At 58.6% G+C, this 57671-nt stretch carries 39 protein-coding genes, 2 tRNA genes and 1 riboswitch (1 of these 42 running past the window's edge); of the genes, 11 read left to right on the top strand and 30 right to left on the bottom strand.

The window, feature by feature from the left end; translation table 11 throughout:
* Positions 1-959, bottom strand: partial view of a CNNM domain-containing protein gene (locus tag HF854_RS03620; protein ID WP_006006750.1) — the 5' portion only. It extends 121 nt beyond the left edge of the window; only the first 959 of its 1080 coding nucleotides appear in the window; its start codon is at positions 957-959; its stop codon lies beyond the left edge, outside the window.
* Positions 960-1080: 121 nt separating this feature from the next.
* Between HF854_RS03620 and HF854_RS03615 the strand changes: the two genes are divergently transcribed.
* The 3 genes from HF854_RS03615 (at position 1081) to HF854_RS03605 (ending at position 3942) form a co-directional block, all read left to right on the top strand.
* Positions 1081-2439: an amidohydrolase gene (locus tag HF854_RS03615; protein ID WP_168935060.1), complete on the top strand. Its 1359-nt coding sequence runs from the start codon at positions 1081-1083 to the stop codon at positions 2437-2439.
* A gap of 22 nt (positions 2440-2461) precedes the next feature.
* A complete protein-coding gene (locus HF854_RS03610) occupies positions 2462-3703 on the top strand; it encodes an MFS transporter (protein WP_168935058.1) in 1242 nt (413 codons plus the stop codon).
* 162 nt (positions 3704-3865) lie between these two features.
* Positions 3866-3942: transfer RNA gene (locus HF854_RS03605), tRNA-Met, on the top strand.
* Between the two features lie 323 nt (positions 3943-4265).
* Here the strand turns inward: HF854_RS03605 and HF854_RS03600 are convergent.
* The 20 genes from HF854_RS03600 to HF854_RS03505 form a co-directional block, all read right to left on the bottom strand.
* Positions 4266-6755, bottom strand: a complete 2490-nt coding sequence (locus tag HF854_RS03600; RefSeq protein WP_168935056.1) for a GIY-YIG nuclease family protein — start codon at positions 6753-6755, stop codon at positions 4266-4268.
* A 3-nt stretch (positions 6756-6758) separates the two neighbouring features.
* Positions 6759-8288, bottom strand: a complete 1530-nt coding sequence (locus tag HF854_RS03595) for an Eco57I restriction-modification methylase domain-containing protein (protein ID WP_168935054.1) — start codon at positions 8286-8288, stop codon at positions 6759-6761.
* Entirely contained in the window at positions 8281-8952 is a 672-nt protein-coding gene (locus tag HF854_RS03590) for an SAM-dependent DNA methyltransferase (RefSeq protein WP_168935052.1), read from the bottom strand. Before HF854_RS03590 ends, HF854_RS03595 begins: the two co-directional genes overlap by 8 nt.
* A 140-nt stretch (positions 8953-9092) precedes the next feature.
* Positions 9093-9740 carry a recombinase family protein gene (locus HF854_RS03585; protein ID WP_430392463.1) on the bottom strand — a complete coding sequence of 216 codons (648 nt, stop codon included), beginning with the start codon at positions 9738-9740 and terminating at the stop codon, positions 9093-9095.
* The gene (locus HF854_RS03580) at positions 9737-10090 is read right to left on the bottom strand and encodes a protein MobC (protein WP_072335606.1); all 354 of its coding nucleotides are present in this window, start codon (positions 10088-10090) and stop codon (positions 9737-9739) included. Before HF854_RS03580 ends, HF854_RS03585 begins: the two co-directional genes overlap by 4 nt.
* A gap of 145 nt (positions 10091-10235) precedes the next feature.
* Positions 10236-11423 (bottom strand): MobV family relaxase, encoded by a 1188-nt coding sequence (gene mobV / locus HF854_RS03575; RefSeq protein WP_168935050.1) that lies wholly within the window; start codon positions 11421-11423, stop codon positions 10236-10238.
* A 169-nt stretch (positions 11424-11592) separates the two neighbouring features.
* Positions 11593-14223 carry a DUF927 domain-containing protein gene (locus HF854_RS03570; RefSeq protein WP_168935048.1) on the bottom strand — a complete coding sequence of 877 codons (2631 nt, stop codon included), beginning with the start codon at positions 14221-14223 and terminating at the stop codon, positions 11593-11595.
* Positions 14223-14432, bottom strand: coding sequence for a helix-turn-helix transcriptional regulator (locus HF854_RS03565; RefSeq protein WP_072335615.1), 210 nt, complete (start codon positions 14430-14432; stop codon positions 14223-14225). Before HF854_RS03565 ends, HF854_RS03570 begins: the two co-directional genes overlap by 1 nt.
* A 235-nt stretch (positions 14433-14667) precedes the next feature.
* Positions 14668-15549, bottom strand: a complete 882-nt coding sequence (locus HF854_RS03560; RefSeq protein ID WP_168935046.1) for a hypothetical protein — start codon at positions 15547-15549, stop codon at positions 14668-14670.
* Positions 15546-17006 carry an RNA-binding domain-containing protein gene (locus HF854_RS03555; RefSeq protein ID WP_072335620.1) on the bottom strand — a complete coding sequence of 487 codons (1461 nt, stop codon included), beginning with the start codon at positions 17004-17006 and terminating at the stop codon, positions 15546-15548. The genes HF854_RS03560 and HF854_RS03555 overlap by 4 nt, the downstream gene beginning before the upstream one ends.
* A gap of 67 nt (positions 17007-17073) precedes the next feature.
* Entirely contained in the window at positions 17074-18213 is a 1140-nt protein-coding gene (locus HF854_RS03550; RefSeq protein WP_168935044.1) for a tyrosine-type recombinase/integrase, read from the bottom strand.
* A 600-nt stretch (positions 18214-18813) separates the two neighbouring features.
* On the bottom strand, positions 18814-19578 hold the full coding sequence (locus tag HF854_RS03545; protein ID WP_168935042.1) for a DUF6630 family protein: 765 nt from the start codon (positions 19576-19578) through the stop codon (positions 18814-18816).
* A gap of 4 nt (positions 19579-19582) precedes the next feature.
* Positions 19583-19765, bottom strand: coding sequence for a hypothetical protein (locus HF854_RS03540; protein WP_168935040.1), 183 nt, complete (start codon positions 19763-19765; stop codon positions 19583-19585).
* A 52-nt stretch (positions 19766-19817) separates the two neighbouring features.
* Entirely contained in the window at positions 19818-23048 is a 3231-nt protein-coding gene (locus HF854_RS03535) for a type I restriction endonuclease subunit R (protein WP_488153915.1), read from the bottom strand.
* Positions 23049-23195: 147 nt separating this feature from the next.
* A complete protein-coding gene (locus HF854_RS03530) occupies positions 23196-24374 on the bottom strand; it encodes a restriction endonuclease subunit S (RefSeq protein WP_240937651.1) in 1179 nt (392 codons plus the stop codon).
* Positions 24374-25900, bottom strand: a complete 1527-nt coding sequence (locus tag HF854_RS03525) for a class I SAM-dependent DNA methyltransferase (protein ID WP_168935035.1) — start codon at positions 25898-25900, stop codon at positions 24374-24376. The genes HF854_RS03530 and HF854_RS03525 overlap by 1 nt, the downstream gene beginning before the upstream one ends.
* Before the next feature lie 143 nt (positions 25901-26043).
* Positions 26044-26916 carry a pyridoxamine kinase gene (locus HF854_RS03520; protein WP_168935033.1) on the bottom strand — a complete coding sequence of 291 codons (873 nt, stop codon included), beginning with the start codon at positions 26914-26916 and terminating at the stop codon, positions 26044-26046.
* 408 nt (positions 26917-27324) lie between these two features.
* On the bottom strand, positions 27325-27975 hold the full coding sequence (locus HF854_RS03515) for a LysE family translocator (protein WP_168935032.1): 651 nt from the start codon (positions 27973-27975) through the stop codon (positions 27325-27327).
* Positions 27976-28094: 119 nt separating this feature from the next.
* The gene (gene icd / locus HF854_RS03510; protein ID WP_040369647.1) at positions 28095-29237 is read right to left on the bottom strand and encodes an NADP-dependent isocitrate dehydrogenase; all 1143 of its coding nucleotides are present in this window, start codon (positions 29235-29237) and stop codon (positions 28095-28097) included.
* Between the two features lie 96 nt (positions 29238-29333).
* Positions 29334-31160: a triose-phosphate isomerase gene (locus HF854_RS03505; protein ID WP_168935031.1), complete on the bottom strand. Its 1827-nt coding sequence runs from the start codon at positions 31158-31160 to the stop codon at positions 29334-29336.
* Between the two features lie 196 nt (positions 31161-31356).
* Here HF854_RS03505 and HF854_RS03500 point away from each other — a divergent pair, with 196 nt between their 5' ends.
* Positions 31357-33486: a ribonuclease catalytic domain-containing protein gene (locus HF854_RS03500; RefSeq protein WP_168935030.1), complete on the top strand. Its 2130-nt coding sequence runs from the start codon at positions 31357-31359 to the stop codon at positions 33484-33486.
* A 210-nt stretch (positions 33487-33696) separates the two neighbouring features.
* Entirely contained in the window at positions 33697-34290 is a 594-nt protein-coding gene (plsY, locus tag HF854_RS03495; protein ID WP_006006779.1) for a glycerol-3-phosphate 1-O-acyltransferase PlsY, read from the top strand.
* Positions 34291-34353: 63 nt separating this feature from the next.
* Here plsY and HF854_RS03490 read toward each other — a convergent pair whose 3' ends face one another.
* The 4 genes from HF854_RS03490 to HF854_RS03475 form a co-directional block, all read right to left on the bottom strand.
* Positions 34354-37047 (bottom strand): DNA methyltransferase, encoded by a 2694-nt coding sequence (locus tag HF854_RS03490; RefSeq protein ID WP_168935029.1) that lies wholly within the window; start codon positions 37045-37047, stop codon positions 34354-34356.
* A 321-nt stretch (positions 37048-37368) separates the two neighbouring features.
* A complete protein-coding gene (locus tag HF854_RS03485) occupies positions 37369-39369 on the bottom strand; it encodes an AsmA family protein (RefSeq protein ID WP_168935028.1) in 2001 nt (666 codons plus the stop codon).
* 221 nt (positions 39370-39590) lie between these two features.
* Positions 39591-41294 carry a 30S ribosomal protein S1 gene (locus HF854_RS03480; protein WP_168935027.1) on the bottom strand — a complete coding sequence of 568 codons (1704 nt, stop codon included), beginning with the start codon at positions 41292-41294 and terminating at the stop codon, positions 39591-39593.
* Between the two features lie 355 nt (positions 41295-41649).
* Positions 41650-42522, bottom strand: a complete 873-nt coding sequence (locus HF854_RS03475) for an SAM-dependent methyltransferase (protein WP_168935087.1) — start codon at positions 42520-42522, stop codon at positions 41650-41652.
* A 642-nt stretch (positions 42523-43164) separates the two neighbouring features.
* Positions 43165-43362: riboswitch (cobalamin riboswitch) on the top strand.
* A gap of 21 nt (positions 43363-43383) precedes the next feature.
* On the opposite strand from HF854_RS03475, the gene HF854_RS03470 reads away from it, so the two are divergent.
* Positions 43384-44271 carry a sirohydrochlorin cobaltochelatase gene (locus tag HF854_RS03470; protein WP_168935026.1) on the top strand — a complete coding sequence of 296 codons (888 nt, stop codon included), beginning with the start codon at positions 43384-43386 and terminating at the stop codon, positions 44269-44271.
* Between the two features lie 522 nt (positions 44272-44793).
* On the opposite strand, the gene HF854_RS03465 is transcribed toward HF854_RS03470, so the two are convergent.
* Together HF854_RS03465 and sfsA are read right to left on the bottom strand one after the other, a co-directional pair.
* Positions 44794-46074 carry a phenylacetate--CoA ligase gene (locus HF854_RS03465; protein WP_168935025.1) on the bottom strand — a complete coding sequence of 427 codons (1281 nt, stop codon included), beginning with the start codon at positions 46072-46074 and terminating at the stop codon, positions 44794-44796.
* A 294-nt stretch (positions 46075-46368) separates the two neighbouring features.
* On the bottom strand, positions 46369-47157 hold the full coding sequence (gene sfsA, locus HF854_RS03460) for a DNA/RNA nuclease SfsA (RefSeq protein ID WP_168935024.1): 789 nt from the start codon (positions 47155-47157) through the stop codon (positions 46369-46371).
* 140 nt (positions 47158-47297) lie between these two features.
* On the opposite strand from sfsA, the gene HF854_RS03455 reads away from it, so the two are divergent.
* Positions 47298-48476, top strand: a complete 1179-nt coding sequence (locus tag HF854_RS03455) for a pyridoxal phosphate-dependent aminotransferase (RefSeq protein WP_168935023.1) — start codon at positions 47298-47300, stop codon at positions 48474-48476.
* Between the two features lie 498 nt (positions 48477-48974).
* Complete coding sequence (gene thrC / locus HF854_RS03450; protein ID WP_205906021.1) at positions 48975-50384, top strand: threonine synthase; 1410 nt, start codon at positions 48975-48977, stop codon at positions 50382-50384.
* 78 nt (positions 50385-50462) lie between these two features.
* Here the strand turns inward: thrC and HF854_RS03445 are convergent, their stop codons facing one another.
* Both HF854_RS03445 and HF854_RS03440 read right to left on the bottom strand, forming a co-directional pair.
* On the bottom strand, positions 50463-52163 hold the full coding sequence (locus HF854_RS03445; protein ID WP_168935021.1) for an AMP-binding protein: 1701 nt from the start codon (positions 52161-52163) through the stop codon (positions 50463-50465).
* Positions 52164-52231: 68 nt separating this feature from the next.
* Positions 52232-52804 (bottom strand): cupin domain-containing protein, encoded by a 573-nt coding sequence (locus HF854_RS03440; protein WP_168935020.1) that lies wholly within the window; start codon positions 52802-52804, stop codon positions 52232-52234.
* 133 nt (positions 52805-52937) lie between these two features.
* On the opposite strand from HF854_RS03440, the gene hypF reads away from it, so the two are divergent.
* Positions 52938-55472: a carbamoyltransferase HypF gene (hypF, locus tag HF854_RS03435; protein WP_168935019.1), complete on the top strand. Its 2535-nt coding sequence runs from the start codon at positions 52938-52940 to the stop codon at positions 55470-55472.
* Between the two features lie 79 nt (positions 55473-55551).
* On the opposite strand, the gene HF854_RS03430 is transcribed toward hypF, so the two are convergent.
* Positions 55552-56418: a competence protein CoiA gene (locus tag HF854_RS03430; RefSeq protein ID WP_168935018.1), complete on the bottom strand. Its 867-nt coding sequence runs from the start codon at positions 56416-56418 to the stop codon at positions 55552-55554.
* Between the two features lie 216 nt (positions 56419-56634).
* Between HF854_RS03430 and HF854_RS03425 the strand changes: the two genes are divergently transcribed.
* A tRNA-Ala gene (locus HF854_RS03425) sits at positions 56635-56710 on the top strand.
* A gap of 764 nt (positions 56711-57474) precedes the next feature.
* Positions 57475-57671, top strand: a 197-nt coding sequence (locus tag HF854_RS03415) for a transposase (RefSeq protein ID WP_168935017.1), incomplete at its 3' end; no start/stop codon positions are given.

The raw sequence follows: 57671 nt of genomic DNA, 5'->3' as shown, positions 1-57671 counted from the left end.
TCCATGATCTCGCTGCCGAGCATCTCCTCGAACACGTCCTCCAGCGTCACCACACCGGCAAGGCCGCCGTATTCGTCGAGCACGGCGAACAAATGTGAACGCGAGTGCAGCAGCTCCTTGAGCAGCTTGTCCAGGGTCTGGCTCTCCAGCACGAAGTGCAGGGGCTTCATGATCTCGGAGAGCGGCGTCTCGCCCTTTTCTTCCAGCAGGCAGTGGAGGATGGTGCGGCGGTCCACCAGGCCCACCAGATCCTCGTTGTCCTCGCCGTAGACGGGGATGCGGCTCACATGCCACAGGCGCGGGTTCTTGTAGGCCTCGGCGGCGGTCATGTCTTCGGGCAGGGAGAAGACCACGGTGCGCGGGGTCATGATGTCATAGACCCGCTTCTGGTCCAGGGCCAGGATGTTGCGGATGTAGGCCTCCTCATAGGCCTTGATCTGCCCGGCCTGACGCGACAGGCTGGTCACGGCGCGGATGTCGTCCTCGGAGATGTCCGGGCCGTTGGACGGCGGCGTCAGCAAACGGGTCAGCAGGCCCGTCAGCCAGATGACCGGGGTCAGCAGCTTGACCGCCACTTCCAGCGGCCGGGCCAGCACCACGGCGATGGAAGTGGCATAGGCCACGCCCAGGGTCTTGGGTACGATCTCGCCGAAGGCCAGGATGAGCACCGTGAAACCGGCGGCGAACAGGGCCATGTATTCGGCGCCGAAAGCCGCCATGAAGGCCGCGCCCGCCACGGCGGAGCCCGCGGTATTGGCCACGGTGTTCAGGGTGAGGATGGCGGCGATAGGTTTTTCCACATTGCTGCGCAGGCGGAAGAGCACTTCCCCCACGGGCCTGCCGTCGTTGCGGATCTTCTCGATGGCTGACCAGGGCACGGCGTACAGGGCCGCCTCCGTCAGGGAACAGGTAAAGGAGATGACGACCGCGACACTGACAGCGAGAATCAGGGTGAGCATAGGTCCCTCGTGAAAAATGGAAAGCCGCCGCAAGGTATCCGGCGACTTGCATGAACGTGTCTCCGGCATATATCCTGTGCAGGCGGCCTTGGCAATGTGCCGCGTCAAAGGAGATGCCCATATGGAACGTCTTGCGGAGGAGATCCGACGAAGGGCCGGGGAGGCCGGCCCGCGACTGACGGCCCTGCGCCGTCATCTGCACCGCCACCCGGAACCGGCCTGGGGCGAATACCTGACCGCTTCGCTGGTGGCCCGTGCCCTGCAGGATGCCGGTTTCCGGCTCACCCTGGGGGCCAATGCCCTGCGGCCTTCGGCCCGTCCCCGCCAGCCCGAGGCGGCTTTCTGTACGGCCCAGAGCGGCCGGGCCCTCAACGAGGGTGCCGACCCCACCCTGGTAGCCTGCATGGCCGGCGGCCTCACGGGCTTGTGGGGCGACCTTGATCTGGACTCCCCCGGCACCCCTGAAGACGAGCGCGGCCCGCTGGTGGCCTTCCGGTTCGACATGGACGCCAACGCCGGCATCACCGAAGCCACGGACAAGGATCACTTCCCTGCGGCGCAAGGCTTCGCCTCCTGCCATGCGGGCTGCATGCATGCCTGCGGGCATGACGGTCATGTGGCCCTGGGCGTGGAACTGGCCCGGTTGCTGGGCGGCCTGCGGGACGAACTGTCACGCCACCTGAGCGGCCGCATCCGCCTGATCTTCCAGCCTGCCGAGGAAGAGGGCGAAGGCGCGCCCGGCATGGTGGCCGCCGGGGCCGTGGACGGCGTCCGGGCCCTGTTCGGCCTGCACCTGAGCATGCAGGCCAGCCGCAGCGGCGATCTGGTCTGCGGTACGGACAAATTCCTGGCCACCACCAATTTCGAAGTCTTCTTCACCGGCCAGAGCGCCCATGCCGGGCTGGCCCCGCACGAAGGCCGCAACGCCCTGCTGGCCGCCTGTACGGCCGTGACCAACCTGCTGGCCATCGCCCGCCACGGTCAGGGCGCCTCACGTATCAACGTGGGCGAGATGCACGTCAACGAGACCCCCAACATCATCCCGGCCAAGGCCTGGCTGCGCGGCGAGACCCGCGGCGAGAACGGGGACATCAACGGCTACATGCTGGCCGAGGCCCGGCGCGTGGTGGACGGCGCGGCGCGCATGCACGGCTGCCGCAGCCGCTTCCTTTGCCAGAGCCACTGCCCGGGCGCCATGTCCAGCCCCGAGCTGGTGGATCTGGTGGAACGCACGGCCCGGGACATGGGCAGCTTCCGCGAAGTGCGCCGCAAGGCCGACTTCTGGGCATCGGAGGACTTTGGCTGGTTCATGAACAAGGTGCAGGAAGACGGCGGTCTGGCGGCCTATCTGCAGCTGGGTGCCGACAGACCCGACGGGCATCACACCAGCCATTTCACCTTTGACGAGAGCGTCCTGCCCCGGGGCCTGGAACTGCTGGCCCGGCTGGCCGTGGCCGCACTGGCCCGACGTCCGGACTGAGCCCGTGCCACAGGACAGGCCCATGAGCGCTCCTTCCCCATCCTGCCCCGATGACGCCGCAGCCCGGCGTCTGGCCCGCAGCATGGCCGTGGTCTCGGCCTTTTGCCTGACCGGCGACACCATGCTCTACATCGCCCTGCCCCTGTTCTGGCAGGAATGCGGCCTGACCGCGCTCTGGCAGGTGGGCGTGCTGCTGGCCGTCAACCGGCTGGTGCGTCTGCCGCTCAACCCGCTGGTGCGCCTGCTCTATACCCGCATCGACCAGCGCACCGGCATGGCCCTGGCCGTGGTGCTGGCCGCCTCGACCACCCTGCTGTACGGCGTGGCCCAGTCCTTTGCGCTCTGGCTGCTGCTGCGCTGCCTCTGGGGCCTGGCCTGGACGCTCCTGCGCCTCGGCTCCCTGTTCGCCCTGATGGCGGCCTCCCGCAAGGACAATCGCGGCTATCTCATGGGCAGCTACAACGGCCTCGTGCGCCTGGGCAGCCTGCTGGGCATGATCGGCGGCGGCCTCCTGGCCGATCTGCTGGGCTTCTCCACCGTGGCCCTGCTCTTCGGCGCCCTGACGCTGACGGGCCTGCCGCTGGCCCTGACCCGCATCCCCCGCAGCGGCCGCGCCACCGGAGCGGCAAGCCAGGCCGCCACGTCCCTGCTTTCGGGCCTGCACCTGCGCCACCCCGACATGCGGCGTGCCTTCATCACCGGGCTGCTGGTGGCCCTGGTCTTCCAGGGCATCTACGCCGCCACCCTCAGCCGCATGGTGGCCCTGCACGTGGGCGAGCTGGCCCTTGCCGGCGGCCTCGTCATCGGTTGCGCCACCCTGGCCGGCACGTTGCAGGCCCTGCGCTGGCTCTGGGAACCGTGGCTGGCGCCGTGGTTCGGCCGCCTTTCCGACGGCCCGCGCGGCCGGGGCCCGGTGCTGTGCGCCTGCCTTGGCGGCGGCGCCTGTGCGCTGGCCCTGGTGGCCCTGTACCTGCCCGCGCCCTTGTGGCTGCCGCTGCTGCTCTGCTCGCAGCTCTGCGCCACGGGCCTGGCCACCCTCTCCGATGCCGCCGCCTCGGATACGGCCGAACGGCACGGCCATCCCACGCATACGCTGGCCTCCTATGCCTTCATCGTGGATTGCGGCGCGGCTGCGGGCCCGGTACTGGCCTACAGCGTGCAGGACCTCTGGGGCATGGATGCTGCCTACCTCGCGGCAGCGGCCCTGTTGCTCTGCCTGCTGCCGCTCTGGATGCGCAGGGAAGCGGCACAGGCCCGATCCTGAACAGAAACACAAGCGATTTCAGACAGATGTAGCTTTTTGCAAACAAGGTCCCGGAGAACGGCAATAAAAAAATTTGCCCAAAAATGATTTTTTTATTGACAGGCAGGGGGCTTTTAGCTAGAAAGAAATTCTCGCACGGATGACGTGCGAATGCTACCGCGTCGCGGGGTGGAGCAGCTCGGTAGCTCGTCGGGCTCATAACCCGAAGGTCGTAGGTTCAAATCCTGCCCCCGCAACCAAGAAAATCAGGCACTTACAGTTTTCTAACCGTAAGTGCCTTTTCATTTTTCTAACCTATTTCTAACCAGAAGGGGAAGATAAGTGCTGACGCTTGCGCTGCGTCCAATGGAAACATACCGGAGGGGTATTCCGGGCTGTGCTCTTCTCGCTGAGACAGTAACTCACTTGAGGGCGCGTCTTACCCCATTCCTAACCATTTCCTAACAATTATCTGAGTTCAACAAGAATAGAAGTGGGTTGTCCTAGCTAGAAAAAAAGAGCTAGGACAGCCCACTCTTTTATACGAGAAGGCTACAAGTTGTTAAGGAGAGAAGTACCTGTGTTACCCAAACACGTTCTTGAACTCCTCCCTCGTGATGACCGTGTCCCAACCCCCACGCTTTTCACCTTCGTGCAGGTCTATGCCGGTATAGCAGAGACTGGCGTCTTCATACCGCTTGAACTTGTAAACGGCATCGTTCATAAGGGCATCGTTGAAAACACCAAGGGAAACGAGCAGATCAAAATCTTTTACCGCCAGCCCCGTCACACGCTGGAATAATTCAGGTTCCAGCTGGGTGATGACATCCTTCAAGCACTGCTCACGGTAATCAGTAAGATACATGAACACTGGGATACGCGTGGCGAATTTAATGAGTTTTTCTTGGATCTGCTTACGCTTACTTTTATACTCTTTCTCTTCCTGCGTCAGTTGACGCTTCTTTTCCGGCGGCAGATCCTCACCCTTTTTCTTTGTCTTTTTTACGGCCTCAGACTTCGCAATAATGGTCTTGATATCTTCGTTCAAACTGCGGAAGCCTTCAATTTTCATGAGTGCATCCATGGCCTCCTTATTTGCCATCAGGCGCGCCAACGTGTCGTTATCCACATTGACGAGCAACGCGCTTTCCCAGCGTTTGGCCAGCAGAGTAGCAGATGTACCTGCCATAGCCATATCAAGAATCTCGCGTGCGCTTATCTGCTTCATGGCCATGCCGTCATAAGCTATGACCGGCAGGAAGCTGATGAACTCACCGACCTTGCTTTCCGGGTCACGCCCCTGTACATCGAGACGGCAACTGTAATCGGCTATCTGGCGAAGGGCGCGATCAAGAGCGAAGTCGAAAACATAGCACTCTTTCTTGACGATTTCCTTCTGTCCTCCATCCGTTGATATTTCCCACGGGCTCTGCACGCGGAACGCCGCCTGAAAATAGGTCTCAGGACTGCTCAAATTTCGAAGCATGAATATACCGGTCCACGGCTTCACCGTTACGCCGGTTGTCAGCTTACCGCAGGAAAGCGTAATGGTCTTGCTGTGGAACGGATCTCCCTTCATGGAGGCCAAAACTGGCTTTAACGCTTCCGCCCCCTGCCCTGCCTCAGCCCCTGCACAAACGTTCACCGCGTAGTCATGGTAAAAGACATTCTGCTTACCTTTCAAAAGATTTTTCATGGCATAACAGGATGCCACATTCGGTAGAAACCACAAGGTGTGCTGAAGTACATTCAGAAGGCGTACATCTGCAAAAGGCATCACGGGTTTCGACTTTCTGAGCTTCAAATCCCCGACCAGTGTTTCCTCATAGGCTCCACGAATAAGCGACAGCCATTTCTGCACTTGATCCTTATGGACAAACTCTGCACCCGATCCAGTACCTTGTGCAGCAAAAAACTCGTTGAGATCAAACTCATTGAACTCTCCCTGCATGGCGATGCGGCGAATATTTTCGGGTAGCTGGTATGTCATCATAACCATGCCGGGCAAGGAAGCATACGGATTTTTGTCGCCCTGCCAGCTGGCTTTAGCCTTCTGTTCATCAGAATATGTCCAGTTGAATATCTGCTCTTCGATAAACTCACCGGAATTCAGCGCTCGGAACGGAGTGCCGGACAAAAAAAGATAATATTTCGTTGTAATGGGCAAATCCTGTTCGTCGCAGGCATTGCCCCGGTCGTAATGTTCCACGTCAAAGCTGTCGTAGGTGTCGTCATCCTCCTGCTCAAAAAGCTTCTTGGCGTTTTCACGCCAGGCACCGAAGTGATATTCGTCAAAGATGACCAAATCCCAGTTGGAAGTATGCACCCATTCATTGCGCGACTTGATGCCTCCAGTGGCCCGGTTGACTCCAAGAAAATCCTGAAAAGAGCCGAAGCAAACAATAGGTTGAGATTTATCGGCTTTTTCAAAAGTAAGCTCAGTATTGCGGGCAATGAACTGCCAGCCTTCGAAATCGAGGTGCGTAGCAAGGTCCTCCTCCCATGCACTGAGAACTGCCGGCTTGAATGTCAGCACAAGGACACGCTTCATGCCCATTTTTCGGGCAAGCTGATACGCAGCAAAGGTTTTGCCGAAGCGCATCTTGCAGTTCCAGAGAAATTTGGGAGTCCGCCCCTCTGCGGATACGCTTTGAAAATAGACGGAGGTCTTATCCACGGCGGCTTGCTGCTCTGGACGCATGCCAAAATCCAGCGTCCTGCCAGTCATACTCCCCATACGATGCCGAACAGACAGCACAGCGTCTTTGATATCTTCCACGCGACACCGAAACCATTCTCCGCCCACACGAGTATATCCAGATTTTTCAAGGAGGCGATGAATATCCTTATCCGTAAAAGCCGAACCATCGCTCCGCATTGCAGACTCTTTGAATTCGATGCGGTAGGGCTTCAAGCCTTCAGGCTGTTCGACGTTGAACTGCTCCTTGATTCGATCTTCTACAGAGCGAGTGGTATAGCCGACCTTAAGCAGTCCCTTATATGCCGGAGCAGGATTACTGTAGGCATAAATCCAAGGCGTAAGGTGAGGGCGAGGGGGAAAATATTGCGCCATGAGCTACGCCTCTACATCCATAGGTTTTATCATGGACTCAATGAAGGCTATTTCTTCTTCATCTAAGCCGTATTTGGTGTAGAGTTCAGCATCCGTCCAAGGCTTGGAGAAGTCTTGAATAGGAACAAGTTGATAAACTCCCTTTGCAGCGTTTTGAGTACCTTTTTTTAGAAGAACAAGAAAACGAAAAAATTTTGAAGCAATATATGAAATTACATTTAAGCATTCTTTTTTATTTAAAAAAGGTCCGATAACAAGATAGCTTTCATTACATGCTGTATTTGGACTTCCATAAAAAGGTTTTCCCAAAATAAGATGAGGAAAAGTGTCGCTTCCACTTCCTGCCTTAGCAATAAATACTTTGTGACAGTCTATTATTTCATCTCCCTTTGGAATCTGATCGCGTGGAATAAAAGATACACTTCCTTTAACATTACTTTCATTTCCGCTTACAAAAACTAATACATCGGTATCTAATGTTTTTTTACGATTACCTTTGAAAGTGTTCGGAAGACCAAATGGCATTCTCGAACTTACGAGTTCAGAAAATGAAACCTCTCCACCGGAATGAATCTTATGTAAAATATTAATAGCCTTGTTGAATCGAATGAAGGTATTGCAACCTTTTTCAAGAAGATTTCGTGTCATTTTAGAAACAGTGTTATTAATATGTGAATAAACATCACACTTACCTTTATATAACCTATCCCATAAAAAAAATGAAACACCACCTTTTATCTGAACACCACTGAAACATTCAGAAGCTTCCAAATAATCGTGAATAATGCGAATTCTTTTATCTGAGAGCATACTTTGTCTAAAATCATCCAATCCTTTTCCTCCTGAAAACCATCGAGAAGGTGTGATCATAATAATAAATCTTGGATTCATTTTTTTTGCTTGTTGGACAAAAATATGATAAATTGGCTTGGCACTTGCACCATTTCCACCACCATCACTCAATTGATACGGAGGATTACCTATAATAACATCAAATTTCATATTAAATATTGCCTCTGGACTATGAGTATGGATAAATTCATAGGCATGAGATTCCAGTGTGCTACTACGGTCATATTCGCTTTGCGATGCTCCGCAGAATTCACAACGGCCATTCTTCCATGTGTGATGTAATGTTGGGTTCAGCCGAATAAGTCCTTCTGCCGTATCAAAGCGCGAAAAAGAATATTTACTATTGGCCCGTTTACTTCCGTAGAGAGAGCGTCTCGAAAGAAGGGCCGTAAGATCCGTAATGGCGATACCGTAGAGCTGCTTTTGGAAGATATGGTCGAGACGAGTCTGTAAGTCGGGAATTTCGTCCTTCAACCCTTCGATGAGGCGTTTGGCAATCTCGCGCAGAAACACGCCAGACTTACAGGCAGGGTCAAGGAATGTCGCTTTTGAGTCCTGCCACAATTCTTGCGGGAGCATATCAAGCATGGCATTGGCGACTTCTGGAGGAGTGAAGACTTCATCACTCGAAAGATTAGCCAGACAGCTTAAAACATCGGGGTTATGCTGAAGATCATGCATGGCACAGTCTCCAGTATTCGATGGGCTCGAATTCCTGAATGGGGGATGGAATCAGCGTGTCGAGATCGGCGTCGTATTCCCAGCCGGGCATAAAAAGCACATTCTGCCGCTTCTGCTTTTCCGCCTCGCCTTTCATGAGCTGATCAAGACGAAAGTCTCGACGTTTTATCAGGTCACCGGAAATGAACGACCACTCGGAAAAAATGATGGGAGTCCCATCGGAGCGAAGCAGCGTGAGGGCATCGCCGCACAGAATATTGCGCTCCAGAATGTACCTTACAGAAGCAAGCAAATCTCCACCAACGGGTGAGGCAAGTGCCGTGGCGTATTCTTCACACCAAAGTTTCAGGAGTCGAATACGGCAATCTTCCGCGTTGTCACCCAGAATATCTACGCCATAGAGGCTGGACAGTGCCAAAACAGCGTAGCGCTCATACTCGTGCCTGCTTTTTCCGTAACGTCTTTTTACGACTTCCAGCTTGCGTCGAAGCACTTCGGCAAGAAAGTTACCATTGCCGCAGGCGGGCTCAAGGAAACGACTGTCTATACGGGAACATTCATCAGCAACGAGATCGCACATGGCTTTGACTTCCCGTTCGGCGGTGAAGACTTCGCCATGCGCGGCCACGCGCTGTTTTGATTTAACTTGGAGAGATGTTGCCATTGGCCCCACACCCATTCCCCAAAAACTGTACTTTGAGAGGACGAGGGGCGAAGGAGAATTTTATTATCCAGCGAGGTTTGACAGCGACTATTTTTTTACCTAAAGGAAGAAAAATTGATTTTCCCAAAAAGTACACCTTGTTAGACACTATTAGCGTCATTTTCCCGAAGCCGTCCAGCTTTCCGGTAAAAGGTGCTTTGAGGCATTCGGCATCTTCTGGCCGCTTCCAGCCCTGAGATTTGGCCATTGCGCCAGAGGTCGCAATTTTCCAGAAAGTTGTCCGGCAGGGGTTTGATTTTGCGTCCAAAACGCACACCGCGCCCTTTGGCTGCAGCGATACCTTCGGCCTGCCTGCTACGGATATTCTCCCGTTCGTTCTGAGCCACAAAGGAAAGCACCTGCAAAACAAGATCGGCAATAAAGGTACCGAGCAGGTTTTTGTCGCGCCGGGTGTCAAGCAGAGGCATGTCCAGAACGAGGATATCCACGCGCTTCTCTTTGGTAATTATCCGCCACTGTTCCAGAATTTCCTCATAGTTTCTGCCCAGCCGGTCAATGCTCGTAATGCAGAGCAGATCCCCGGCTCTGAGCTTTTTGAGCATGGCCTGATACTGCGGGCGCTGAAAATCCTTGCCCGACAGTTTGTCCATGAAAATGCGGTCTGACCGGATGGCCTGCCGCTCAAGGGCGATGCGCTGACGGCTTTCGTTCTGATCCGTACTGGATACGCGAATATATCCGTAAGCTCCTGCCATAATGGTTTCTCCTCTCAATGGATTCTTGTTCACAGTTCATCATCGGGTATATCAGGAGTAATGAAGCTGGAGCGTTGTTCGCGTTTCGGAGGCGGCGGGGGTGTGTCTTGCCTCTTTGCCTTTCGTCCTTCCCGTTGCCGTCTGGCTTCGGTCAGATACTTGGTCAGGGTTTGGGGTTTCACCTCAATACCCTTTTCGTGCAAGCGCTCGACAATCTCCTGTGTGTCGAAGCCGCGCTTCTTCATTCGCTCCAGCGTCGGGGCCAGAGCGAAGACGGCTTCCTTCATGGACATGGTTCGATTCCCGTCCAGCGTGACAGAAGCGGGTTTGAGTGTCGCAAACTCCTGTCTGATTTCCTTCAGCTGCGTGACGGTGATGGTCATGAAGCTTCCTCCAGTGTTTCGCCGGGGCCATGCCCCGGATTGATGATTTGTCTTTCCGGTCGAGCGGGACGGTCGCCCACGCTTCACGCAAGTGAAGCATAGTGGGCTATATCTTCGGCCTGTGCGAAGATTTCCCCCCGACGCCTTACCTCATTCTCATGCCACGGGTGGAGTGCGCCTGCCGACGCTCCCTGTCCCGCGCTTCCTGCTCCTGCCGCTGCCGTTCCTCTTCCTGCTGACGTTGGAGCTGTTCGGCGCGCCTGCGCTCCACGAACTCGATATGCAGCGGCCGGATTTCCGGCAGAAGCAAAAACTCCCGATAGCCCGCCATGATTCTCTTCATTTTCTTCAACTGATTCTCCAGCTCCTTTTTTTCCTCATGGCTTTGTTTTCTGTGGGCCGTGTATCCCGCTTCAAGCCGCGTCAGTTTTCCGCGAAGGGTATCCACTTCCCGTTGCAGTGTTTCTTCCCGCTGCTGGACAAGGTGTTTGACGGCAAGCGCTTTTTTCAGCTCTTCAATAAGAGAAGAGGCTTTCTCAAGCACAGACGGATAATTAAAAAGAGAGGCTTTCGGCAGAGAGGAATCTTCCCGAAGAACCTTTTCCGCCTCCTCAGCCTGTCGCTCATACTCTTCAAGGCACTTTCTCAACTCTTCCTCACGCTGTTCCAATGCGCTGATAAGCTGCCGTGAATTTCGGGAAGTCTCTTCGGATTCCTGAATCAGTTTCTCCAATGCTTCCTGTTGCTGCTTGAACTCGCGGGTATCCAGATGCCTTTTCGCGGAATCGGGAGTCTGTTCCACGCCGCGTTCAATGACGAAGTCCCGGCTTTGCAGATGAGCGGGAAGCTCGGCTTGCAGTTTCCGCAGACTCTGACGGGTATAGATTTTGTTGGCGTTGAGCCTTCCGTCCGGCGTCACCGGCACATGAAGGAAGTGCATGTGCGGCGTCTTTTCATCCATGTGAACCATGGCGGAAACGACATTCTCCGCGCCCACAAATTCCGTGAGAAAGGCTTTGCTCTCCTCAAAGAAACGCCTTGTTTCCTCCGGCGTGAGAGCATCAAAAAACGCCTTGTCCGAGGTGACGATAAGCCCGCACATGCGCACGGCGTCCTTTCTCACGGCCTTGACCAGCAGGAGGTCGTCAATACGGTTCTGAATGACTTCGGCATAGTTCGATGCTGCGGTTTCGTGCAGCTCGTAGTTCGCCGCGCTTCTGTCGTAGTCAATATCGGGATTGCTGTGACTCTCCCGTTCCCGCCGGTTGTGACTCTGGATGCCGCGTATGGCCTCCTTCTTGAATTTGTCCATGTGGAGTACGAGGTAGGACATGGTTTTTTCCCTTTACTCATTTTCAGTGGTGACAACGGTGACAGTGGTGACAATCGAGCAATGGCAATGCTTTTCGGCTGTCACCACTCAAATATGCAATGGTGACAGTGGTGACAGGCGTAACCCCTTGCGGCTGTAGGTTTGTCACCATTGTCACCACTGTCACCGCTCAATCAGGCAAGGCAGGAGCAGTTTCTTCATCCGGGTCATCAGGCAAACAAACAATGTAGACACGCACGCGCCCTAGACCAGGAAGCCTTTCCTGATGTTTCAGTCTGTTTTTAGAAGGAGTGCGTAACCATCCAGCTTCACGCAGAACACGCACAGCTCTTGCCTCTGCGTATCCCCTGACGACTTCGGCCCGAAAACTCTCCGGAAGTATCAGATACTCGGTCGTGCCGTTGCGAGTGCGCTGAAATCCCACCCGGTTGATGCAGGTGGACATTTGCGTATCCATGTCCTGAAAGCGACTTGCGCCGTGCTGTTCGATGAACAGCCGTACCGTGGAAAGGATGGCGGCATCTTCAGAGGCTCCGGTACCTCCTCTTGCCGTGAGCCAGTCCCGGAAGCAGGTTTCGATGCAGTTCAGCACGTCCAGAGTGGCGGGAAGGATGCCCAGTCGTATGGCCAGCGTTCCGGCCATGCCGCACAGGGCAAAACGCATGGCCACACGTCGTACCTGTCCGTCAGCGCCTTCGGGAACAAGATGCCTGACGGCATCGGCCATTGCCGTGCCTATTTCCGACCGGACAGTATTCAGTGTTTCGGTCTGCGTCAGCTTTTGCAGGAAATCATGCCCCGCATGGCCGTAATGTTCGGAAGCAAGTTGTTTGATGCGATTGGCCACGGCTCCGGCATCGGGAAGACCATGCAGGCTGGTGAGCATGGACGAGTCCACAGGCAGCCCCACGAAACGCACTTCCTGCCCGCCTCTGGATTTCAGACCGTTCTCGGCCAGCTTGTCGGAAAGCCCAAGTTCGCCGCTGGAGAGAAAGAGCAGACGCCAGTTCTGGGAACGACGAACCCCGCCTTCACGATTCGAGCGGCCCTTGCCCTGTCCGTTGGCCAGCATGTAGGCGCATTCGGCAAGAACACGCCCGTTGACCTGCCCCATTTCATCCAGAATCAGCACATTGTCGTTGTGCAGGGCGGCGATGCCTTCAAGACCGTTGTCTGTAGCCCTCCAGCTTCGGACATGTTCAGGGCCGCCCCAGACGGAGGCGGCGATCTGAAGGGCCGTGGTCTTGCCGGAGGATGAGCCGCCCTCAAAACTGAAGCCGCCGCCTTCCAGACCGGCCGGGCGAAGCAAAGGCCCGGCGAAGGCCGCGCACAACGCGAAACCGAGGCGGGAGTTGCCGACGCACAATTCCGCTATCTCCCGCCAGCCTTCCATTGTTCCAGACGTACGGTACAATCCGCCATGCTGCGAGGATTGCAGCACGGTGTCTTCCTCCGTCACGCCGTAAACGGTATCGGGAAGCACGTAGACGGATTCATGCCAGCCCGTGCGCAAAACACAGCGTATCCGTCGAAGGGGCCGGACCGTGGACAGAAATACCGCCAGCTTCGACCGGGTGGACGGATTGCCGAACCAGCCGCCGGAGGCCAGTATGCTGTACCAGTCGTTTCCCTGCCGGAACAGCATTTCCACGGGCATGGCCCATGCGTGCCTGTTGCCGTCCGGGTCAATCCATTCCAGCATCAGGCCCCATTCGTTGCCATCCGCTCCCCGTGTCATGCCTTTGACCAGAAGCGGAGGACCAAGCCGGATTTCCTGACTGTCTCCGTCCGATCTGGTCTCCAGCTTGTACAGTCCGGCGCGTCCGCCTTCCTTCACCAGAAAAAAGCCTTCCGGCATGGGGCAGGCGTCATCCCGCTTTCGCGCTTCTTCCACAACGGCCCGGACGGTCTCAATGGAACGCAGCCGGTGCAGATCGTTGAAATCCGCTGCCCTGCCTTCATGAGCCGGACAGACGGCCAGCTTGCCGCCCACGGCCTGCGCAGCTCGGGAAGCCGCTTCCTTGCCGGGATTCCCTTGTGTCTCCGTGTCGTTATCGGCACAGAGGATGATTTCACGCTTTGCATACCTCTCTCTGGCCATGACGGCCACGGCTTTCAGATTCCCGGCGTTGAAGGCCACAAGACAGGCATAACCGGTCGCCAGATGAAGACTGGTCGCCGTGGCATATCCTTCGGCAATCAAGAGGGGGCCGTCTTTCTTTCCGTCTCCGGCGGAAAGGGAAAAGAAGCCTCCCCCCGTGCGTCCTCCCCTGAGAAAGAACTTGTCCGTCCCTTCGGCAGGTTTTTCCGGCAGGATGAATTGCAGACTTTGTATTCTGCCGGACTGGTTCAGGACAGGCACAATCAGACGCCCATCTTTTGTTCGGCGCAATCCGATGGCCGGGACTCCCTTCCGTTGCAGGTAGGGATGGTCGTCCCCGGCGTTTCGGGAACAGTTCCAGATGCTCGCGGCCAGTTTGGCGGCGGCCTGCCAGCGGCGGTTCTGCTCGGTTTCCTTGTGCGCTTTGATGGCCCGAATGCGTTCACGCAGGGCATCCCGTTCGGCTGCGGTCAGTTCTTTTTCTGGCTTGTATGTCCATGTACCTTCATCGCCGGTGCGCCAGTTTTTCCACCAGATGGAGGCCGGAGTATCCAGAAACGCCTTGTACGCTCCGTCCCTGCGATGGGGCCTGTCCGCTGTGCCACAGCGGTGCAGGAGGCCGTCGGCCTGCACGGCCTCGATCTCCAGCCCCGCTGCACGCAGACACTCGCCAAAACTGTGCAGAATGTCGGCGCTCATTATCGCTTCCTCAATTGAGGGGCGGAATCTCTGGTATGGACGCAGCGTGACGCAAACCAGTCTTCAAGGTCTTCTATGTCGTACATGACACGGCTGCCGAGCTTGGCGTAGCGCGGGCCAACTTTTTTACAGCGCCAGCGGGCCAGTGTGCATGTCTTCACGCCGTACATGTCGGCAACTTCTTGCGGTGATAATTTTTTGGTCGCCATCAGCATCTCCCTGTATTCAGGCTGAAGTGTATGAATCCATCCAGAAGCATCTGGAGAGAACACACCCTATGCCCAGAGGAAAACGCTGAACAGACGGGGTGTTAGCAAAGGCGAAACAAAACCTCCCTTTCTTAGGCCTAAGAAAGGGAGGTTGATAATTTTTATGTTATTTTACTATGTTATAACGGGGACAAGTTGAGGGCTGCGAACCTGAGCAGGTCAGGTTTCTTGCCTTTCAGGGATTTTGAATAGGCGCTCCGCCGTGGTTGATATACTCTTTCGGCATTGCCTTGCGAAAAATTTCTATGTAATTGCCCGGAGCGTTTTCAACCCCCAACGTCTTGCCGATTTCCTTGTATTGGCGCATAATTTCGTGTTTGGCGAGTGGGTGGGTGAATTCTCTGGTAACCTTATTCGCTAATATGACAAGAATGTGTATATGTGCTTCCATTTGTTCGATTTCGCTTTTTAATTTGCCTTCTCGTCCCGCTGCGCTGGTATATTTCTCCGTCATTTCCTTGTATTTCTTTTTCAGCTCTTCAATCTCCCTGTTGAGTTTTGCGGCATCACAGCTTGGAGCTACACTGCTTTCGCCACACCAGCGCGTCTGATTTTCCTCCACAATTGCGGAAAGTTGTGTGGCATCGCAACAATATTCGGGCGATCCGAGAGCAAAAAACTTATTGAACCCAAAGAGCATGGGAGAAAGAAAGTTGGAAACTTCACGGCAATCCACGCCGAGTTTTCCTCCCGCCGGGATTGCTTCATGACTTTTGAACACCCGGATACGATAATGGCGAAGCGCTTCCAACTGTTCATGGTTCGTGGAAGCATGCAGCATGAGCATGGCTTCACTCAGACGGATTGCGTGATCAACGTGATGTTTGCGCCATGTTCCCACATAAAGCGCACAAAAGGCGCAGATGCTCCAAACAGCGGCCCCGCCGATCACGACGCACCAGAGCAGTATCAGCGCTACTCCTGCAAGTGAAACGCCTTGCGTAATTTTAATAACGGTAAACATGGTTGTCAGCCATGCCATGAGAAAGGCAAGGCCACAGCCCAGAACAGCAATCAGCAGAAATTTGATAATCGAACCGTTGGGAACAAACTTCATGGGAGAATCTCCCATTGTCCGCCCTTGCTGGGACCGATGCGGCGCAAGATGCCCTTTTTCTTGAGCATGGTTGTTCTGTAAAGAATCGTGCGTCGGCTCACGTTTAGAACAGTAGCGAGTTCGGTTGTGGTTATGCGCGGATTGGCGGAGATATGCTCAAGGAGCGCAAAAAGTTCTGGTGCAATTTCCGGTGCAATATCGCGCAGAGTTGCATCAGAAAGCCCTTGTTTCTGGTGCAAATTTTGTGTTTTTGATGCAAGTTCTGGTGCAAGTACCCCAGTGTTTTCCGCAGGCCGGTGGGTTCTGCGTACAATGGCCTTGAACAGCGAACTCTCCCGATCGTCTTCAAAATCAATATCCGGCCATGCCTTAAGAGCGCGCAGAATGCCGGAGCCGATGCCGTGGTAGGGCAAAAGCCCCTTGGCGGCGTAAGAAATCAGGATGGGGTTGCGGATATTGGAATTGCCGGCTTTGATATTGGCTATGGTCAGATTGTTCGGCAACGTGCCGGGGCTGATGATTTCCACGCGGTCATCAAAAATGAAAATGCGGATGGGCGCGCTGACAAGATAATCCCTGTGTACAAGGGCGTTGACCAGCAGTTCCTCAAAAACCTGTTCCGGTATTTCCGGCGTACCCGGTGAGTTGACGCCATTCTTGCCCTGTACCTTGTGCAGGTTGCGCATGACAAAAGCCAGGGCGTCCTTGAAAAGTCTGCTCAACGGACCTTCAAAATCTTCGGTGTCATCGTAGCTGTCAGCATGAACGGCAATTCCCGGAAAGCGGACGCCTTTTGCCACGAACTGCGGAAAAATCAGCTCCGGCTGTTCGGCAAAAAGCAGCACTCCGGCCAGATTGAGATTGCCATCGCCAGCGGCGAGGTTCAGATTTTGCAGCAGGCGCAGTTGTTCTGCGTGGGTATCCGGGAAGTCACTGTCATACCGCTTTTTCAAAAAATCCCGGAACAGCAGCTTGTCCAGTTTGTTAATGCCCGCCTTTGTGGGCAATTCATCGGCATGGAATTGGCTGGTATATTGAAAAAGACGGCGCAGTTCCTCTTTAGAATTGATACGTCGCTTGTCCGCCCCGGCTTTCAGCCAGATGACGCCTTTCCTGTCAAAGTAGGGCTTGTCCATTCCTGCAGGAACGGTCAGGGCGATAACCACATTTCCATTTTCGAGAAGAATGTTCTGCGTCTGCACCACAAGCGGGCTGCGGACATGCTGGCTGGCGGCGTTGCCGATCAACTGGTTCGCATCATGCAATTCTCGGGATGTTATGCCGGACAGTGTTCCATCATCCTGCACGCCGATAAAAATTACGCCGCCGTTGGCATTGGCGAAGGCGGCCATTTCCGCAGCCAGAGAATCCGCATTGTCGATTCGGGACTTGAACTGGCGTGTGCTGTCCTCGCCTGCGGCGGCCTGTTCCCTGAGCGTTTGAAGTGTGAATGCCATGCCTGCTCCTTACAATACTATCTTTTTCCTCACTATGTGTACACGATAATCGGAACAGCCGCAAAAGTTACCGTTGGCCGGAGAGGATGTCCGCCGCCGCGTTGCTGGCAGCGGCCAAGGTCTCCGGCAGGAATTGGGCATACTTCTTTTTGGTGAAATCTACATTCTTGTGTGTCAGCATTTCCGAGATCATGTCCATGCTGAATTTGCCGCTGTTGGCGAGGCTTACGGCAAAGTGATGCCGCAGCCCGTGGAAGGGCCGGAACTTGGGCGGCAGGCCCGCCGCCTTGCGGAAGCGGTCAACCGCTGTGCAGTCTTTGCGCATCTCGCCGTTTTTGCCGGGGAAAACATAGGGGCTGCCGGGAAAATGTTCGTCACGCCATGCCATTTGTTCTTGTAACAGTTCTTCCACCAGAGAACTCATACCGATGGAGAGGGTTTTTCTGCCCTTGGGATCGCGCAAACGAATGAGCTTGAGGTCAAAGGCCACGTCCTCATCTTGCAGCTTGAACATCTCCCCGCGCCGCATACCGGTAAAAAAGGCCAGCAAGAGCATATTGCCCACATCGCGGGCTGGCCATGTGCGGGCGCAATCCAGAAAGCGGCGAGTTTCTTCCGGCGTCAGATGCTCAATAACCTCATTGTCCTTGACGGGCATTTCGATTTGAAAGGCAAGATTGGGGCAGCGGTTGGTCTTGACGCCAAAATTGATGATGCGCCGCAGAAGCTCAAGAGTATTCCAGAGAGTGGCCGGTTTGCGTTCGCTCAGGGATTTGCGCAGCTCCTCCACCATCTGGGGCGTGATTTTCGAGACGCTTCGCTTGCCGAACAGCGGTTTGAGGTGTTTGAGGTAACGGTTGCGATCCGTGGTCAGCCCTTTGAGGGTCGGCCCCTTGATGTCAAAATATGCATCCGCAATTTCGGCAAAGGGCTTGTCTTTCTCCGCCTGTTCGCGGCGGAGTTCTTTGGCGGTTTTGACTTCTTCGCCATGTCTGATGGCCTTTATTCGATCAGCGCGAATTTCCGCCGCCACGTCCGGCCCGTATCCTTCGGAAATTTTGCCTACCTTTTCCCAAATGAGGCGGCGGCCGGATTTAAACGTGATGTAGAAACACAGGTCAGGCGCGCCATTATACATTTCTGACGTTTCGTATACATAAACGCCAGCCCACTTCTTGGGGTGGTATCGCCGTTTTTGGGTAGCCATGAACTGCCTTGGGTTGTGGTTCATACGCGGGAGCAGGTTTTAACCGGCAAAATTTTTCTAACCTATTTCTAACCACGCCGTCAATTTCAACCATTCAGGTCAATGCGCGGCAAAGTCTTATTTTTTGATAACTTATTGAAAATAAAAATAAATCAAAGTCTATCCATCTGCGTCTAACTCTTTCAAATTCTGTCAAAAAGGGCTCATAACCCGAAGGTCGTAGGTTCAAATCCTGCCCCCGCAACCAGAAAGATCAAAGGCTTCCGACGAAAATCGGAAGCCTTTTTTCGTTAGCGGGATCTTTTTCCCACCACTGTTCCTGTCCCCAATCCTCATTGCCTGTCAGGACTCCGCGCCTCTACAAGGCTGCGCAGAGGTCCCCGTACGCTCTCTGCGGGGCACCCGCCCTGCGCCGCTGTCCCACCCTTTTTGCCGGTGGCGCGCTCCGGCAAGCCTTGTTACCGCAGGAAGATACCGGCCCGGACGACCGGACGGTCTCGTCACGAATGGCAGCGTTGTCGAGATTGCCCTAGCGGCAAAAGACGAAACCGCCGGACGATCGTCCCGCATGGCGTGCCGCTCCTTCTCTTTTGCCGCCTTCTACTCCTGGTCGAACAGGTCCTCGACACGTTGCAGGGTAATGCCCAGCTCGGAGGCCGCCGCGAACGCTTCCGATACCTTGTCGCTCGGTACGACCATGAAGACATATTCATCGCCGCCCGTATCCCACAGCAGGATCGTCAGGCCATAGCGGTCATGCAAGACGGGGCTGCAAGCGCGGAGCACCTCCTCGGGGTACGCGTCTTCATCATCGCAGGGGGGCAGGTGTTCCTTTGCCCCCGGCGGCAAGAGGCAGCACAGGGAGGCGAAAACTTCTTCCGGCGCTTCCTTCCAGTCTACCCAATCCAGGCGTTTCCGGTCCCGCAGGGCCAATCGCATCAACGTAACATGCCAGCCGGTGTAGGCTTCTTCCATATCGAATTCTTCACAGAGCGCGGCGCACTGTTCCGGCGTCGTGGCGGCGGCGTGGATCTTGCCCGCCAGCGCTTCGGCATCGGCAACGCCGAGCAGGGTAAGGAACGTGAGCAAGGCCGGGTGCAATATGGGCACAGGCGTCGGTATCCTGGGCTTATTCGCATCCAGGAGCATTGCCAGCGTGCGCTCCATTTTGGCTATGACGGCGGGATCAGTGACTTCGGTATCCCGTCCCACCGTCTCATACCAGGGACAGTCCCAGCGCACATAGCGCAACTCCACGGCATCACCGCAAAGCACCACGAAGTAATAATCAACGGCCCAGCCGGCGTTGACGACTTCCCCCATGCAGATGCTTTTGGGGATGTAGAACGTCCCTTTCTCACACACATATTCAGAATCCGTGTCTTCCCCCATCAATATCGCATTTGGGAAAGGCGTTGACAGCGCGCAACGTTTCTGCGGAGGGGATGGTGCGCATTCTTTTTCCCTGAAAAAATGCGAACAGATCTGTGTTTATCATGCCACTGTGATAGGGCCTGCCGCGCAGCCCCCTGGTGGCATAATAGATATGCATGGCTCCCTCCTTTCACTAGCAAGACGGCTTCCGTTCTGCCCGCACGCGTGGCCTATATCACCAGCGCATTATCTCGTACCGACTTGATGACGGCAAGCAGTCTTCTCTGGCGTATTTCGTCGAAGTCCAGCAGCTTTGCCGGTTTGTCGAACGGAGCCTTCGTCAATACGGAAATATCTTCGATATAGCCGTTCTGCTCGATGTGTGTGATGACCTTTTGAACGAATGCTATCTGTCGGGAATTCAGCGACTGGTCGTTGATGAACTCCGAAAAGGCGGCAAGAACGGCCTCGTGATCCAATTTTGCGATTTTGCGTATCAGCAGGCCGAAGGGAGTGTCGCCGAACGTCTTCACATAATCTTCCTTACTGCCGAGTTCCTGTGTAAAGACTCGTTCGAGTTCCTCGTAGTCCTTTCTGGTCAGAGAAATATTGTGCGTTAGGTTATAGATGGCCAGAGAGTTTTTGTGTTCCTCAATGTAGCGGTTGACCTTCATTTTATAGCTTTCAAAGGGGTCTTCCTCAGGCAGAGGAATTCCCGCGGTCGAGTCCAGTATCGGGTCGGTAAGGATGGTGATGATGTCCTTTCTTTTACTGCCTTCATCCAGAAAGCGGATCAGCGCGCGCAGTTCCCGTCGAATGTCTTCCAGCTTGCAGATGTCGATATCCTTCCAGAGCTCCGGGGCACTTATCTGGCGGAGCAGCGGGAGCTTTGCCGCCACCTGCGGAATGGAGGATTTTTTTTCGAGGAGTCTGGCCGTCGTGACCAGACGGGCCATGTCGCGCTTGACCAGCGGACTTTCGTCCAGCACATTCAAGATAAAGCCGTAGATGAAGTTATCAAAGCGCAAAGCCATGGCATCAGCTTCATCGAAATGAACCAGAGGGGCGATGTGTTCCGTAAGCTCCTGCTGATCCAGCTCGGAAAGACAGATGAAGGCTTCCGGCTTTTTGAACTTTTCCACATGCTTCAGAGCAAGCCGCACATGAAAGAGATCCGTATTAAGGCCAGCAATCCGGCCTTGGCATAGTTCCGTCAGCTCCCTGCGCCATGGCTGATAAGCGCCATCGAATTTTGAAGCGTCCTGAAACGCCGCGACCAGCCGGACGCATTTTCGGAAGATATTTTCCGAGAGCGAGATGGGGACTTCGCCTTCCGTGGTATGTTTGACCTGCCGGAAGTACTCGAAGTTGCCGCAGTAGTCGAAGATGAGGAAGCGCTTTTTACCTGTGTATTCCTCGCGTTCTATAAGGTCGGTACAGGTCAGTTCCGGGCAAAGACGTGTTCCACGTCCGATCATCTGCCAGAATTTTGTTTTGGACCGGACTTTCTTGAAGAACACCAGATTCACACATGCGGGCACGTCGATGCCGGTGTCCATCATGTCCACCGAAACCACGATATACGGAGTTTTTTCGGCTTCCTTAAAATTGTCGATGACGGTCTGGGCATAGCTGTCGTCGCAGACGACGCGGCTTGCCCATGTGCCGTGATACTGCGGATAAAGTTTGTTGAAGCGTTCCAGAATAAACTCGGCGTGCCTTTTGTTCTGGGCAAAGATGATGGTCTTGCCGATGCGTTCGCCGCCGTTCACCATGATGCCGCGCTCCATAAGGTCCTGAAGCACAAGGTCCACGGTTTTCTGGTTGAAGACGAAGTCGTTCAGCGCCTGCGAAGGGATGGAATCCGGCATGACGCCATCCTCAGTAAAGTCATCTTCGTAGCGTTCCTTGTCTTCGTCGGAAAGCTCCTCGTAGGTGATGCCTTCCGAAAGGAATTTTGTCGTGACCTCATAATTGTAGTACGGAACCAGAACGTGATCCTGATGCACGGCGGTATCGTAGTCGTAAGCATAGGTGGGGACGCCGTTTTCCAGCTCGAAGAATTCATAGGTGTTTCTGGCCACTTCGGTTTTCGGCGTGGCGGTCAGGCCAAGAAGGATGGCATCGAAGTATTCAAAGATGGCGCGATATTTTTTGAAGATGCTCCGGTGGCTTTCGTCGATGATGATGAGGTCGAAATGCGCGGGGGAGAACAGCATACCGCCGTCTTTGCTTTTTTCGCGGTCGATGGCGTTCATGATCGTGGGGTAGGTGGAGAAGACGATGCGTGCGGACGCGTCGTCCTTGTTGGCGCACAGATTACAGAGCGACATGTTCGGCAGGTATGTTTTGAAGTCGTCTTTGGCCTGTGAGACAAGCGCCGTTCTGTCGGCAAGAAAGAGGACGTTGGTTATGTGGTGCCCACGGCTCAGCACATCGACCAGGCTGGCGGCGGTTCTGGTCTTCCCCGTGCCTGTGGCCATGACGAGCAGATGCTTTCGCACGCCGCGGCTGATCTCCTCGCACACGGAGCGGATGGCCGCCTGCTGATAATAGCGGTCGGTGATGGCGTTACTGATGGTGATGCTCTCAAGTGGGAGCCTGGATGTCCGCCGCTCGATGATCCTTTCCAGATCGGTCTTGCTGAATATGCGGCTCACCTTGCGCTGGGGACCGCCTTTGTCATCCCAGAAAAAGGTATCGAAGCCGTTGGTCGTGAACATGACGGGGCGTTGCCCGAAACGGAGCTCAAGACAGTCGGCATAGAGTTTGGCCTGCGTTCTTCCGGTATTGGGGTCCTTGCAGGCTTTTTTGGCTTCCACCACGGCAAGGGGTTTGCCGTCCCTGCCCCAGAGCACGTAGTCCGCATATCCCTTCTGGCCGGGAACTCCGGCCATGCCTTCCACTTCGTATTCCTGGGAAACGTCGCTGTCCGGCCCTTCCAGTTCCCAGTCCATGCCCAGGAGCATGGCGTCGATGTAGATTTTCCGGGTGCTGAACTCGGAAAGGTCTTCCATGGTGATGGTACGGCTCTGGCGGTTGCGTTCCTTCGCGCCGGTGTACTTGTCCGCAAGTTCGGCAAGCTGCTGCCGGAGTCGTTCAATCTCCGCGTCTTTTTCTCCCAGCAGACTTTCCTGTGCCCGGATCTTCTGCATGTCGAGGGAGACGTGCGTTTTGGGAATCCGTTGTGCATCGAACGTACGGACCTGATAGTCGCTGCCATAGGAATAATCGACCCATTGAATGAACTCAAAAAGACTTTTCAGCGACTGGACGGCAAAAGCGGGAGGGACGGTCTTGCCGGTATGAACGGCCATGTTCCCGAACGCGACGATCCCCTTGATTTTGCCGAACAAGAGGGGAGGGAGCTGCTTTTTGAAGGTGTATTCATGGATGAGCGCGGAGAGATTGTCCTTATAGGGAGCCTGTATGCCGTTATCGACGGTATAGACCCACTTCACGGCCAGCTCCAGAGCCTTGCGGCAGCCGATGACGCACATGGCGGACGACGTGGCAAAGACCTTTTCCGCCTCCACGGCGGAAGCGGCGAACAGGGAAAACTCTTGGCGGCCGTTCAGAAAGTCGAAGTTGGGCATACAGGGACTCCTTTATCCGAAATACTCCTGCATCAAGGATTTTTTCAGCGTTTCCAGTTTGTCAAGGCTCTGCTTCACGGACAATTTTGCTTTTTCGACCTGTTGAATAAAGTCAGAGAATTGTCGCTGTAACTTTATTGGAGGGAGTAATACAGGTAATGATTTTAATTGTTTCATATTAATGCTTGCAATACCAGTTGTTTGTTTTGCACAACTAAGAAAATACCTCTTTGATTTTTGATGTTGCAGATATTCTGCAAAAAATACTGGAAGAACAATTAATTTATTTAAGCGAACACGGAAGATATGATTTTGGTGAATACAATTTTCCAGGGGATTTTTGATAATTGCTCCTCTACCAACTTTGTCAGGATCTCCACCTTCTGTTATGAGTACATCATCTTTCAGTAGTCTATATCTACTAATCTCTTCATCTGTTACATCAATTTTTTTAACCGTACTCCAATCAATATATCCATCTTTTACATTAGATACAGCCATGTAAGGAACTTCTTTTAATTTTTTATTTTTTACCTTTCTACCTTTTGTGATACCTGAAACTATGTCAGCTATTGATTCTAGATCTTTTTCATCCCATGACATTGTGTTTAAGTAAACATCTCCAAACATCTCAATAAATCGGGATTTGACGAGCTGGTCGAGTTTGGAAAGCTGTTTTTGACGCGATTCGATGAGGGAGTTGACAAAATTGAGTCTACGAGTAATGGCTTCCTGGATATTTTCAGTTGGCAGGTTCATTTCCAGATTATCAATATGTTCATTGCGTATATTATTGATATTAGCTCCACTAGAAAGAGAAGATATTTCCCTTCTATAGAATGGACTGTTAAAAAAGTGTCCTATAAATTCTTTACATGGGATAGATGGTCTTATAACTTTGCAAAAAGCACCAAATGTAGCTATTGTATTCTCTGAAAAAAATGCAGCTTTACCTACCAATTCTTTACTTCCGCTAGAAGTACAGATAAGAACATCTCCTCGACACAAATATTGATTTTTGTTGACTTTTTTCTTATCAATATAAACTACATCGTCAAAATTTATTTTTCCATCTTTAATATTATTAGCTCTAAGCAGGATGATGCTTTCATCGTTCAAAGAGTCGTGTAAATCTTTAGGAGAATAAGAAACTCCTCTAACCTGTGTAATTACTAATCCAAGTTTCGCCATCACAGCATCTCCTCCAGTTCGGCCAGCCCTGCGGAAATCTGCATTTCCAGCTCGTGCAGTTCGGCCATGAGTTGCTGCGTAGGGGGATATTCCACAGGCGTATATTCCACCTGCTTGTATTTGTTGAGGGAAAGGTCATAGCCGTTGGCGACGATCTCTTCCTTTTGCACAAAGAAGGACTGTTCCGTGCGGGCGCGGTCCTTCTCCTTTTCCAGAGCGGCAAAACGGGCGATGATGTCGGGGATGTCGTTCTGCGCCACGGGCGTGCGCTTGTCGTCCAAAGAAAAGCCGTCGGCCTGCATGTCGTAGAACCAGACCTTGCCCGTGCCGCCCGCCGCGGTTTTGGTGAAGATGAGCACGGCGGTGGAGACGCCCGCGTACGGCTTGAACACGCCGGAGGGCATGGAGATGACGGCCCGCAGCTGATGCTGTTCCACCAGCTCCCTGCGGATGGACTGATGCGCCTTGCTGCTGCCGAAGAGCACGCCGTCGGGCACGATGCAGGCGCATTGGCCGCCCTTTTTCAGCAGACGCAAAAAAAGCGCGAGAAACAGGAGCTCCGTTTTTTTGGTGCTGGTCACGGCTTTCAGAGAATCGCTGATGCTTTCGGCGTCGATGCTGCCCTTGAACGGCGGATTCGCCAGGCACATGGTGAACGCGGCGTTCACGTCGTTTTCCTTGGACACGCTGTCCCGGTAGCGGACATCCGGGTGATGTATGAAGTGCAGCATAAGGTTCATGGCCGAAATGCGCAGCATGGTGGGATCGGTATCGTAACCGGTAAAGGCCGGCCCGGCGAAATGTTCCCACTGCTCCGTGGTCATGCCGCTTTCGTAGTGCGCGCGGATGTATTCGGCGGCGGAAATAAGAAATCCCGCCGTGCCGCAGGCCGGGTCGCAGATGACGTCGTCGGGCGTGGGGCGCAGAAGGGCGACCATCATGTCGCGGATATGCTTGGGGGTGCGGAACTGCCCGTTGCGGCCCGCCGTGGAGAGCTTGCCAAGCATGTATTCGTACAGGTCGCCCTGCATATCGAGGTCGGCAATATCATGCTCATACAGTTCTTCCAGCCCGGTGACGACCTTTTCCAGCACCTGCGGCGTGGGCATGAGAAATACGGCGTCCTTCATGAAATGGGCAAAGGCCGCCTGTGCCGTGCCGTCATCGACATCCGGCAGCGGGACGAACGTGCCTTTTTCCTCGTCGAAGTCCGGCAGCCTGCCGCCCCTCATGCCCTTGATGGCCGGAAAAACGCGCTGGGACATGACGTCGAACATATATTGGGCGTCTTTGTTCTTGAATTTGCTCCAGCGCATGGACTGGCCGGCGGGCGTCTGCGGAAAAATTTTTTCCACCTTCATGCCGAGGGCTTCGTATCTTTCGTTTTCCAGCTCTTTGACATCCAGCGCGCGGACGAACATGAGGTAGGTAAGCTGTTCAATAACGGTGAGCGGGTTGGCCAGACCCGCGGAAAAGATGTCGAGCCAAATCTTATCAACTTTATTTTTTACGGCCCCCGTAATCATGGGCTCTCCTGAATGTTGTTGTCGTTAGCCTGCCGGAACGGACAGGGGAATCATACTGAGCAGGGTAGTCAAATTTGAGAAAAGAATAAAGAAAGAGGAGAGGGCATTTTGTGTTCGCGGCGTATCCATATGGGGCCTGCCTGCTAAAACGCCTCGTACTCCCCGATGGCGCAACGGTCCTGCAACGCGGGCAGGGTGCGCTCCAGCAGCACGCCGTCGCTGTGGCGGGTGTCGTAGCCGTAGGTGACGCGGATGCCCAGGGTCACGAAGCGCACCGCGCGCTCCAGGGCCACGGGCAGGCTGTCCCCCTGAAGGAACGCCCCCACCAGCACGCTGGAGAAGGTATCGCCCGTGCCGGGATAGAAGGCCGGGATGTAGGGCGACTCCATCTTCCAGAAGCGCCCCTGCTCGCGGTCATAGGCCACGGCCGCGCAATGGCCGGGCCGGGCCGCCGGGGCGCTGGTGATGACCACCCTGTCCGGCCCCATGGCCGCCAGGCGTCGCAGCTGCTCCTTGAGGCCGTCGGGCGAGATGTCCGGCCGGTAGGGTTCGTCCAGCAAAAAGGCCGCTTCGGTGAGGTTGGGCGTGATGACGTGGGCGTGGCCGATGAGCTGGCGCATGGCCTCCACCATCTCCGGCGTCTGGGTGGGGTCCAGGGTGCCGTTGTCGCCCAGCACGGGGTCCACCAGCGCAAAGCCGCCGGGCTTGAGGAAATGGCCGATGCACCGGGCCGCTATCTCCAGCTGGAGCGGATTGCCCAGAAAGCCGGAATAGACGGCGTCGAAGCTCAGGCCCATCCGCTGCCAGTGATCCAGCATGGGCCCCATCTCGGCGGTCAGGTCATGAAAGGTGAAGCCCTCCACGCCGGAGGTCTGGGAAGACAGGACCGCCGTGGGCAGGGGGCAGGTCTGGACGCCCATGCTGGCAAGGATGGGGATGACCACGGTCAGCGAGGCACGTCCGAAACCGGAAAGGTCATGGATGGCGGCCACACGTTGCAGGGGGATCTCGTGCATGGGTACCTCAGCGGGAAGGGGAGGACAGGAAGTCAAACTCTGCCACCGGAGGGGCCGTCTTGCAAGCCGGACAGCAGGCAACACCTGTAACCACCCAGTTTTAATAAAAAATAAATAGCCTTATTCTACAATGTGTTACCACTTTCCCCAGCATCCGGCACAGATTTTTCGTCTGTGTTCCAGCCGCCCGGCCCGGCACTGGAAAGAGGACGGAACACACCACCGGCAGTGACCGCGAGGGCAATGGTCACAAAAGGCATCAAGACAGGGATGGTTTGGGAGCGGGGAAGGCCCTGCTGGATGGCGGCAGTGGAGCCATGCCCGCCATACCGGAGTGCGTTACGGGCATCGGCAAGAGACGGCTGCCCCTCCTTTCTTCCGGTATGACGGCGGGCGTGCGGCCGGCGCCTAAATCTTCTCCAGCGCCAGCCGGAAGGCGAAACAGATGAAGATGAGGCCCGTGAGCCGGTGCAGCCAGGCCTGGAAGGACGGCCGGGCGAACAGGCGGCGGATGCGGTGCAGCAGGCTGGCCAGCAGCACGAACCAGCCCAGGCAGAAAAAGGCCATGATGCCGCCCAGCTCCAGGAATTGCGGCCAGAGGGCGGCATGCGGGTCCAAAAACTGCGGCAGCATGGTCAGGAAAAAGACCACGGCCTTGGGGTTGAGGGCATTGGTCAAAAATCCCTGCCGGAAGGCCCGGCGACGCAGGCCGCGGACAGGCTGCACTTCCTCTTCCTGCCCTCCGTGACGCACCACGGCGGCCGTGACCTCACGCCCGGCCCGCAGGGCATGGATGCCCATCCAGAACAGATAGGCGGCCCCCGCATAGCGCAAAAGCGTGAACAGGGTGACGGACTGGGCGATGACCGCACTGATGCCCAGCATGGCGGCCGAGGTGTGGACCATGATGCCCAGCGCCACGCCGCAGGCCGCGGCCTGACCGGAGCTGCGCCCCTCCGTCAGGGACGTGCGGACGATGAGGGCAAAATCCGGGCCGGGCAGCATGACCAGCAGGGCCGCCAGCGGGATGTAGAGGAGCAGGTTTTCCAATGAAACCATGCGTCGTTCCTGTAGGTCGCCCACGATCACGGGACGGGAAACAAAGGGAGGAAGGGCCCTTCCCGCAGGGATGCGCCCTTCCTCCCGGACATACGAAGATAGTGCAGTGACGCGGCTGCCTACAGGCAGGCGCCGATGATCTCGCCGAATTCCTGGCAGCCCACCACGCGGGCGCCTTCCACCTGGGCGGCCAGATCCACGGTGACGGCGCGGCCGGCAATGGCCTTGCTCATGGCGTTGCGGATGCGCTCGGCAGCCGCGGGCACGCCCATCTGTTCCAGCATCAGGGCGCCGCACAGGATCACGCTGCCGGGGTTGGCCTTGTCCTGACCGGCGATGGTGGGAGCGGTGCCGTGGGTGGCCTCATAGAAGGCCAGGGAGTCGGACATGTTGACGCCCGGGGCCAGGCCCAGACCGCCCACCTGCGCGGCCAGGGCATCGGAGATGTAGTCACCGTTGAGGTTGGGGGTGGCCAGGATCTGGTACTGTTCGGGACGCAGCAGGGCTTCCTGGAACATGGCGTCGGCGATGCGGTCCTTGACCACCAGACGGCCTTCCACGGGTTCCTTCTCGGTGCAGGTCAGGTCGCCGAATTCCTGGGCGGCCACATCATAGCCCCACTGGCGGAAGCCGCCTTCGGTGAACTTCATGATGTTGCCCTTGTGCACCAGGGTCAGGCTCTTGCTGCCGGTATCCAAGGCAAAGCGCAGGGCGCGGCGCACCAGGCGTTTGGAGCCGAACTCGCTCATGGGCTTGATGCCCACGGCGGCTTCCTCGCGGATCTTGGTCACGCCGAACTCTTCACGCAGGAAGGCGATGAGCTTCTTGGCTTCCGGGGTCTGGGCGGCGTATTCGATGCCCGCGTACACGTCTTCGGTGTTCTCGCGGAAAATGACCATGTTCACGCGCTCGGGATGCTTGACCGGCGTTTCCAGGCCTTCGAAGTGACGCACGGGACGGATGCAGGCGTACAGGTCCAGCGTCTGGCGCAGGGCCACGTTGAGGCTGCGGATGCCGGTGCCCACGGGGGTGCCCAGGGGGCCCTTCATGGCGAAATCGGCGGTGCGCAGGGCGTTCATGGTCTCCTCGGGCAGGGGAGAGCCGGTCTCGGCCGTGGCCTTTTCACCGGCCAGCAGTTCCACCCACTCGATGCGCATGTCCGATTCCTTGGCCAGCGCGGCGTCGATGACAGGGCGGGCGGCGCGCCAGATTTCGGGGCCGATGCCGTCGCCTTCGATCCAGTAAACTCGTTTGCTGCTCATTGTCTGCATCCTTTTCTGTATTCCTGATTGCGGCCGCCGGGGGCGGGCCTGTAGGCAAAAAACGGCGCACCGGGGAACCGGCGCGCCGCCATGCGTCTAGTCTTCGGCTGCGCGGGCTTCCTGCTGCAGGGCCTGCGAGCGCTTGAGCAGCTGCTCAAGCTGGATGTCCACACCGATGACGCCCACGATATTGTCGTCATCGTCCGTCACCGGGCAGGACACGGTGATGACCAGCTTGCCCGTGAACTGGGACTGGTACACGTCCATGATGTGCATGTCGCCGGTCTGCATGGGCATCTTGAACCATTCGCGCTGCGAGAAGTCGAAGCCGATGGGCAGGGCCTCGTACTTTTCACGGTAAGCTGGGTCGGTGATGGCCGCGCACTTGAGGCTGCCCTGGGTATCCGTGAGGTAGAGGTACTGGATGAAGGGGTACTCGCGCGAGAAGCTGTCCAGACGGGCGCAGGCATGCTTGCCGAAGTCCCGCAGGTCCTCGTTCTGCGCCAGACGGGCGATGAGGTGGGCGGCCAGCTCGTCGGCCAGTTCCTTCATGTGGTCGAACTCGGTCTCGAACAGTTCCGGCATGTAGCGCTGCACCAGGGCCGCCATCTCGTCGTGCGAAAGGTGCGTGGTGCGGCCGGTGTCGTAGATGGCCACGATGGCCTCGTAGATCTGGCCCACGGCGGGGTGCTTCTTGGAGATCTGCTTGCCTTCGGGCAGCTTGAGGTTGACGTTGATCCAGTAGGCCACCCCGGCACGGCCGGTCTTGTCGGTGATGATGATGGGCACGGGACGGCCCAGCAGATGCTTGGTGTCGAAGATGTTGTAGATCTCTTCGTTCTTGGCCAGGCCGTCGGCATGCACACCGGCGCTGGTGGCGTTGAAGTCGCGGCCCACGAAGGGATAGTTGTAGGGGATGTTGTAGTGCAGTTCTTTTTCGAAGAACTCGGCCACCTCGCTCAGGATGGTGGTGTCGGCGGCGGCATCGTCACCGGTGAGCGAGATGTACTCGATGATCAGGGCTTCCAGCGGCGTGTTGCCCGTGCGCTCGCCAAAGCCGAACAGCGTGCTGTTGACCGCGCCGCAGCCGTTGAGCCAGGCCGTGACGCCGTTGACCAGCACCTTGTGGAAGTCGTTGTGGCCGTGCCATTCCAGCCATTCGCCGGGCACACCGGCCTCGTCGGTGAAGGCACGCACGATGCGCTGCACCGAGCGGGGCAGGGCCGCGCCGGGATAGGGCACGCCGTAGCCCATGGTGTCGCACAGGCGGATCTTGACCGGCATGCCGCTCTGCTGGCTCAGCTCCATGAGTTTCTGGGCAAAGGGCAGGCAGAAGCCGTAGATGTCGGCGCGGGTCACGTCCTCGAAATGGCAGCGCGGGATGATGCCCCACTCCAGGGCCTGCCGGGCCAGGTCAAGATACATGTCCATGGCCTGCTGGCGGGTCTTCCCCAGCTTGAGATAGATATGGTAGTCCGACACGCTGGTCAGCATGCCGGTCTCGTCGAACTCCATGTCCCGGGCCAGCTTGAGGTCTTCCTTGTTGGCGCGGATCCAGGAGGTCACGCGCGGGAAGCGGTAGCCGCGCGCCCGGCAGACGTCGATGCACTTGCGGTCCTTGGCCGAGTACAGGAAGAACTCCGACGCCGTGATGAGGCCCGTCTTGCCGCCCATGCGGTGCAGGAAGTCGAACATCTTGGCCACCTGCTTGACCGTATACGGCGGCCGGGCCTGCTGGCCGTCACGGAAGGTGGTGTCCGTGATGCGCATCTGTTCGGCAGGACGCGGGGCAAGGAGCACCTCGTCGAAAGTCGTGCGACAGATGCTGGTGTAAGGAAAAAGCTCGCGGTACAGCTGGGGCTGTTCCCGTTCCTGAAGCGAAAGCGGGCGAACGCTGCCCGTCTGATGGATGATGCTGCTCATGGAACTCCGTCCGGCCTGAAAAGTGACGTACAAGGTAAGGAACATATCCTGTTAGCGACGGCGCGTCAAAGGGCTGGCGGGACGGCGCTCCGGCCTTCGGACGTGTCGAAGGATGCGCCGCCGGGACTTGCCAGAACAGGCAAAATGACGGATTGTACCGCCTATCGGAGCCCATCCTCCGGTTGAAGGAGCTTTTATGTCGGTTTGTGTGCAGTACCCCTCGGCGGGCTGCATTGTGGAATATCTTGAAGGCAATGCCATCCAGATCGCGCTGGTCACCGAAGAATCTGGCGGCAAACTGCGTCTTTTGCTGCCCAACCGGCGCGAGACGCGTCTCACCACGTCGCGCCTGCTGCCCTGGGCCGGGCCCGCGCTGGGCTCCGTGCCCGGCAAGGACGAGTCCGCCCGCGTGCTGGAGCAGCACCGCGCCCGCCGCGAAGAACTGGCCGCGGCCCTGCCCGTGCTGGAACTGTGGGAAATGAGCCAGGGAGAGGTGCCGGAAGCCTCGGCCCAGTGGTTCGCCGAACTGGCCGGTCAGGCCGGGGACGCCGACAGCGTCGCCGCCTGCGGGCGGGCCCTGCTGGCCTGCAAGAGCCACTTTCGCTTCCAGCCTCCCGTCTTCCAGATCTTTTCCGCCGAGATGGTGGAAAAGCGCCTCAAGGAACAGCAGGAACGCGCCGCCCGCGAGGCCCTGGTGCTGGGCGGCAACAGCTTTTTCCGCCTGCTCTGGGACGTGGCCTGCAAAAAACGCGCGCTGCCGCCCCAGCCCGGCGAGGACACCCGGGGCATCTCCGAATGGCCGGCCCCCGAAGTGGCCGAACGTCTGAAGCAGATCCTGTTCGCCCGCATGGCCGACCCCGAGAGCCAGGAATACGACGAACTGTGGCGCATGCTCTCCAAGGGCCTGCCCGACGTGCCGCACCTGCCCGTACAGCTGCTCATGGCCTGGGAACAGGTGCCCGCCCATTACAATTTCTGGTATGACCGCGCGGGCTACGCCCCCGGCGACGACTGGTGGCAGCCTCTGGCCCCGGCCGTGGAGGCCCTGCAGCGGGCCGCCCGCGAGGTGGAGCTGCCCGTCTGCGACCTGCCCTTCATCAGTATCGACAGCGCCACCACCCGCGACGTGGACGACGCGTTCCACATCCTGCCCACGGACGACGGCGGCTTCGACCTGACCCTGGCCCTGGCCTGCCCGGCCGCCTGCTGGCCTTTCGGCGAGGCCCTGGACAAGGCCGTGTTCCGTCGCGGCACCAGCATCTACCTGCCCGAGGGCGACAGCCACATGATGCCCGAAGCCCTGGGCACGGACGCCTTTTCCCTGCTGGCCGGTCAGGATCGCCCGGCCTTCTGTGTGCGGACGCGCATCTCGGCCGCGGGCGAGATCCTTTCCTGCGAGCCCTGGGCCGCACGGGTGCGCCTGGCCGCCAACCTGACCTATGACGACACCCAGGCCGTCCTCGACGCCCTGGCCGCCGGTGAGGCCCCGCAGGCGGACAACCCCGCCGCGCCCTGGGCCACCATGCTGGCCTGCGGCAACGACTTCGCCCGCGTCTGGCAAAAGGCCCGCATCGCGCGCGGGGCCGTCATCATGGACCGGCCCGAACCGTCCATCGTGCTGGAAGGCGAAGGCGCGCAGACGCGCGTGTCCATCGAGCCCGGCCACGAGACCCCGGACTCCCAGCCGCTGGTGGCCGAGATGATGATCCTGGCCAGTGCCGCCGTGGCCCAGTGGGCCGCGGAACGCGAGATCCCCATGCTGCACCGCACCCAGGACGTGGCCCTGCCCAGGGAATACGCCGGCGTCTGGAAGGAGCCCCAGGACATGACGCGCATCATGCGCGCCCTGATCCCCTCCAGCCTCGAAGTGCAGGCCCGGCCGCACGCCGCCCTGGGCCTGGCGCGCTACACGCCCATGACCTCGCCCCTGCGCCGCTATCCCGACCTCATCAACGAGGCCCAGCTGCTGCACTGGCTCACCCACGGCACGCCCCGCTGGGATGGCGAGGCCCTGTCCACCCTGCTGGTCAGCCTCAATGCCGTGCTGGATGCCGCCGGGCAGGTGCAGCGCTTCCGCCCGCGCTACTGGAAGCTGCTCTACTTCCGCCAGCAGGGCGACAAGGTCTGGTGGGACGGCGTGGTCACCGAAGAAAACGACATGTTCGTCAACGTGAGCCTGCCCGCACAGGGCATGTACGTGCGCGGCAAACGCCGCATGTTCGACGAACGTACCTGCCCCGGCATGGCCGTGCAGGTGCGCATCGGCCGCGTGCACCCGCTGTACAACGAGATCCAGATCCTCGAAGCCGTCAGCATGGACGGCTGATGCGGGATCCTGAGGATATGTTTCCGGGGGGAAGGGACCCCCTTAACCAGCGCCCAAAGGGGGTCCCTTCCCCCCAGGCCCCCCATCCTCCCCCAAATGCGCTTCATCAGGGGAAACGGGCCGTACGGGAACGGGACACTACAGGGATAAACAACGCCATGGCAGCCGCTGTGGCGGGGCAAGGACAGCCCCGGTTCAAGGAGGAGGAATATGACGGCCTTTTTGTGTATCGTTCTGGGTTATGTGCTGGGTTCCGCCCCGTGGGGGCTGGTCATCGCCCGCACCTTCTGCGGCATCGATCCCCGTAACGACGGCAGCCGCAACACCGGCGCCACCAACGTGGCCCGCCTGTGCGGTTTCCGCTGGGGCGTGCTGACCCTGGCCTGTGACCTGGGCAAGGGCGCCCTGCCCGTGGCCCTGGCCCTGTGGCTGGGCCTTTCGCCCCTGCTGGTGACCTGCGTGGCCCTGGCCTGCGTACTGGGCCATGTGTTCTCCTGCTTCATGGGCTTCCGCGGCGGCAAGGCCGTGGCCACCAGCATCGGCGTGTTCCTGCCGCTGGCCTTCTTCCCCCTGCTCTTCTCCTGCGCGGCCTGCGTGCTGGTCATCTGGCGCAGCGGCTTCGTCTCGCTGGGTTCCCTGACCCTGGTCACGGTGCTGCCCTTTGCCCTGCTGGCCGCCACCAAGTACGCCTGGGTGCCCCTGTCGCTGTGCATCTGGGCCCTGGTGGTCTGGAAGCACAAGGAGAACATCGCCCGCCTGCGCGCCGGTACCGAAAAGAGCTGGCTCAAGAGCCGCCAGAAGTAAGACGGCGCAACACGACAGCAAAAGGCCTCTTTCCCCTGCGGGAAAGAGGCCTTTTACATTATGTTATTTCATTACAATATTTTGATATAGTTCAAAAAGTTTCGCTACAATAGCAGAGTCAGTCATACGGGCAGAGAATCCATACAGTCGCATGACCCCTCTATCCAAATTCTGATGGGCTTCGAGTAGCACGGGAGGCATAGTTCGTGGATCATAAAGATCTGCGAGGGAACTACCGGGGAATTGCTTACGGGCATCAAGTACAGCCTGGGCCAGTTTGGCTATTTTTTCCTGCTGTTTCTTATTCGCTTCCGGCCAGGGGAAATTATTGTATACAATCTCTTTAGAATAACGATAGTCGCTTTTCAAGCGACCAGCGATGCTTCGCATCCAACAATTATGCACGGCAGACGTTAAAATACCGAAGTCATATAGTGATTTACTTTGAATAATAAATAACAAATCACTTGATATTGTATTCGCCGAAAGAAGTCCAATTGGGATATAGTATCTACTCTCAGATGAGACCTTAGGAATAACAATATAGTCTTCTTTTGGCATATTTTCTACATGAAAACGTCGCGGCTTGTCCGCAAGTTTTCGTGTTGGCCTACTCTTACTTGCAAGGCGATATTTCCGTACAGCTTCAACCCGTTTGAGACATTCAGGCATATTTTTCAAATCAGCTGGTTCACAATCTCCAAGCCATAAACAGTAACGGATTTTACCATTAATAAATTCATCAGAACCTACCCATTTTTTAAAATATTCTTTAGATGCAGGCTCTTTAGCAATAAAACTATTTTTTTCATCCTCTGTAAAAAGATAATAGCCACCATCAATTGGCTTATTCCCTATACCTATTTTGGGAACATCACATAGCGGTTTTCTACGGCTTCCTATACAAATATTTTGAGCACCAACAAGATAACCGTTAATATTTTCTACATGCGAACATATATCTCCATCTACAATAAATTTATCATTGTTTGCTATCATTCCAAATCCAATAATCACACAATGAACAGCAGCTTTTCCCTTTGCCTCATTATTCCACTTAAAAGTTCTATATGCAAAATTAATAAATACACCTTTTTCAAAAAAAGGCTTCCATAAAATTGAGACCTGTTCCCCTTGAGAAATTGAATTAGTTGACACAAAAGCTGTAGCAATATTTCTATTTTTCTGCATAACACCTACAGCTTTCTTATACCAGCAACATACATAGTCAAGATTTCCCACATTCTTCACACTTCCAAAGACATGACGCAAATCTGCCTTTTGTTCAGTGCTCATAATACGTGCTCCGACAAAAGGAGGATTTCCAAGAATATAGGAAAGCTCCTCTGTGAGCACTACCTTATTCCAATCTATACGCAGGGCATTATCGTGAACAATAGTGGCACTCTGCTTTAACGGTAGCCGGACATAGTACGTTCCGAATTGATCCGCAACGAGCAGATTCATTTGATGATCCATAAGCCACATGCCAACTTGGGCAATCTGACAAGGGAAATCTTCATACTCAATGCCATAGAACTGGCTTACATTGACCTTAAGCATGGAGGAAACATCTAAGAGCCTCTGAGCAGTATTGATTTTCATCCTCAGAACTTCCAACTCCAATAGACGCAGTTCCCTGTAAGTTATGATAAGAAAGTTTCCGCAACCGCAGGCAGGATCTAGAAATTTTAATGAAGCTATTTTGTCATGAAAGGCGTCCAGCTGTGCGGGGATAGCTTTTACCTGCTCAAATTCATTCCATAATTCATCCATGAATAATGGTTTGATAAGCTTCAGGATATTTTCTTCACTGGTATAGTGCGCGCCAAACTTTCGACGTGTCTTTTTATCCATTACCCCCTGGAACATAGCCCCAAAAATAGCTGGTGAAATTTTATTCCAGTCAAAGTTACAGCAATCCAAGAGAATCTGACGCATTTTCCCATTAAAATCTGCCAAAGGTAATGTTTCTTTAAACAACCCTCCATTTATATAACGAAACTGCAAAAGATTTTTTGGAAGAAGCTTACGTTTTTTACGAATTTCATCAGGACAATTTAAAATTTCAAAAAGTTGTTCTAAACGTAAAGACAGGTCTGAACCATCATCTTTTGAATTTTCAATATAGTTTGTAAAGCTATTTTCAGGAAAAATCCCCGTATCATCTGCAAATAAGCAGAAGAGAAGGCGAACAAGATAGACTTCAAGAGCATGCCCTTCGTAACCATATTCTTTCAGAGCATCATGAAGTTTCGCCATTTTTTCCGCAGCTTTTACATTTACTGCAATCTGATTTTTATAAATTCGTGTTGTTTCATAACCTGCAATATCGGAAAATCTCTTGATATGCTTGCGTAATTCCTTTGTTTTAAAAGAAAATCGCTCTCCTGTCGTGCGTCTGTATAAAATAATAGTTGCAAAATCACACACCATTAGCAAATCAGGAATTTCATTATCAGGAAGATGAACAACATACTCTTTAAGTTGCCTGTATGCTTTGCGTAAGTCTTTACCAAACGACTTCATTTCAATAGCTATTTTCTTTTTCCAAAAATAATCAATATATCCAACATGACCATCATCAAGGGGAACTTTATACTCAAAATTACCAATTTTTTCAGGATCATCAACACCAAAAACCCTAAGAAAATCTATAGTAAAAGATTGTGCTTGAGCTTCCTCACTAGTAGCATCTTCCCAGCGCTTGGCAAATGAAATTGCGTTTGCTTGTATAGATTCCCATGATAAATACATTCTTACTCTCTTTAGTAGGCTTGTTTTTTATTTTTCAGTATATGAACACAACTTTATACATAATAATAAATAAACAATTACAATCTAACGGGCTATAATTTCTTTATCCTCCAAAATAAAGCGCGCTGGGGAGGGGGAGTTTGAGGGGGGAACCCCTCTCGCGCGAGTAGCGACCGGATGGCGGCCCGCAGGGCCGTGCCCGTTGCGACGCAGGAAGCTACGGGCATCGACAGCAGAGATGAGGGGGTCCCCCCTCAACAATAAAAAACTTGCGGGATCAACAGCAACGCAAGGAGCCCTTCCCGCAAAACGCTTTCCTTCCTAACGGCCCAACAGCCCCCGGATGGCGCCGCCGGCGTCACGCACGGCACCGCCGATGCTGTTGCCCGCGCCGCGGGCCGTATCACCGGCCGCGCTGCCCGCCTTCTTGCCGCCTTCCAGCAGATTGCTGCCGAGGCCCTTGACCGCGTCCAGCGCGAACTTGGAATCCAGCGAGAACGAAAGGTTATCGAAGGGCCCTTCGTAGTTCACGGGGATGTTCAGGCCCAGCGTGGTGATGGTGGCCGTGCCCTTGAGGTGCTGGCGCGGCAGGCTGGCGTGGGCCTGGCCCCTGGCCTGGAGCTTGGGCGAGGTGGCCGTCATGGGCGCCAGGTCGGCTTCGCCCTTGCGCAGCACGAAGGGCACATGCACCTGCTCGAAGGTATCGGAAACAGCGCCCTTGGGGCCGGGCACCGAATGCAGCAGGGAGGTCAGGGCCGGGATATGCATGTTGCGCAGCCGCAGGTCTCCCGAACCGGAAAGGGCGGCCATCATGGCGTCGGCGCCTGTGCCGCTCGTGGTGCAGGAGGCCTTGAGGGCCGCCAGACCTTCCACGGAGCGGGGCTTTTCCAGGGATTCCTGCAGGGGGCCCAGGGCCACTTCGGCCGCATCCAGATCCAGCGCATACTTGCGGTTCCGGAGGTCGGCACGGCCGCCGGCGGACAGGCGGCCGCCGCTTTCCAGCACGCCCTGGAAGGAGGTCAGGCGGTAATCGCCCTTGCTGCCGCTCAGAGCCAGGGAGATGTCACGCAGATGCATCTTCTTCCAGCCCAGGGACGACATGGCCAGGCGCATGTTGATGGTGGGCCAGCTGGTGGCGCTTTCCTTGTCCGCGGCCGCCACGGCCTTGCCTTCCTTGCCCTTGGCCGTTCCCGCGTCCTTGCCGCTTTCGGGCAGGGGCAGATATTCGTCCAGTTGCAGCTTGCCCAGGCTCAGGGAACCTTCCATGGCGAGCACGTCCCGGAAGTGCAGGCGCAGTTCCGCCCGCAGGGGCGTGGCGTCCAGCTTGCCCTTACACTGGGAAAGCGCCAGCGTGTCGCCTTCCCAGGTCACGGAGCCCTTGAACAGCAGGGCGTCCTGCGCATGGGGCTTGAGCTGCACGCCCAGGGCCGAGGCCAGCTTGCGCAGTGCGCCTTCCAGCAGGACGGAGCCCGTGAAGGCCGGGCCGTCCAGCCCCAGCGTACCGGTGAGGCCCACGCGGCCGTGCGGCACGGAAAGGCTCAGGCGGGACAGATGCAGCTGCCGGGCCGCCGTATCCAGCGAGGCATCGCCCTGCAATTGCACGGGCCCGAGGCCCGCGGGCAGGAGGCCCCGGCGGGAAGGTGTGATGGTCAGGGAAAGGTTCTGCACACGCGGGGCCATGCCGAAGAGCCCGGCCTGGGCATCCAGGGCCAGGGTCCCGGCCAGCGTGCGCCCGGCGGTGAGCAGATCATAGGTGAAATCGCAGCGCAGGACGGCGTCCTGACCGTTGCGCAGGTTCTCTACAGAAAGGTTGATGTCGCGCAGGTCGTAGCGCTCGCTGCCCTTCTCCACATGCAGGCTGCCCTTGCTCAGGGTCAGGCGGCCCAGCTCCAGCGGCAGGAGCACTTCGCTGCCGGGCTTGTTGCCGGCGGCATTGCCGGAGGCCGCATCCGCAGGCGCGGCGGCCTTGCCTTCCGGCAGCAGCAGACTCAGCGAGGGGCTGTCCAGACGGACTTCGCCGATGACCAGCTCCCCGTGCAGCAGCGGTTCCAGCTCCAGATGGGCCTCGCCGCCCTTGGCCGTGAAGCGCATGCCCTGCCCGTCCTGCACGCCGTCCCAGCTGACGGCGGTGAATTTGGCCCCGGGGGGCAGCAGGGAAAGCTCGGGCGGGCTGGCGAAGCGCACGGGCGTGCCCGTGGCTTTTTCCACCGCGGCCGAGATCTGGCCGCTGATGAATTCGGTATCCAGCTGACTGATCACTATGGCCAGTACCGCCGCCAGTACCAGAACGATACCTCCGATCCAGCAAAGTACGCGCTTCATATCCGCCTCCGATGGCCTGTCTGTCCTGTGGTCGGGCTACAGGACAAGTGTAGGGCATCGCCAGTCCCGAGGCAAGCCGGGCCGCCGCTGCCGCGGGCTCCCTGCCCGGGAAAAAGGATGGGCCCCAAGGATGGCCTGCCGTTCCTCCGCCCTGCCTTGCGGACGCAAAAAGGGGGAGCCTTGCGGCTCCCCCTTCATATTCGCAAACCGGTCCGTGAGGACTAGTTGTTTTCCTGAGCGGCCTTCAGCAGGTCGCCGAGGCTCTGACCGGCTTCCTGGGGACCAGCGTGGAATTCTTTGGGCTTGCGGCGGTCTTCGTCGTCCTTGATCTGCTTGATGGACAGACCCAGGCGGCGTTCTTCGGCGCTCACGTGGATGACCTTGGCCTGGATTTCCTGACCTTCCTTGTAGAGCTCGGCAGGGCTCTTGATCTTCTTGCTGGAAAGTTCGGAAACGTGCACCAGACCTTCGATGCCTTCTTCCACTTCCACGAACAGACCGAAGTCGGTGATGTTGGTCACCACGCCCTTCACGGTGCAGCCCACGGGGTAGGTGCTGGGCACGTGGCCCCACGGATCATCGACCAGCTGCTTGATGCCCAGGGTGAACTTTTCGTTTTCCTGGTCAACGGTCAGCACCTTGGCCTGCACGGTGTCGCCCACCTTGTAGATCTCGTTGGGATGACGCACCTTCTTGGTCCAGCTGATGTCGGACACGTGGATGAGGCCGTCGATGCCGTCTTCGATACCGATGAACATACCGAATTCGGTGATGTTCTTGATGACGCCTTCGAGGATGGTGCCTTCAGGATACTTTTCGGCCACCAGTTCCCAGGGATTGGGACGGACCTGCTTCATGCCCAGGCTGATGCGCTTCTTCTCGCCGTCCACACCCAGGATGACGACTTCGACTTCGTCACCGGTGTGCACCATCTGGGAAGGATGACGCAGCTTGCGGGTCCAGGACATTTCGGAGATGTGCACCAGGCCTTCCACGCCGGGTTCCAGTTCCACGAACGCACCGTAGTCCACCAGGTTGGTGACCTTGCCGGTGCACTTGGCACCTTCGGGGAAGCGGGCGGAGATGTCCTGCCACGGATCGGGCACCAGCTGCTTGAGGCCCAGGGAGACCTTGTTGTTCTCGCGGTCGAAGGAGAGCACCTTCAGGGTCAGGTCCTGACCCATGGTGATCATTTCCTTGGGATGGCGGATGCGCTTCCAGCTCATGTCGGTGATGTGCAGCAGGCCGTCCAGACCGCCCAGGTCCACGAACACGCCGTATTCGGTGATGTTCTTGGCCTTGCCGTGCACGATCTGGCCTTCTTCCAGGGTGCGCAGCAGATCCTGACGCTTGGAATCACGCTCTTCTTCCAGCAGCACGCGGCGGGAAACGATCACGTTGCTGCGGCGGCGGTTGATCTTCAGCACGCGGAATTCGAATTCCTGGTTGACCAGAGCGTCCATGTCGGGCACGGGACGCAGGTCCACATGCGAGCCAGGCAGAAAAGCTTCAACCCCGCCGATGTCCACGGTGTAGCCGCCCTTGATGCGACGCACGATGTGGCCCTTGATGACCCGGTTGTTTTCCTGCACGTCTTCGAGCTGGTCAAAGACCTGCATGCGCTTGGCCTTCTCAAAGGACAGCGTGATGGTGCCTTCCATTTCGTTCTTGCGAACGACGTAGACATCCACACGGTCGCCCACGCTGACGGTCATGTTGCCGGCGGCGTCACGGAACTCGCTGGCCGGGATCTGGCCTTCGGACTTGAAGTTCACGTCCACCAGAACATTGTCGTCATCCACGCGAACGATCTCGCCCTTGGTGATAGAGCCTTCTTCGAGGTCGCCGAAGTCGGGATTGAGATAGTTTTCAAGGGCGCTTTCGAAACTCATTTCGTTTTCGTGCCCGGTTTCCTTGTCTGCCATGCTTGACATGCCTCCAAACATAATTTGTCCCCTGTACGGGGGTGAAAGAAAATAGCAAAAGGAAAGGCAAAGCACAAGGCGAAAATGGCCCGGACACGTGTCAGGGCACGCGGAACGGCCCTTTCCACGCCATGGGCGGCGAACGGAACGTCGTGAAAGGACAGGGAAAAGAGCTCCCCATTCCTGACAATGGTTCCTGAAAAGAAAAAGGAAGGCGCGGCACCGCAAGGCTGCCGTCCTGCAGAGCCTGGACGGCAAGGGCTCCGCCTCCCGCCCTTGCGATGACCGGAAAAACGCAAAGCGGGCACACCGTCCGGCGACGGCATGCCCGCATCATGGCGATGGAAAGGATGGTCTAGTCGGCCAGCTTCACGAAGGTCAGCTCGTGCTTGTTGCAGGAAAGATGCAGCAGACGGCCGCCCGGGATGGCCGCGAAGGCCCGCGCCGTCTCGTGGTCGGTCTGGGCCTGGAACTTGAGCGTGCAGACCACGTTGCGGCAGGCATCGGCCGCCAGCCATTCCTGCACGGTCTCCAGCAGGCGGTCGGGGTAGCAGATCATGTCCGAGAACAGCCAGTCCACCTGGCCCACATGGCGCGGCTCAAGGCCGAAGCCGCTGCCCAGGCAGTGGTTGACGCCGGGCATGGCCGCCACCTGGGGCGCCAGCTCGGCCTTGTCCACGCTGAACACGCGGCAGCCCAGCCGCCCCAGCACCCAGGTCCAGCCGCCCGGTGCGGCGCCCAGGTCGATGCACAGTTCCCCCGGCGCGGGCGTGCGCCCGGTCAGGGTGAAGACTTCCCACAGCTTGAGGTAGGCGCGGCCCGGCGGGTCCTCGCGGTTCTCCACGAACTGCACTTCCCCGTCGGCAAAGGGCGAGGTGGTGCACGGCGAGGCCAGCATCAGGTCTTTTTCCCACAGGGTGAAGGCCCCCAGCGGTGCGGACGGGGTGGGCGTGCCGAAGTGCAGGGGCCGTGCCGCCACGTAGGGCAGCTGCTCCTGCATAAGGCGCAGACGCCGCACATGTCCGCCAAGGGTGGGGATGTGCGCCCGCCAGTTGCGCTGCAGGGTCGAGAGCTGCCGTGCCCCGCTGCCGATGGAGGTGATGGGGATCCAGCGCGGTTCCGTCCAGACGTTCTGGGCCCAGGCCGCGGGCTCCGTGCCTCTGGCCAGCACCAGACGGCCACGCACGGTGATGACGCGGTCCCCCAGCTCTTCCAGCAGGGGCTGCATGTAGTCACGCGCCGCCACCTGCACGCTGAAATCTTCTTTGGGCAGGGCCGAACGGGGCAGGTCGGGCCAGCGACGGGCCAGGAGCACCTGCTCCTGCTGCCGGGCCTCGCGCCGCTGTTCCCGGCGCTCCTGCCGCCAGCGGGGCAGGGCATGGGCCTCCCCGGCGGCATGTTCCGGCTGTTCCGCCTTCTTGCCCCGGCCCGTTTTGGCCCGGGCGGGAGCCTGCGCTGCCGGCTCCCCGGAAACACGACGCCCGGAACGGCGGGACGGGCCTTGCCTGTCCGCGCCCTGCTCCGGGCTGGCCTTGCCCCCGCTGCGACGGCGGGGCGCTGAACGTTTTTTCTCTTCCCTGTCGGCTTCCTGCGGGGCCTGCTCCTCATGGAGGGCGCCACGACGGGGCGCGGGAAATGATCGACTGTGCGTACTCATGTGATCAGCATAGCCCAAAGCCCGGACAAGGCCAAGCGTCCGCCAGCCTCCTTCGGCGACGGGGATGGCCCGAGCGGCGAAAAAAAGCAGGGCCGTCCTCCCCTCGCGGACCAGCGCCGCCCGTGACGCAACGGCCGGACAAAAGGAGCCTTCCCCCCGCATCTCCCGGACAGCGCAGGCTTTTACTTTTCCGCCCGGCTTGACTTTTGTGCTCCAAACCGTTTCTGATGGCGCATCCATGCGGGGAATTCCGTGCAAATCGGAAACAGTCGCGCTGCGGTAAGAGGGTACGGAGCTTCTTTGGCGACACGCCACGACAGCCAGCCGTCACGGTGAAGGCGAAGCAAAGGCCCGGAGGCATGCCTCCCCATTCCCTCAAGTCCGAATACCCGCTCCATCCCTAACCTTTCAACGCGTCATTGAGGAGGTTCCATGCGTCGCATCCCCACAACATCCCTGCGCTCCACGCTGCTGGCCCTGCTGCTCACCCTCTGCCTGGCCCTGCCTGCCCTGGCGGCCCAGAAGGAAGGGCTGCTGCTGGTGGCCTTCGGCACCAGCGTGCCCGAGGCCCAGCCCGCCCTGACCGCCATCGACAAGGAATTCAAGGCCGCCTTCCCCCACAGCCCCGTGATCTGGGCCTATACCTCCAGCATCATCCGGGCCAAGCTGGAAAAGAAGGGCGTGCACATCGGTGACGTGGCCGCCGGTCTGGAAGAGCTGGCCCGGCAAAAGGTGGACGTGGTGCGCGTCCAGTCCCTGCATGTGGTGGCCGGGGAGGAATTCAGCGAGATGGAGCGCCTGCTCGTCAGCTGGCTGGTCCGCCATCCCGACAGATTCAAGGCCGTCTATCTGGGCCGCCCGCTGCTGGAATCCCGGCAGGATGCCGAAGATGTCTGCCGCGCCGTCCTCGGCGCCACCGAAGGCAAGCGCAAGTCCGGCGAGTTGCTGGCCCTCATGGGCCATGGCCAGAGCCACGGCCGGGGCGACATGATCATCGAAGGCATGCGCGCCACCCTGGCCGATGCCGACAACCTGGCCGTGCTGGCCACGGTGGAAGGCTCGCGCGGTTTCGACCAGGTGCTTGCCGCCATCAAGACCAGCCGCGCGTCCGTCATCTGGCTCCAGCCCTTCATGGTGGTGGCCGGGGACCATGCCCGCAACGACCTGGCCGGTGACGAGTCCGATTCCTGGGCCTCGCAGATCCGCGCCCTGGGCCTCACCCCCCGCCCCGTACTCACCGGTCTGGGCGAGCTGCCCGGCGTGCGCGCCGTCTTCGTGCGCCATGCCCGCGACAGCCAGGACGATCTGCTGAAGCAGTAAGACAAGATGCTGCCAAGGGGAGACGGGGCCTCTTTTGGAAAAGGGTCCCCCTTCTCCCCTTGGAACCCCTCTTCCCCCCTAAAACTTTTTCTCCGGTCCGGTCGGATGGTCCCCGTCGCTGTCTGAGAGGGCAAGGCATCCGGCACAGGACAGGCAGCCCGCAGCCCCGCCAGCCAGACGGTCGCAGACGCGAGGATCATAGATTCAGCCAATAGAAAAGGACGCCACGCATGGCGTCCTTTTCTATTGGCTTTTTTAGGTGCCCCACACTGGGCGACCGTGTATCGAAGTTCCTGGCCGTTCCCTTCCCATGAAAAAACAATCATATCTCCCCGGCCCGCTTACTGTCCCCTTCTTCCGCGCGCCCTGGGGACGGACGCACGAAGAAAGCCCGCCGTGGTCAGGCGGACCGTCACTGATCAGGACAAAAGTTTTTGGGAGGGATGGGGGGAGCTTGAGGGGGGAAGGGGCGACCTTTTTTCAAAAAGGGCCCCCTTCCCCCCTCAAAAAACAACCACCGCCCTAGCGCAGGTCGGTGACGCGCTTGGACTTGCTGAAGGTACGGGGCAGGCTGGCGTGGTCGGCGAGCTTCACGGCCACGCGGGCCAGCAGGGACTTGTGCAGACGCTGTTCCAGCGCGGCCACCAGCTGGGCATCGCCGCCGGAGGTGGCGCCCTGGGCGCGTTCCACGGTCAGGGTCATGTGGTCCAGCGAGCGGTCGTCGCGGGTCAGTTCCACATGATATTCGCCGCCCAGTTCGGGGAAGGCGCCGATAACGTCCATGATCTGGCCGGGGTAGATGTTGACGCCGCGGTAGATGATCATGTCGTCGGAGCGGCCGAGGATGCGGTCATGGCGGGGCATGCTGAGGCCGCAGGGGCAGTCGCCGGGCAGCAGGCGGGACAGGTCGTGGGTGCGGTAGCGCAGCAGGGGCACGGCCTCCTTGCGCAGGCTGGTGACCACCATCTCGCCCACTTCGCCTTCGGGCACGGGCTGCAGGGTCTCGGGATCGAGGATCTCGATGATGAACATGTCGGCCCAGTAGTGCAGGCCGTTGTGCTCGTCGCAGTCGATGGCCGTACCGGGGCCGTACATCTCGGTCATGCCCGCGATGTCATAGCTGCTTTCCAGCCCCAGCTTGCTCTCGATGGCCAGACGCATCTTTTCGCTGCGGATCTCCGAGCCGCAGATGACCTTGCGCAGCTTGAGCTTGTTGCGGATACCGGCGCGCTCCACTTCTTCGGCCAGCAGCAGGGCCATGGAGGCCGTGGCGCCGAAACAGGTGGAGCCCATGTCGCGCAGGAGCTGCAGATGCATCTCCAGGTTGCCGGGGCCCACGGGGATGGTGAGCATGCCGAAGCGCTCGCTGCCCAGCTGGAAGCCCGCACCGGCCGTCCACAGGCCATAGCCCACGGCCACCTGCATGCGGTCCATGGGGGTCAGGCCAGCCATCTCGTAGCAACGGGCCATCTGCAAGGTAAAATTATTCACGTCATTGGCCGTGTAGGCCAGGATCTTGCGCTTGCCCGTGGTGCCGCTGGAGGCATGGATGCGCACCACTTCCTCTTCGGGCACGCAGAGCAGGGGCAGGGGATAGCCTTCGCGCAGGTCTTCCACGTCCACGGTGGGCAGACGGCGCAGATCGTCCAGCGAGGTGATGTCGTCAGGCGTGACGCCACAGGCTTCCAGACGTTTGCGGTACTGGGGGGACTTGAAAGCCTGGCGCACGGTGAAGCGCAGGCCTTCCAGCTGCTGGCGGGCGATCTCTTCGGGAGAAAGCCGGGGGATGAAACGGTGAGTCATGGAACTGTCTCCTTGAGAGCATGGACCGTGGCAACAGGGGCCACAGGGGGCCGCCGGGACACATCGCCGCAAGGCGGTATCCGCCTGTGCCGGAGCGGCAAACGGCGAATCCCTTTCCGGCCGGGAACGGCCGATGCGCCCGCCACAGTTTGCCGCCCGTCATTGTGCGCGTTTTTGTCCCAATGGGCAACAGGGAGAGAACAGGCGTGGGGAAGAGGCGCTCACGCGCTGTGGGGTGCCCTATGAAAATGGCCCCGCGCCCCTCCGCATCACATTCCCCCCAACAGGAGGACATCACAGTCCGGCGGGACGGGGCGCCACGGGCAGCAGGCCTTCCAGCTCGATACCGGCAGGGCTCACCGAGGCGCGGTAGGGATAGATCTCCACCCCGGCATCCATCGCCTTATAGAACAGGGCCGCATAGGCGGGGTCCACCACGTCCGCCGGGCCGAAGCAATGGCCGTCCGGGCGCTGTACCAGATAGAACATGGCCGCGCGTTCGCCGCAGCGCACGATGTCCATGAGCTCGCGCAGATGCTTCTGACCGCGCTCCGTGGCCGCATCGGGAAAGCAGGCCACGCCGTCTTCCACCATGGTCACGTTCTTGCATTCCACCCACAGCGGCGGCAGATCCGGCCCGGTGAGGCAGGCATCCAGGCGGCTCTCGCCGCGTTTGGCCTCCCGGCGGCATTGCGTGTATCCGGCGGCAAAGGCCAGCCGCCCGGCATGGAAGGCAACCTCTATCATGCGGTTGGGCACGCTGGTGTTGACGCCCACCCAAAAGCCACGGCCCAGGGCGGAGCCATCCGCGCCTTCCTCCCCGCCGGACAGGGGCGGTACGGCCCGCTCGGCCAGCCAGACGGCCTCCTGCGTGTAGGGCAGCTTGCGCGCCGGATTGGCCGCGGGCGAGGCCAGCAGCGGGGCTCCGGCCAGGGTCAGGCCCAGCATGCTGCCGGAATTGTTGCTATGGACCCAGACGTTCTGCCCGTCCAGCAGCATCTCCACACTGAAGCGCTTGTAACGCCTGATGAAACGCCCCACCACACAGCCTTGGGGAAGGGGCAGCAACGGTGTTTTTTCCATGGATCATCCTTAAAAGGGACACAGGGCCGCGGGGAGGGGCCCTCGTTTACAGTCAGATATGAACCTGATACGCTATTGCGCCGTGACCGGAGCGGGCGCGCCGCAGTCCGGCCACTCCTATTCCAGGCAAGGAGCACCCTATGCAGATTTCCGAACGTGTGCGCACCATGAAGCCCTCGCTGACCCTCAGCGTCAACACCCGCGCCATGGAGTTGCGGGCCCAGGGCATACAAGTCACCAGCCTGGCCGTGGGCGAGCCGGACTTCCCCACCCCCAAGCATATCTGTGAGGCCGCCAAGGCCGCCATCGACGCCAATTTCTGCCGCTACACGGCCGTGCCCGGCATCCCGGAGCTGCGGGCCGCGGTGGGCGGTTACTTCAAAAAATTCTACGGCGAGGACATCGCCCCCGAATGCACCATCGTTTCCGCCGGCGGCAAGCATGCCCTGTACAACTTCATGCAGGCCTCCATCAACCCCGGTGACGAAGTGCTGCTGCCCGCCCCCTACTGGGTCAGCTATCCCTATACCATCCAGCTGGCCGGCGGCGTGCCCGTCATCGTGCAGGCCTCGCTGGAACAGGGCTTCAAGGTCACGCCCGAGATGCTGGACGCCAAGTGCACCGACAAGACCAAGCTGCTGGTGCTCAACACGCCCAGCAACCCCACTGGTGCCGTCTACAATGCCGAAGAACTGGCCGCCATCCTGGACTGGGCCGACAGCCGCGACGTCTACGTGCTGACCGACGAGATCTATGACCAGCTGGTCTTCGCTCCGGCCAAGATGGCCAGCGCCGTGCACCACTTTGCCAAGAATCCCGAAAAGGTGGCCATCCTTAACGGCGTTTCCAAGAGCTTTGCCATGACCGGCTGGCGCGTGGGCTATGTGGTGGCCCATCCCGAGATCATCAAAAAGATGTCCAGCATGCAGGGCCACTGCACGTCCAACATCTGCTCCATCTCGCAAAAGGCCGCCCTGGCCGGCCTTACCGGTCCCCTGGATTTCCTGGGCGAGATGCGCAACGCCTTCCAGCGTCGCCGCGACCTGGCCATGGACATCATCAACGGCTGGGACTTCGCCTCCTGCCCCTGTCCGGACGGCGCCTTCTACCTGTTCGTGGATGTGCGCAAGTGCTTCGGCGGCACGGTCAAGAACTCCACCGAGCTCTGCACCTGGCTGCTGGACAAGGCCCGCGTGGCCGTGGTGCCCGGCGCCGCCTTCGGTGACGACAACTGCATCCGCTTCTCCTACGCCGTCAGCGACGACACCCTGCGCGACGCCCTGCAGCGCATCGGCGACGCCCTGTCCCAGCTGCGGTAGAGGATGTTTCTTGAGGGGAGGGGGAACCCCTTCCCTCAAACTCCCCTTCCCCAGCGCGCTTTATTGGAAAGGAAATTTCCTTCCCATAAAAAGCGCTCCGATGAATGCCCAGCTGACCCGCCAAGCGGGAGCAGCCATCCCTCAATGGAGGGGCTCCTGCAGGAGCTCCTCCGTTTTCATTTTTCATACCGGCCAGACTCTTTTGCCCTTCCTGCCGGGGGACCGGCAGCGGGGCACGGCCATCATGCCACGCCGGCCGCCATCCACCCGGATAAAATGCGTTTGGGGTGGGGTGGGGGCCCGGGGGAGGGGAGGCCCTTTTCGCATGGGCAAAAGGGCCTCCCCTCCCCCGGAAAAACGCCGCCTGCTCCTCCCCCGTCCCTGCCTGCCCTCTCGACAAGTCACGGGAGAGGATGGTAAAAAACTCCTTTCCTCATCCTGTCCCTGCAAGGAGATTATCCCGTGTGCCAGAGTGATTTTCCCGCCTATCGCGGTCAGATGGAATATGTGTGCCTGCACTGCGGCCAGCGTTACCCCGGTGACAGCCTGCTCTACACCTGCCCGTCCTGCGGCGGCGTGTTCCTGCTGGAAAACACCAAGTTCGACGAACTGAAACAGCGCAGCGGCGCGGAATGGCGCGAGATCTTCGACCGCCGTGCCTCCACCCGCAGCACGGCCCTGCGCGGCATCTTCCGTTATTATGAACTGCTGGCGCCCCTGCTGGACGAGGAAGACATCGTCTACCTGGGCGAAGGCCTGACCCCCATCGTGGAAGCCGCTCCGGCCCTGCGCGACCGTGTGGGCGTGCCCTTTGCCTACAAGAACGACGGCCAGAACCCCAGCGCCTCCTTCAAGGACCGCGGCATGGCCTGTGCGTTCAGCTATCTGAAATGGCTCTGCCGCCGCCACCAGTGGGACGAGGTGCTGACCGTCTGCGCCTCCACCGGTGATACCTCCGCCGCCGCGGCCCTGTACGCCTCCTATGTGGGCGCGCCCCTCAAGAGCGTGGTGCTGCTGCCCCACGGCAAGGTGACCCCGCAGCAGCTCTCCCAGCCCCTGGGCAGCGGTGCCACGGTGCTGGAACTGCCCGGCGTGTTCGACGACTGCATGAAGGTGGTGGAGCATCTGGCCGAGAATTACCGCGTGGCCCTGCTCAACTCCAAGAACAGCTGGCGCATCCTGGGCCAGGAATCCTACGCCTATGAAGTGGCCCAGTGGTACGGCTGGGACTTGTCCGGCCTGTGCATCTTCGTGCCCATCGGCAACGCGGGCAACATCACGGCCGTCATGTCCGGCTTCCTCAAGATGCTGGAACTGGGCATCATCACCAGCCTGCCGCGCGTCTTCGGCGTGCAGAGCGAACACGCCGACCCCGTGTACCGCTACTATGCCGCGCCCAAGGACGCCCGCGTGTGGCAGCCCGTGACCGTCACCCCCAGCGTGGCCCAGGCCGCCATGATCGGCAACCCGGTCTCCTTCCCGCGTGTGCAGCGCCTGGCCGAAAAGTTCATCGAAAAGGGCGGCGAAAAGGCCTTCCAGGTGGTGCAGGTGACCGAACAGCAGATCATGGACGCCATGATCGTGGCCAACCGTCACGGCCACATCGCCTGCACCCAGGGCGGCGAATGCCTGGCCGGTCTGGTCAACGCCCGTGCGCTGGGCCTGGTGGGCGATGACGAGCACGCCGTGCTGGACGCCACGGCCCACGCCCTCAAGTTCTCCGGCTTCCAGGACATGTACTTCAACGACAGCTTCCCCGAAGCCTACGGCGTCAAGCCCCAGGCCGAGCTTTCCAACAAGCCCGAACTGCTGCTGCCCGAAAGCGCCCGCGAAGGCAAGGACGTGGCCACCTTCGCCCGCATGGGCGCCGATGCCGTGGTGGCCCGCCTGGGCCTGAGCCGCAAGTAGCCTCCGGCTCCTCCGCAAAACGTCAAAAGCCCCTTTCCCGACGGGAAAGGGGCTTTTTTCATGGCAGACAGATGTGCGCTATTTGGCGGTCTTGGAGTCCGGCTCGGCCATGGCTTCGGGCCAGCGCTCGGCGGCCATCTCGCGCAGCTTGAATTTCTGGATCTTGCCGCTGGCGGTCAGGGGGAAGCCGTCCACCACGGCGATGTAGCGCGGGATCTTGTACCAGGCGATCTTGCCGCGGCAGAAGGCGCGCACGTCTTCGGGTGCCACGGGCACGTCGGGCCGGGCGATGATGAAGGCGCCCACTTCCTCGCCATATTTGCGGCTGGGCACGGCCACCACCTGGATGTCCAGCACGCCGGGCATGCCCATGAGGAATTCCTCGATCTCGCGCGGGTAGACGTTCTCGCCGCCGCGGATGATCATGTCCTTGATGCGGCCGGTGACGCGCACGTAGCCGTCCTCGTCCATGGTGCCCAGGTCGCCGGAATGCAGCCAGCCGTCAGGGCTGATGGTGCGGGCCGTCTCTTCGGGCATATTGTAGTAGCCCTTCATGACGTTGTAGCCGCGGCACAGGATCTCGCCCACTTCGCCGCGCGGCAGTTCCTCGCAGGTCTCGGGGTCGCCGATGCGCACCTCGATGCCGGGCATGGCGCAGCCCACGGTCTCGCAGCGCAGGTGCAGGGGGTCGTCGGGGTCGGACTGGGTCATCACCGGCGAGCCCTCGGTCAGGCCGTAACAGATGGTGATGTCCTTCATGTACATGTCTTCCACCACGCGCCGCATGAGCGGCTCGGGGCAGACGGAACCGGCCATGATGCCCGTGCGCAGGCTGGAGACGTCGAAGCGCTTGAACATCTTGTGCTCCAGTTCGGCCAGGAACATGGTGGGCACGCCGTACAGGGCCGTGCAGCGCTCGCTGTCCACGGCGGCCAGCACATGCAGGGGGTTGTAGGCTTCGAGGATGACCATGCAGGCCCCGTGGTTGACGCAGGCCGAGACCCCCAGCACGCAGCCGAAGCAGTGGAAGAGCGGCACGGGCAGGCAGACGCGGTCCTCGTCGGTGAAGCGCTGGTTGCGGCCGATCCAATAGCCGTTGAGGCCCACGCCCACATGGGTCAGCATGACGCCCTTGGGGAAGCCCGTGGTGCCGGAGGTATACTGCATGTTGATGGCGTCCCAGGGGTCCAGGCTGTCCTGCCGGGCCTGGTACTCGGCATCATCGGTCATGACGGACATGGACAGGATCTCGGGCACGGAATACATGCCGCGATGCTTCTCCGCGCCCAGGAAACAGACGCGCCGCAGATGCGGCAGGCGCGCGAAGCTGAGCCGGTCGCGGCTCTGGTAGCGCAGCTCGGGGGCCAGAGTGTAGAGCGTGTCGATGTAATCATGGTCGCGCAGGCTGTCCATGATGAAGATGTTCTCGCACTCCGACTGGTTGAGCAGGTATTCGAGCTCGTGTTCGCGATAGTTGGTGTTGACCGTGATCAGGATGGCCCCGATCTTGGCCGTGGCGAACTGCAAGGTCACCCAGTAGGGCACGTTGCTGGCCCAGACGGCCACCTTTTCCCCTTTTTGCACGCCTAGCGCCATGAGTCCTTTGGCGAACAGATCGACGGTATCGGCAAACTCGCGCCAGGTCTGGCGGTAGTTGCGGTCGGCATAGACGATGGCTTCCTTGTCGGGGATGCGGGCCACCGTCTCGTCCAGGATCTGGCCAAGGGTCTTTTCACGCAGTTCGAACAGCGCTTGGCGCTGGCGCACTTTCTCGTCCATGGATCATCCTCATATACCGCGCGGGAGCGCGGGCTGTGTACGCAAAAGGGCAGGGGAACGACGGGAGACTACGGCGTGTAGGTCACAGCCAGCAGCTGGGCCGGGTCGTCGCCGTGCGCGCCCACGTAATGGGGCACGATGGAGTTGTAATAGATGGTCTCGCCGGCCTTCAGGTAATAGGTCTCGCGGCCGTAGACCACCATCAGCTCGCCCTTGAGTACCAGGATGAATTCCTCGCCCTGATGCGAGATGGTCTTCCTTTCGTCGTCCTTGTCGGGATAGATCTCGATGAAAAAAGGCTCCATGTTGCGGTCGCTCTTGCCCTTGCCCAACGCCTGATAGATGTAGCTGGAACGGGGGGTGCGGCCGGTGTGCATGGCGGGGTCCACGCTGCCCAGCTGGTCCATGCGGGAAATGATGGGATCGCGGGTGAACTGGTCGTCCAGGAAGGTGCCCAGACGGACGCCCAGCGAGCGGGCCACCTTCTGCAGGGGGCCGATGGTGGGATATATCTCGTCATTTTCCATGCGTTCCAGAAAATTGACGGTCAGTCCCGTATTCTGTGAGAGGGTCTCAAGATCCACGTTCCTTTCCTCGCGGAACGTGCGGATGCGCTTTCCGACACTGCTTTTTCCGGCCATGTCTGTCTCCTGTTACACTGTGCAGAAAAACCAAGGGTAAAAAGTGTTCTGAAAAATATCATAAAGTCTTATGGCCCCGCAAGGCGGCAGTCCGTGCGTAGCGCAAACGTCGAAAAAACGCTAGGCTCGTCCCATGATACAGCACAAACGTACGGCCTTGCTGGCCGCAGGACAGGTCCAGGGCGTGGGCTTCCGCCCCTTCATCTACAGGCTGGCCGTGGAAGGCGGCCTTTCCGGCAGCGTGGGCAACACTTCGGACGGGGTGCGCATCGAGGTGCAGGGGCCCCCGGAACAGGTGGATACCTTTGCCGTGCGTCTGCGCCGGGAGCTGCCGCCCCTGGCCCGGCTCACCCGGCTGGAAATCACGGAGCTGCCCCCCGTGGACGGCGAGACGGAATTCGTCATCGTGGCCAGCCACGGCCATGCCGGCCACAGCGTGCTGGTCAGCCCCGATGTGGGCATCTGCGAGGACTGCCTGCGCGACATGCACACGCCCGGCAATCCGCGCTTCGGCTATGCCTTCACCAATTGCACCAACTGCGGGCCGCGCTACACCATCACCCGGTCCATCCCCTACGACCGCGCCACCACCAGCATGGCCTGCTTCCCCTTCTGCCCCCGCTGCGAGGCCGAATACCGCGACCCTCTGGACCGCCGTTTCCATGCCCAGCCCGTGGCCTGCCCGCAATGCGGGCCGCGCCTGTGGCTGGTGGACAACCCGCTGCTCCCGCCCGGCGGCACCCTGCCCCCGGACAGCGCCCCGGCAAACTGGCCCGGCCCGGAGACCCTGCCGTCGGAAGCATCCATGCGGGATGCCGTGGCACGGGCGGCCGCCCTGCTGCGGGAGGGCCACCTGCTGGCCCTCAAGGGCCTGGGCGGCTTCCAGCTGGCCTGTGACGCCCGCTCCGCCCGCAGCGTGGCCCTGCTGCGCCTGCGCAAGCGGCGCCCGCACAAGCCGCTGGCCCTGATGGTGCCGGATCTGGCCACGGCACGGGAGCTGTGCGACCTTGCCCCGGAACACGAGGCCCTGCTGCTTTGCCCGGAAAAGCCCATCGTGCTCTGCCCGGCCCGCAAGGGCTGCCTGCCCCCCGCCATCGCGCCGGATACCGCCGGTATCGGCCTCATGCTGCCTTACACGCCCCTGCATGCCGTCCTTTTCGACGAGCTTGTCCGCCTGACCGCTACGGCCGGAGAGCCCGCGCCCGTGCTGGTCATGACCTCGGCCAATGCCAGCGGCGAGCCCATCTGCCTGGGCAACCGCGAGGCCCTGCGCCGTCTGGCGCATCTGGCCGATGCCTGGCTGCTGCACGACCGTGACATCCTGGTGCGCGTGGACGACAGCGTGGCCGGTGTGCGTCCCCTGCCCGCCGACGGGGAAAAACCCGCCGCGGCGCCCTTTTTCTACCGCCGGGCACGCGGCTATGTGCCCCGCCCGGTGATGCTGCCCGAAGCCTGGGGCACGGATCTGCCCTGCGTGCTGGGCACGGGCGGCGAGCTCAAGGCCACGCTCTGCCTGACGCGCGGCAACGAGGCCTTCGTCAGCCAGCATGTGGGCGATCTGGAGAACGCCCCCACCTTCGGTTTTTATGAGGAAGTGGCCCGCCACCTGCAGGATCTGCTGGAGGTGCGGCCCGCCGCCGTGGTCTGCGACCTGCACCCGGATTTCCTCTCCACCCGCCATGCCACGGAACTGGCCCGGCGCGAGGGCCTGCCCCTCTGGCATCTGCAGCACCATGCCGCGCACGCGGCCTCCGTGCTCACCGAGCACGGCCACACCGGCCCGGCCCTGGCCCTGACGCTGGACGGCACCGGCCTGGGCACGGACAAGAGCATCTGGGGCGGAGAGCTGCTGTTCATGGAACTGGATGCGCCCCGCTGGCAGCGTCTGGGTCGTCTGGCGCCCTTCCATCTGCCCGGCGGAGAGGCCGCCATCCGCGAGCCCTGGCGCATCGCCCTGGGCCTGGCCCTGCAGAGCGGTCTGGCCCCCGAAGCCCTGACCGGGATCTGGGCGGACTGCGCTGACGACGGGGACGATGTCCGCCGTGCGCCGCAGGCCATGGCCGTCACGGCGGTCAGCGAGATGTGGCGCCGGGGCCTCAACTGCCCGCCCACGTCCAGCGCCGGGCGCCTGTTCGATGCCGTATCCGCCGCGCTGGGCCTGTGTACGCACATCACCTATGAAGGACAGGCCGCCATCCGTCTGAAAGACGCCGCCGCCCGCAGCGCCCTGCCGGGACAATGGTGGTGCATGGGGGCGGAAGAGCTGCGGGCCCCGCAGCCGGAGCACGAGCTGCTGCCCGCCCTGCCCCTGACGGAAGAGGACGGCCTTTGGCAACTGGACGGCACGGCCCTGTTCGCCGCCGTGCTGGCCCGGCGCGACCGCCTGCCCGTGGAAGATCTGGCCGCCCGTTTCCACTGGCAGCTGGCGCAGGGCTTCACGGCCCTGGCCGCCAGGGCTGCCGGGGCCACGGGCGTGCGCGTGGTGGGCCTTTCCGGCGGCGTCATGCAGAACGCCCTGCTGGCCCGCCTGCTGCCGCTGCTGCTCGCGGCGCACGGCCTCACCCCCTTGTGCCAGCAGGAAGTGCCGCCCGGTGACGGCGGCATCTCTCTGGGGCAGGCCGCCTGGGCACAGGCCTGTTTGCGAGCCGGAATGGCGTCGGAGATGTGAGAAAATGTCTTCAAAAAAACTCAAGCCCCCTGATATTCAGGGGGCTTTGTTTGTTATGGCACAGTAGCGATGGGAGGAGTCAGCGCCTACGGGAACGACCACCTATCTTGCGTCGCCCATTTCCTCTATAAGATTTCTTTATATATGGATAGCGTCGACTATCTACTAAATAATAACCTAACCTATATGACATTCTACTTGCAGCACGACGCGCCTTGATAGTGCCAATGAGAAATTTTATATTAGACTCAATTTCACATAGTAATTTCCCATCCTTCGCCAGTTCAATAAATTCATCCTTAAAAAATAATTTACACCCGCAATAGTATTTTTCTTCAAATTTAAACACAAATAAACACGGCATAACGTAATAACAAACCCCATTATTATCATGTATATCTAGAAACCAGCCTATATCAAGAACAATAGGAACAAATGAAATTGGAATCCATTTTGATGGAAAAAATTCATCAGGAGATGATACAATGCTTGGTCTAGATATATTTATATGATAATCCTCAATATATGATTTACATCGCTTAAGATCCCGTTGATGCTGTGTACAGTCCACGACCCAAGCCATCCGCCTGCCATCTTGGGAATAAAAATATTCTCGCGCCCGCCGCTCTTCAGGGTCGATAGGAGAATGCTGGAATTCAAGTACAAGATTGTGCTCTGTCAGGATATCGGCGATATGCTTCTCACCACTCTGTACATCCTTCAGAATACGCTCCTGCCATGCTTCTGGAAAACAGTTTTTCCAGCCAAGGTGCCAGTCCGTCTCCTTTCCTGTGGCCCAAGTATCAGAGCATTGTCGTTTATGCGCCCAGTGATGGGATTTCTTTTCCCCGCATTTGGCCAAGACAGGCCCACCACACGCAGGACAGATACCTGTCAGCCCCTTTTCCGCTGTACGTCTCTGACCATTCACCAGAGCAAAGCGCATATGGCCTCCATAAGGTAGCAGACTAAAGATTCTTACTAGACAGCGTAGCGAAGCCTCCCCCTATCGGCAAGAGAGCACCGCTCATTGCAAGGATTATCAGGAGGCAAGTTACGATTTTTTAACCAGCTGTATTTTAATGATAAAAAAGAAAAATCACTTTTTTTGATTTTTTCGTTGACAGCCAGGGCCTTTTTGGGCAGTATGCATTTCTGCCGAGGGGCTGTAGCTCAGTTGGGAGAGCGCTTGAATGGCATTCAAGAGGTCAGGAGTTCAATTCTCCTCAGCTCCACCAAAAAGGAAATCAGGGTTTGCGGAAACGCAGACCCTTTTTTCGTTTTCGGCTCCCGCCGTTTTTCTCACCCCCGCCACATGACGCCATTGTGTCATTCTGTGACATTTTCACGGAGCCCGTCTTCCCCCGTTGCCTTTTTCTCTTAGCGCGCTACTAGGGGAAAAAGGACCGTCAATGACCCGGTCCAAAGAAGGAGGAAGATGAGATGAAAGGTTTGTTCGCTTCCCTGGCAATGCTTTGCGCTCTGTGCGTGGCCCTGCCCGCCGCCCAGGCCAAGCCCCTTCCCGGTGCCAAGTACACCTACACCCTGAAAAGCGTCATGCCCGTGGCCGGCCGCCAGGGCGTGGCCTGCGACGGCAAGTTCATCTATGTGAGCTGCAGCAAGGCCCTGTACAAGTACGACATGAACGGCAAACTGGTGGCCGAGAACAAAAATCCCTTCGAAGGCTACTCCATCCCCTCCAACCACATCGGTGACATCGACGTCTACAACGGCGAGATCTATGTGGGCGCCGAAAACTTCATGGACGGCGTGGGCAAGGACATCCAGATCGCCATCCATGACGCCAACACCCTGAAATTCAAGCGCACGTTCAAGTTCGAGCCCAAGTCCGGCCAGGAAGAAGTCTCCGGCATCACCGTGGACCCGGTCAAGAAGACCGTGTGGATGTGCTCCTGGGTGGGCGAAGAAAGCGGCCGTCATCTGTATGAATACGACCTCAGAGCGTGTTTGGAAACTTCAGCTTTTATAGTTACAAGAAGGCATGTGGACAAAAAAAGACTGTGCGCGGCAGCAAAAACTCGCGAAGACTGTCAAACGGTACCCCAGCGATCTGACGGACAAAGAATGGGCGCTTGTACGTCCTCTCCTGCCCCCTGCTTCCGGAGAAGGTCGGAGGCGCAAAACAGACCTGCGTGAGATCATCAATGCGTTGCGCTATCTCATACGTTCTGGATGTTC

The sequence above is a fragment of the Desulfovibrio piger genome, assembly GCF_012843875.1.
Lineage (GTDB): Bacteria > Desulfobacterota > Desulfovibrionia > Desulfovibrionales > Desulfovibrionaceae > Desulfovibrio.
This window is presented reverse-complemented; position numbering and strand designations above follow the sequence as displayed.

What these genes read in the sequence shown, in the direction of transcription:
- HF854_RS03615 (WP_168935060.1), top strand. Translation starts at nt 1,081, where the DNA reads ATGGAACGTCTTGCGGAGGAGATCCGACGAAGGGCCGGGGAGGCCGGC.
- HF854_RS03610 (WP_168935058.1), top strand. Translation starts at nt 2,462, where the DNA reads ATGAGCGCTCCTTCCCCATCCTGCCCCGATGACGCCGCAGCCCGGCGT.
- HF854_RS03600 (WP_168935056.1), bottom strand. Translation starts at nt 6,755, where the DNA reads ATGGCGCAATATTTTCCCCCTCGCCCTCACCTTACGCCTTGGATTTAT.
- HF854_RS03595 (WP_168935054.1), bottom strand. Translation starts at nt 8,288, where the DNA reads ATGCATGATCTTCAGCATAACCCCGATGTTTTAAGCTGTCTGGCTAAT.
- HF854_RS03590 (WP_168935052.1), bottom strand. Translation starts at nt 8,952, where the DNA reads ATGGCAACATCTCTCCAAGTTAAATCAAAACAGCGCGTGGCCGCGCAT.
- HF854_RS03580 (WP_072335606.1), bottom strand. Translation starts at nt 10,090, where the DNA reads ATGACCATCACCGTCACGCAGCTGAAGGAAATCAGACAGGAGTTTGCG.
- mobV (WP_168935050.1), bottom strand. Translation starts at nt 11,423, where the DNA reads ATGTCCTACCTCGTACTCCACATGGACAAATTCAAGAAGGAGGCCATA.
- HF854_RS03570 (WP_168935048.1), bottom strand. Translation starts at nt 14,223, where the DNA reads ATGAGCGCCGACATTCTGCACAGTTTTGGCGAGTGTCTGCGTGCAGCG.
- HF854_RS03565 (WP_072335615.1), bottom strand. Translation starts at nt 14,432, where the DNA reads ATGGCGACCAAAAAATTATCACCGCAAGAAGTTGCCGACATGTACGGC.
- HF854_RS03560 (WP_168935046.1), bottom strand. Translation starts at nt 15,549, where the DNA reads ATGAAGTTTGTTCCCAACGGTTCGATTATCAAATTTCTGCTGATTGCT.
- HF854_RS03555 (WP_072335620.1), bottom strand. Translation starts at nt 17,006, where the DNA reads ATGGCATTCACACTTCAAACGCTCAGGGAACAGGCCGCCGCAGGCGAG.
- HF854_RS03550 (WP_168935044.1), bottom strand. Translation starts at nt 18,213, where the DNA reads ATGGCTACCCAAAAACGGCGATACCACCCCAAGAAGTGGGCTGGCGTT.
- HF854_RS03540 (WP_168935040.1), bottom strand. Translation starts at nt 19,765, where the DNA reads ATGCATATCTATTATGCCACCAGGGGGCTGCGCGGCAGGCCCTATCAC.
- HF854_RS03530 (WP_240937651.1), bottom strand. Translation starts at nt 24,374, where the DNA reads ATGGCGAAACTTGGATTAGTAATTACACAGGTTAGAGGAGTTTCTTAT.
- HF854_RS03525 (WP_168935035.1), bottom strand. Translation starts at nt 25,900, where the DNA reads ATGATTACGGGGGCCGTAAAAAATAAAGTTGATAAGATTTGGCTCGAC.
- HF854_RS03520 (WP_168935033.1), bottom strand. Translation starts at nt 26,916, where the DNA reads ATGCACGAGATCCCCCTGCAACGTGTGGCCGCCATCCATGACCTTTCC.
- HF854_RS03515 (WP_168935032.1), bottom strand. Translation starts at nt 27,975, where the DNA reads ATGGTTTCATTGGAAAACCTGCTCCTCTACATCCCGCTGGCGGCCCTG.
- icd (WP_040369647.1), bottom strand. Translation starts at nt 29,237, where the DNA reads ATGAGCAGCAAACGAGTTTACTGGATCGAAGGCGACGGCATCGGCCCC.
- HF854_RS03505 (WP_168935031.1), bottom strand. Translation starts at nt 31,160, where the DNA reads ATGAGCAGCATCATCCATCAGACGGGCAGCGTTCGCCCGCTTTCGCTT.
- HF854_RS03500 (WP_168935030.1), top strand. Translation starts at nt 31,357, where the DNA reads ATGTCGGTTTGTGTGCAGTACCCCTCGGCGGGCTGCATTGTGGAATAT.
- plsY (WP_006006779.1), top strand. Translation starts at nt 33,697, where the DNA reads ATGACGGCCTTTTTGTGTATCGTTCTGGGTTATGTGCTGGGTTCCGCC.
- HF854_RS03490 (WP_168935029.1), bottom strand. Translation starts at nt 37,047, where the DNA reads ATGTATTTATCATGGGAATCTATACAAGCAAACGCAATTTCATTTGCC.
- HF854_RS03485 (WP_168935028.1), bottom strand. Translation starts at nt 39,369, where the DNA reads ATGAAGCGCGTACTTTGCTGGATCGGAGGTATCGTTCTGGTACTGGCG.
- HF854_RS03480 (WP_168935027.1), bottom strand. Translation starts at nt 41,294, where the DNA reads ATGGCAGACAAGGAAACCGGGCACGAAAACGAAATGAGTTTCGAAAGC.
- HF854_RS03475 (WP_168935087.1), bottom strand. Translation starts at nt 42,522, where the DNA reads ATGCAGCCCCTGCTGGAAGAGCTGGGGGACCGCGTCATCACCGTGCGT.
- HF854_RS03470 (WP_168935026.1), top strand. Translation starts at nt 43,384, where the DNA reads ATGCGTCGCATCCCCACAACATCCCTGCGCTCCACGCTGCTGGCCCTG.
- HF854_RS03465 (WP_168935025.1), bottom strand. Translation starts at nt 46,074, where the DNA reads ATGACTCACCGTTTCATCCCCCGGCTTTCTCCCGAAGAGATCGCCCGC.
- sfsA (WP_168935024.1), bottom strand. Translation starts at nt 47,157, where the DNA reads ATGGAAAAAACACCGTTGCTGCCCCTTCCCCAAGGCTGTGTGGTGGGG.
- HF854_RS03455 (WP_168935023.1), top strand. Translation starts at nt 47,298, where the DNA reads ATGCAGATTTCCGAACGTGTGCGCACCATGAAGCCCTCGCTGACCCTC.
- thrC (WP_205906021.1), top strand. Translation starts at nt 48,975, where the DNA reads ATGGAATATGTGTGCCTGCACTGCGGCCAGCGTTACCCCGGTGACAGC.
- HF854_RS03445 (WP_168935021.1), bottom strand. Translation starts at nt 52,163, where the DNA reads ATGGACGAGAAAGTGCGCCAGCGCCAAGCGCTGTTCGAACTGCGTGAA.
- HF854_RS03440 (WP_168935020.1), bottom strand. Translation starts at nt 52,804, where the DNA reads ATGGCCGGAAAAAGCAGTGTCGGAAAGCGCATCCGCACGTTCCGCGAG.
- hypF (WP_168935019.1), top strand. Translation starts at nt 52,938, where the DNA reads ATGATACAGCACAAACGTACGGCCTTGCTGGCCGCAGGACAGGTCCAG.
- HF854_RS03430 (WP_168935018.1), bottom strand. Translation starts at nt 56,418, where the DNA reads ATGCGCTTTGCTCTGGTGAATGGTCAGAGACGTACAGCGGAAAAGGGG.